Genomic DNA, 57671 nt, shown 5'->3' on the forward strand with positions numbered 1-57671 from the left:
CGATCGCGCACCAGGCGCACAAGGTGTAGACGCAGCGGATGAGCGGCACGCACTGCATCAGGAAGGCGGCGCCGGGTGCGTCGTCCGGCGTGGCGTTCCACAGTACGACGCTGGCCCAGCCGGCGAGGGCCAGCAGCAGCGCCGGCCAGCGCTGTGCCGTCATCTGCTCCCAGAAGCGCGGGCTGCGCGCCATCAGGGCGCCGAGCAGGAAGGGCAGGAAATAGGCGGCATGGTTGTACCAGTCGTCGACCAGGCCATGGGTCGAGGGAAAACGCTGTACCAGCAGGTTGCGCACCAGACCCAGCACGGCGGCGGGCAGCAGCAGCAATTTCCAGCCGGTGAGCAGGCGCCCGATGCGGGCGGACAGGGCCTCGATGGCCGTGCCGGGAAGCAGCGCGGCAAGCAGGCCCAGCAGCATCGTGTAGACCCAGAGGTAGGCGACGAACCACAGGTGGTTCCAGGTAGGCAGATCGAGACAGTCTTCGCGGCAGAAGCCGCCATAGGCGCTGTAGTAGAGCCGCATGAAGGCGCCGAAGCCGTCGCCGTAGCCGAGCTTTTCGACGACTTCGAAATAGGGCTGGGGCGGCACGATCACGGCCATGCCGAACAGCAGCGGCACCAGCAGGCGCAGGCTGCGCTGGCGCAGGAAGGAGGGCGTGCCGAGTCGTTCGGCCAGGAAGCGGGAAGCGGCGCCGGCCACGAAGAACAGCAGGGTCAGGCGCCAGGGGGAGGACAGCATCATGAAGGGTTCGGGCGCGTCGGAAGCGTAGGGGCTTTTCACGTGCCAGTCCCAGGTCACGTAGTACATGCCGATGTGGTAGGCGATCAGGACGAAGAAGGCGAGGATGCGCACCCAGTCGAGGAAGTAGAGGCGCGCTGCCGGATGGCGAGGGTGAGTTTGCATGGTCCGCTCTCGAAATGTCGATGGCGCCAGCTTGCCGCCGCGGGTGCGCATGGGCCAGCAGAATGGGGCGAAGCGGGAGTGGGCCGGGGCGAGACGGAAGCCGGCGGGATGCGGCGCCGGCAAGCCTAGGGCTGCAGCTTTCCCACCAGGCCGGCGCGATACTGACGGCTGCACGGCACTGTTGCACCGCTGCGCAGCACGATCTCGCAATCTCCCTTGTCGAGCGCCACGATCCTGTCGATGCAGGCCAGGCGCACCGCCGCACGCCGGTGGCAGCGTACGAAGCCCGGCCCCAGGCGTTCGAGCAGGCCGGCCAGGGTCTGGCGCAGGAGCGGCGCCCCGTTGGCCGTATGTAGCGCCACGTAATTGTCGGCCGTTTCCAGCCATTCGATGTCGGCCACCGCCACCACGCGCGTGCCGCCACGCTCGCTCACCAGCAGCTGGCGCGGCGGCGCCGACGGCAGCGTCGAACCGCCCCCGGCCGCCAGACGCGCACGCAGGCGATCGAGCGCCCGGTGCAGGCGCGCCTGGTCGAAGGGCTTGAGCAGGTAGTCGACCGCTTCCGCATCGAAGGCGCGCAGCGCATACTCGTCGTAGGCGGTCACGAACACCACCAGCGGCGCCGGCGCCGGCAGCGAGGCGGCCAGGTCGATCCCCGACAGCTCGGGCATCTCGATATCGAGCAGCAGCGCGTCCGGCGCGAATTCGCCGATCCGCTGCAAGGCCTCGATCCCGTCGGCCGCTTCCTCCACGGCCTCGATCCCCGCTTCCAGCGCCAGCATGCGGCGCAGCCGCTCGCGCGCCGGGCGCTCGTCGTCGACGATCAGGATGCGCATGGCACCCGCACTTCCGCCCGCACCCCGGCGGGCTCCAGCTGCGACAGCTCCAGCGCCGCCCGGTTCCCGTGCAGGACTTCCAGGCGCGCGCGCAGGTTGGCCAGCCCGATACCCGGCCTGCCCTGGGCATCCAGCTGCCCGCCGTCATCCTCGACGCGCAGCACCAGCAGGCCATCGCGGCAGGCCGCGCTGACGGCGATCCGCGTCAGGCCGCGGCGCCGTTCGACCGTGTGCTTGAACACGTTCTCCAGCAGCGGCTGCACACTCACGGCGGGCAAGGCGGCGCCGAGCGCCTCGTCGGCAATGTCCCAGTCCAGCGTCACACGCCCCTCGAAGCGTTCGGCCATCACGGCCGCGTAGCCGCGCGCCAGGCGCAGCTCGTCGGCCAGGCTGGCCTGGGGCCGCGCGCCGAGCGCCAGAGTGGCGCGCAGCACCTCGGCCAGCTGCACCAGGGTGGCGTCGGCGCGCGCCACGTCCTGGTGCATCAGCGAGGAAATCGTGTTGAGGGCGTTGAACAGGAAGTGCGGCTGCATCTGGCGCGCCAGGCGCTCCAGCTGGGCCTCGCGCAGCAGGGCCTGCGCCTGCTGCGCGCGCACCCGCTCGCCGAGCAGCTGGCGGTAGGACAGCAGGCCGAAGCCGATCGCCGTGAACAGGCACACGAAGACCGTGATCTTGAGCGCCTCGTAGACGAACACCTCGCCCCAGGGTTCGTGATCGTAGGAGGCGCCCGCCAGCGCGTACACGGCATGGCGGATACCGAATACCAGGGGCACGAAGGCGATCCAGTACAGCGGCAGCCAACGCGCTTGCACCAGGGCCCAGCGCCAGGGCGTGGCGATCAGCGCGTCGTGGCGCCGGGTGAAGCGCCGCTGCACCAGCAGGAGGGAAGTCGCTACCAGGGCCGAGGAAGTCTCCCACAGTACCGGCTGCCAGATGGCCTGGCCGCCGTCGCGCCGGAAGTCCTCGACAGCGACCAGCACCATCAGGAGCCAGAAGAGAAGCCAGGCGAGCAGGGCGGCGATGGTGCTGCGGTTCGGAAGCATGGCGGCGGCGTGGATGAGCGATGGCCGATCATCGGCGATCGGCCGCCGCTTGTAAAGCCGGGCCGGGCTTACTCGGGCTGGAAGCTGAAGCGGCCGACCTGGCCGTCCTTGCCGATCATCAGCTTGGCCAGCATCGTTTCGCCCTCGTAGTGGAAGCGGTAGCGGTAGGCCCGGCCCTGTTCCTCGTCTTCCCGCGCCAGCAGTTCGACCGAGCGCAGCGCGCCAATCTCCTGCATGAAGGCGGCGATGCGGGACAGCGTCTGCGGCGTGAACTTGGCCGTGACCTCGGGGCCCAGCCCGGCCGGCATCTCGCCGGCGCCCAGGCGTGCGGCGATCTCGCGCACGCGGGCGGTCACGGCCGGTTCGCGATCGGCGATCGGCCTGGCCGGCGGCTCGATCAGCGTCGGCGCGTAGTGGCTGGTCACCATGCTGGCGAACTTGGACGGCCGGGCGGAGTCGGAATTCGCCAGGATCACGACCGTCAGCTTGTCGTCGACGTAGCGGCACAGATAGCTACGGAAGCCTTGCCAGGCGCCACCGTGATGGATGTGGCGGCGGCCCTTGACGGTGTCGACGTACCAGCCCAGCCCGTAGGGCGCCTCGCTGCCGTCGTTCAGCCTGGCCGGCGTGAAGCTGGCCTGGCGCAGCCTGGCGTTCAAGACCTTGTCGCCGTACAGCGCCTGGTCCCAGGCCGCCAGGTCGCGCGCGGTCAGGTAGAGGCTGCCGTCCGCCGTCGTGTTCAGGCGCGGGGCCACCCAGGACTGGTTCTTCAGGACGCCATGCTTCCACTCGTAGCCGGCGGCGCGATGGGGAACGATGTCGGCCTCGGTGATGACGCGCGTGCCCATGCCCAGCGGCGCCCAGATGCGTTCGCGCAGCTGGTCGCCGTAGAACTTGCCGCCGGCGCGGTTGGCGATGAAGCCCAGCAGGTGGTAGCCCATATTGCTGTACGCCCACTTCTCGCCGGGCGCGAAACGCATCGGGATGGACGCTTCCAGGGCGATCAGCTCCTCGTCGCTGTAGTCCTTGCGGAAGTCGAGGTTTTCGTAGGGATCGCCCAGGCCCGAGGTGTGGGTGAGCAGGTGGCGCACCGTGATCTTTTCCCAGGCCGGCGGCGTGTTCGCCAGGTGGCGCGAAATCGGATCGTCCAGGCTCAGCTTGCCGTCCTGCTCGAGCAGCAGGATCAGGGCCGCGGTAAAGGTCTTGCCGACCGAGCCGGACTGGAACACGGTGCGCGGCGTCACTGGCACCTGGTGTTCGACGTTTGCCAGGCCGTAGCCTTTTTCCTTGATGACCTTGCCGTCCTTGAGCACCAGCACGCTCAGGCCCGGCACGTGGCGCCGCTTCATTTCGGCAAGCAGCGCGTCGTCGAGGCTGTCGGCGCGGGCGCCGCCGATCAGGATGGTGGTGGAGAACAGGGCAAGGCAGGCGGCGCGCATCGGGTCTCCATGGATGAGGTCATATCAGCCAGGCATCATAGCGCCCCATGGCCTCTGCAGGACGCCTTGTCCGCATTTCATGCGCCCTGAATTTTCCGCCGGTCCGGCCCGGGCGCTCGAACGCTTCCAGGAGCCGGGCGCGCGGCCGCCAGGGGCCAGCCGCCGGCGTGCAAGAGGCCTTGCCGCCAAGGACGGGAGAAAGGTGCTGCTCAGTGATTGCCGCGCCTGCACAAGGGCATGATGGCCTCCGAGACGCATTGCTCGGGGCTCAGCTTGCGGCGCTGTCCAGGTTGGGTGAGCGTGCGCTCGATGACCGGCTCGGGCACGTGCTTGTGCTCCATGTAGCGCCGTGCCACCTCCGCGTCGCGCACGGAAAGAATATTGAGTCCACGTGCAACGGCATTCGCCGTCGCCTGGTCATGGCGTCGCTGGCGTGGTGCAGACATGTCTCCCATCCCCTTGAGTACGTAATTTTTTCAAGGACAGCACTATACGCGCTCAAGCGGGCTCGCGCCACGCATGCAATGAGGCAACTCAGTTCGGGGGAGGCAGCAAACGCTAATGAAGCCGGCTGCGCTTGTTGGCATACATTTGCTGGTCCGCAAGGACAACGTAGTTGAGCAGGCTTTGGTGTTCGTCTGGTTCGCAGGACACGATGCCGGCGCTGAGCGACAAGCGGTACGGGCGTTCCTGCATCAGGTTGAACGCGTTCAAGTTGTCCTGCAGCCTCGCAAGGATGGTCTGCGGCTGGGCGTCTTCCAGCGTGTAGGCCACGAACTCGTCGCCCCCAAGGCGCCCGACCACATCGGCACTCCGAAAGGAAGCGCGGAACACCTCGGCCGCATCGCGGATCAGATGGTCGCCAGCGTCGTGACCGAGCTGGTCGTTGACCAGTTTGAGATGGTCGACATCCGCGAACAGCACGGCGCTGGGTGCGTGCCGGCGGCGCGCCACCTTGAACACCTGTTCCGCATGGACAAAAAAACCGCGCCGGTTGTGCAGTCCGGTGAGCATGTCGGTCAGCGACAGCACCCGCATTTCGCTTTCGAGGACGTCGCGCCGCGCCAGTTCGGCGGCATGCGCCTGTGACTCTCCCAGCAGCTGGGCGCGCTGCCTGCCGACCAGGCTGGCCAGCTGGGCGTATTCATGGATACGGCCAAGGGCGGCCACGGCCAGCTCGAGCACGATGGCGAGCGTGTACCGGCGGCCGGCGATGACACCTTCGTCCGGCTCGTCGGCCCACTGGACCACCAGTGCGGCCGCGGGCGCCGGATCCGGCAAGCCGATGCCGAGCAGGCGCGCCTCGACGGCTGGCGTGGACCGGGAACCGTCCAGGATGGCCGCCGCGAACGGATACCAGTCGTGGCCCGTGTCCACGGCGCGCGGTGTGCCTTCGCGATCGAACTCGACGCCGCCGCCGCCATTGCCGCGCACAACCAGCAGCCCCGCATCCACGCGTGCGAGCTCGACCAGGGCTTGTCCGGCAAGCGTGAGGGCGGTATCGGCATCGTCCGTCTGCAGGAGACGGCGCGCCAGCGTGAGCAGGGGGCGCAAGGGGCCCGGCGGCGTGGCGGAGGCGATAGGTGATGGCATCTGGCTGGCTCCTTTCGCTGGTGGGCGCATGGCCGTCAGCTATTGTCCTGTGCGCTCGAAGGGGTGATGGCTTCCGTGACGGCCTGCCCGGCGCTGGGACGGCGCCGCAGGCCGGGCTCGGCGAGCGTGCGCGCAATGACGGTGCCCGCAACCCGTTTATATTCCATGTAGTGCCGCGCCAGCCCGGCGCCGCGAACGGACAGGATGTTCATTGCCCGCGCGACGGCGTCGGCGGTCGCCTTGTCGGCACGGCGCTGGCGCTCGGTCATGTGCGGCTCCCCTGTAGTACGGCCCGACAGGCGTCGGCCGGAAAAACCACTATACGCCTGCGGGATCGGCCGCGCCACCGCTTTGTGTGCATCCGGCTCAGCCTTCGTCCCCCGGCTTGCGCCTGCGCTCGGCATCGATCTCCGCGCGCATCGCACCGACCTGGCCGATGAACTCGGCCACCGGCGCATCGGGGCTGGCCCTTAGTTCGGGCGGCAACAAGACCGACATGTAGAGCTCGTCTGCCACGCGCCCGTGGCGTTGCTCGTTGCCCACTAGCACCAGCCCGGAAGCGAGGATGGCCATGCCGGCGCAGATCGCGCGCAGGCGTGTCCGGAGCTGGGGTTTTACGGTGGCCAGATGGAAATAGATGACCCCGGCCACCGTGAGCACCGCCGCGTGCGAGCCGTAGCGGGTGAGCCATTCCCAGGAATAGGCATAGGCCAGCAGGCTGGCCAGCAAGCGGAAGGCGAGCAGGGTCGCCAGGCCGCAGCCGAAGATGAACAAATGCCGTCCCAGGCGCGCGTGACGGCTGAAGACCCGGTTGTTGAAGGCCCACAGGCCGCTCCACAGCAGGCCGATGCCGATCCCGGCCGCGAGCGCCTGCACGTAGCGTTCCAGCTCGTAGCTGCCGCGGTCGGTCAGCCATGCAGCCAGCAGCGCCACCAGGCCGGTGAGCAGGGCGCCGGCCGCGCCCGGCAGCAGGCCTTCCCAGCCGTGCATGGTGCGGTCGCGCAGTTCCGGGCCGACGGGATAGTCGGCGCCGCGCACGCGCAGGGTGGTGTGGCCCATGCGCACCACGGTGTCGCCGTCCAGTGCGAGTTCGGTGACCCGGCGGCCCTTGTGCACGATGCCGTTGCGGCTGCCCAGGTCGCGCAGCAGCAGCTTGCCGTCCGGGCTCTCCTGGATCACCACGTGGTGCGGCGCGGCGTAGTCGTCGTCGACGATGAAGTCGTTGTCATAGGCGCGGCCCACCCGGATCGGCAGCGCGGCCACGCGATAGCGGTGCAGCACCTCGCCGTTGCGGGCCAGCATTTCAATGGTCCAGGGCCCGTTCATCGGCGTCCGCTGCGCCCGAAGGCGCCCAGGAAGGCTTGCGTCACGCGCAAGCCGTTTTCGTAGGAGACGCCGGACACGTCGACCCGGCTTTGCAGGCTGGCCTGGGCGGAGTCGGTGCTGGCGGTCAGCAGGGTGAAGTTGTACAGGCCCTCGAACTTGCGGTAGCCGCGCACGCAGGTCACGGCGCGCAGCGGCAGCGAGCGGGTGTGCACGAAGCGCTCGGTGCAGAAAGGCTTGGTCAGGCGCGGGTCGCCGATGCTGCCGAAGCCCTCGACCCCGAACAGGTCGCTGGCCAGCGCCGCGAAGCGCAGCGGTTCCATGCTGCCGGAGCGGATGTAGCGGTGGCTCAGGCCCACGGCACCAGTCTGCTGGGAATTCGACACGAACACGGCCGACTGCATCACGCAATTGATGGCGTCGACGCTGTAGGCCGCTTCCGACTTCACCGTCGAGCGGCCCCAGCAGCGCACCTGGCCGGATTCGCGCACCGGCACCAGGTAGGGGCCCATGCCCTTGAGGGTGAGCGGCTCGTCGAGCAGGCGGTCGACCATGCCGCCCTGGTGGACCAGCAGCTGCTGGGCGATCAGGGGATTGAAGTCTTTCGGCGGCGCCGGCTGGGCCGCCACCGTGCGCAGCAGTTCCTGCGCATACTTGACCGGCACCAGGAAGCTGACCGACTCACCGTCCAGGCGGCGCGCCACGTTGATCCCGGCCACTGTGCCGCTGGCCGTGATGCTGGGGCCGCCGCTCATGCCGGAATTGATCGGGCCGCTGAAGATCAGGCGGTCGTAGAAGCTGCGCTGCAGGACGCCATTGTACGAGCCTTCCGAAATGGCGAAGCCGAGGTCGAGCGGGTTGCCGAGCGAGTACAGGTACTGGCCCTGGCGCAGGGTGACTTTCCGTTCCGGCACCTTGAAGAAGCCGCTGCCGTTGCGGTTGACGCGCACCACGGCCAGGTCGTGCAGAACGTCGACCGCCATCAGTTCGACCGGGCCGGTGTTGCCGTCGGTGTCGATGTACTCGGCGGTGTAGACGTCCGGGTCGAGCGCCATCTGCGACACCACATGGTAATTGGTCAGCGCCAGGTTGGTGTCGCCGACCAGGAAGCCCGAGCCCACGGTCGACTGGGTACGGCCGTTCTTGAGCAGCATACGGATCTGCAGCAGGTCGGCGCGCGCGGACGCATACAGGTCCTGTGCGGCGGAGGACGGCGGCGGCAGCGGTTCCTGGGCCTCGACTTCGCCGGGACCGGGCGCGGGCGGCGTGGCGGCGGGCGGCAGTTCCTGCGCGGCCGGTCCGGCGGCGGCGGAGGGCCCCTGGTTGGCGACCTGGCTGGCGGGACGGGAGGCGGCGGGCGGCGCATTCGGCGCGGTCGCCGCGCTCAGGCCCAGGCAGGACAGGAGAAGAGCAATGACTACCCGTTTCATTCAATCTCTGGATGGCAAGACGTAGGCCTCTATCTTGCCACCAGATCAACGGGCTGCGCGCGCGTTAGGCGCCTCCGGGTCTTACGCGGCGTCGGAAGCCTGCGCCGCTGCGGGCGTCATCATGTGGCCCAGCTTGGCCTGCTTGGTGTTCAGGTAGCTGTTGTTGAAGGCGTTGCGGTTGACCAGCAGGGGCACGCGCTCGGCCACCTGGATGCCCAGGCGGGTCAGGGCATCGATCTTGCGCGGGTTGTTGGTCATCAGGCGCACCGACTGGATGCCGAAATGCTCCAGCATCGGGCGGCACAGCTCGTAGTTGCGGGCGTCGGCGTGGAAGCCCAGCTGCAGGTTGGCCTCGACCGTGTCGGCGCCGGCTTCCTGCAGGCGGTAGGCGCGGATCTTGTTGACCAGGCCGATCCCGCGGCCTTCCTGGCGCAGGTAAAGCAGGATGCCGCGGCCTTCCTCGGCGATGCGCTGCAGCGCGCCTTCGAGCTGGGCGCCGCAGTCGCAGCGTTGCGAGAACATCACGTCGCCGGTCAGGCATTCCGAGTGCACGCGCGCCAGCACCGGCTCGCCGGTGGACAGGTCGCCCAGGGCCATCGCCAGGTGCTCCTTGCCGGTGGCCGGCTCGACCCAGGCGTGCAGCGTGAACTGGGCCCAGGGCGTGGGCAGGGTGCACGAAGTGGCGTAGTCGAGGAGGGCGGCGGTGGCGGTGGCTTGCATGACGGTGTTTCCCAATCGGTGGCGTGATTCCATGTAACACACAAGTTTAGCGGAAATCGGCTGTGGCCGTGCGGAACGGCAGGCTTTCTAGAGGGCGGATTCGGGCGGCCCTATCCGTAGCGGGTAGCCCCGTTCGCTACTATCCGCTGGGCATCGACCTGGTGTGTTACGCTGTGGATTCAGTATTTTTAAGTGCATTATGGCAATTTTTAGCGCAATTCCTGAAGGTCTGAAGCCACGCGGCCTGGGGGCCTGGCTGGCGCTGGCGTTTTCCACCCTGACCGTCGTGCTGACCCTATTGCTGGTCGAGGTGGTGGAAAGCGCCTCCACCGAGCAGGTCAAGAGCAGCATCGGCCATGGCCTGGGGGAGCTGGCGATGCAGACCGCCGACAAGCTCGACCGCGGCATGTACGAGCGCTACCGCGAAGTCAGCCTGATGGCGCGCCGGCCCGACCTGGTCGACCCGGCCACGGGCCAGGAGCGGCGCCGCAAGGTGCTGGCCGACATGCAGGAAACCTACTGGTACTACGAGTGGATCGGCATGGCCGGCCTGGACGGCAAGGTGCTCGTGGAAGCGCGCGGCCTGCTGGAAGGCGCCAACGTGGCGCAGCGGCCCTGGTTCCGCGACGCGCTCAAGGGCGTCTACGTGGGCGACGTGCACGAAGCCGTGCTGCTGGCCAAGCTGCTGCCGGCGCCGGAAGGCGAGCCGCGCCGCTTCGTCGACGTGGCCTTCCCCTACATGGACGCGCAGGGCAAGCCGGCCGGCGTGCTGGGCGTACACCTGTCCTGGCAGTGGGCGCGCGACGTCGAGCGCTCGATCATCGCGCCGGTGCAGGCGCGCGGCAAGGTGCAGGCCCTGATCGTCAGCGCCGAAGGCGTGGTCCTGCTGGGGCCCGAAGACCTGCAGGGCAAGACCATCGATCAGCCCAGCCTGCGCGAAGCGCGCCAGCAACGCACCGGCTACCTGGTCGAGGAGTGGCCGGACGGCCGCTCCTACCTGGTCGGCTACGGCGCGACCAAGGGGCGCGGCATCTATCCGGGCCTGGGCTGGAACGTGCTGGTGCGCCAGGACGTCGAAGACGCCTACCGGCCGGTGGCGCGCCTGCGCGAGCGCGCGCTGTGGAGCGGGGCGGCGCTGGCGGTGCTGTTCTCGCTGGCCGGCGTGCTGGTGGCGCGCCGCATCACGCGTCCGCTGGGCGAACTGGCCGATTCGGCCGACCGCCTGCGGCGCGGCGACACCACCGAGCTGGTGCCGAGCCGCGACGGCTACGACGAGGTGCGCAAGCTCTCCGGCGCGCTGAACGCGCTGGTGACCGACCTGGTGCAGCGCCGTGCCGAGCTGCAGGACTTGAACGCAACCCTCGAGCGGCGGGTGGAGGAGCGCACGCGCGACCTCGAGCGCGCGCTGGCGGCGGTGCGCGCCAGCGAGCAGCGCATCGGCGCCATCGTCGACGCCGCCCAGGATGCCTTCGTCGCGGTCGACCAGCGCGGCCTGATCGTCGACTGGAACGCCGCCGCCGAGCGCATGTTCGGCTGGCGCCGCCACGAAGCGGTGGGCTGGCCGCTGGCCGAGCTGGTGGTGCCGGAGCGCCACCGCGCCAGCGTCGGCAAGGCCTTGCACGCCTTCCGCCAGACCGGCCAGCTGGGCGCGCTCGGGCGGCGCCTGGAGCGCACCGTGATCAACCGCCAGGGTGCGGAATTCCCCATCGAGATGACGGCCGGCCTGGCCGGTCAGGGCGAGGACGCCTTCTTCAGCGTGTTCCTGCACGATATATCGGAGCGCAAGAAGGTCGAGCGCATGAAGAACGAATTCATCTCGACCGTCTCGCACGAGCTGCGCACGCCGCTGACGTCGATCCGCGCGTCCTTGTCGATGCTGGACGAGGGCATGGCGGGTGAGCTGGCGCCGGACGTGGCCGGCCTGATCCGCATCGCCAGCCAGAGCGCCGAACGCCTGGTGCGCATGGTGAACGACCTGCTCGATATCCAGAAGATGGAGTCGGGGAAGATGGAATACCGGCGCGCGGCCCAGCCGCTGCTGCCGCTGGCCGAGCATGCGCTAGCCTCGATGCAGGGGCATGCGCAGCAGGCCGGCGTGCTGCTGCGGCTGGACAGCCAGCAAGGTGCGGAACATATCCGCGCCGAGGTCGATCACGACCGCATGGTGCAAGTGCTGGTGAACCTGCTGTCGAATGCGATCAAGTTCACGCCGCATGGCCGGGCCGTGACCCTCGGGCTGGCGCAGAGCCAGGGCAAGGCGCGCCTGACCGTGACCGACGAGGGGCCGGGGATTGCGCCGGAGTTCCGCAGTCGGGTGTTCGAGCGCTTCGCGCAGGCGGATGCGGCGGATACGCGGCCGAAGGGCGGGACGGGGCTGGGCCTGAGCATCAGCCGGGCCATCGTCGAGGAGCATGGCGGAACGATTGCGTTCGAAACGGAGATGGGGAAGGGGACGCGCTTTGTGGTGGGGCTGCCGACGGCCTGAGGCCTTGCGTGGGAGCACGGTATGACACCCTGGGGCGCGTGTCGCTAGCCGTCGCCGGCAGCGATTGCCGGCCACATGGCGCCGATGCGAGGATGGACATCGCGGCTAATCGACGCCGCCTTTGTCCCCACTCTCAGGCTCCCATGAAAATCAAGATCCTTTCCGCTTTTCTGCTGTGCATCTTCGCCTCGCAGCCGCACGCTGCCGATACCCCCTTGTTCCGCATGGCCGCGAGCCCCGCACCGAATGCCGGTGGCATTTCTCCGGGCATGGTGTTCCAGGAGGTCGAGCGTAGCGACACCGCTTCGACCGTCGAACTCTTGCATCCTGCGGGAAGCGTCGCGGCAAAGTCCATGTTCATGCTGCGCGGCGCTTGCGCGTTGGCGAAGGAACGGGGAAAACGGGCGTTCAGGCTCGTCCAACTGTCCAGGCCGCTGCTCCGCGTTTCGTTGCGTTTTGTGAGCGAAGAGGATGCGGGCAAGTCCGCGCCGGAGTCCTTAATGGGCGAAGACAGAGTTGTTTCGGCCGCCTATTGCGATGGGATCCGCTCGGTCTTCCCGGAATAGTCCATGCACGACGTGGGAATATGCGTATTTCTTCATCGAGTTCGCCGGTACACTGCCTGGCTATGACACCGCATAACAAACTCCGCCTCGCGAACGTTCTCATGATATTGGGAGTCGCACCCGTCCTGATCGGCCTGGTCTGGATGGTCTCCGGTTACTCGTCCGCGCCACATGGCAAGGTGTACATTGCTGAAGCGCTGATGAAGATTGGCTTCGCCTATATGTTCGCACTCGTCGTGAGTTCCGGCAGCGCTGTATGGTCGCTCATTGTCGAAAAACGCAATACTGGAACGCGCGTAGGCGGCACCACTGCTATCAGATTGCTTGCTGCTTTCTTTCTGGCTGCCCCGTTAATAATCGGTATGTTTTAAGGATCGCACGGGGATGGCGAATCACGATCATTCTGCGGGCAGCGGTGTACAAGTACGTCTGCAATCGGCCACAAGCGGTCAGCTATGCGCGGGCTCAACAAGGAACATCCATGAATAAAAAAGATGCGGTTCGAGCGAATTTTTGGAATGAATCGACAGGCCATTGCGACTGCTGCGGCAAGCAATCCAAGACAATCTGGGGATGGCGCGAAGATCATATCCAGGGAACTACAACTTCGGCCTTTCTTCTGGTAGGGCGAGATCATCGTCGTCACGGCTAAGAACGCCTAACGAAACCTTCAGAGCAAGGCGCCGCGGCGAAGACAGTACGCCTGTACGGCAAGGAGCCGGCCTGTACGGCAAGGAGCCGCAACGCGGCTACGGAGGTTTTGTTAGGCGTTCCAAGTCCGCTTGAAGTCGGAACGGACGAACCATCCGGTCGGTTGCGGATCGCTGGGAATGCACGTAGCAGTCACGCACAGGAACTTGGTTTCCCGCCTGCGCGGGAACGACGGTCAGGTGGCGGGGCGCTGGTTAGCGCCATTCGTGCAGCGCTATTCCTCCGAATCCCTTCCAAGCTCCGAAGGCGGTTTCCAGCTTCGGCAGCAAACGCGTCAACGCCGCCTTATCCGCGTGGAAGGTCGTGGCCGATCCATCGACGCTTCTGCTGCCGGCCAGCGTGAACGCCTGCGCCTTCGCATGCGCCGCCGGTTGTCTGAGCACTATTAGCACCTGTTGTCCCTCCAGTTCGAACAGCAGCATGTCGCCTGCAGCCCCTTTAGCCGCGCGCTGGTAGCGACGCTGGGTCTCTGCCCCGATCGGCCCCGCCTCCAGCGCAATGCGCACCTGCTTGCCATGCATCTCGGCCCAGTCCAGGAAGGGCACGGCGAAGCGGTAGATCTGTCCAGGATCGGTGCGGTAATCCATCACCGACAGCGCGTCGGCCGATCTGGCCAGCTCGCGCAGCAGATCCGGCTTGCCATCCCACCAGAACGGCACGACGAATTCCAGCCGCATCGATCCTGCCGCCTCGCGCAACCGCGCCGCCAGTTCCAGGTAGCGCCGGTCGCGCTCCGACGGCGGCAGCACATGCGCCGGAAGCAGGTAAGGTTCGACGTCGAACTGCATGCCTTTCAGGCGCGCAGCCGGTTCCGCCTGCGCGTTGTAGGCGGCATAGGCACGGGCGCGCGCCGCCGTGGGCGCCTGCTCTCCGGGCAGCACCATGTGCGGGTCGCCATCGACCGCGGTCACCGCGATGCCGCGCGCTCCGGCCGCCTTGACGAAGGCCGCCAGTGCTTCCGGCTCGATGACGCGTCCTTCCTGAAGAGGAACAGTGACGAACAGCTCGCCGATCTTCTCTTGCGTGGCCCAGTCGATCAGCGCCTGGCCGCGCTCGCGCCATTCGGCCTGGTTCCAGATCCAGGTCGAGCGGGGCGCCCGCGCAGCCGCGGCCGGCTCCAGAGTCAGTGCGTCGAGCGACAGGCTGGATGCCTGCGCCGGACACAGAATAGTGAACTGTTCCCACGTGTGGCGCTCCAGGCCCGCGGGCAGGGACAGCCGCCCGGTGGAGGACAGGCTGCCCATGTCGATCGCATCTTCGCGCGCGGCGCGCGCCGCGTCAGCGGCCTGCCACAGGAATTGTCCCTTGCCTGAAAACGTCGCCTGCAGGCTTGCCGCGGCACGCGGCAGGTACCAGGGGCCGCGCAGCAGCACGCCGGCAGGTTTCGTCCCGGCCTTGCACTCGATGCGCAGGCGGCCATCCTGCAGGCTCGCCTGAACGCGCTCCTCGACCCCGAAGGTACGCATCCGCATTGTCGCCAGCAGGTTCTCGCCGAAGGGCATCGGCGCCGGTAGATCGGGCTGCGGCTTGGCGGGCACCAGGGTATGTTCGCTGACCGCCAGCGTCCCCTTGCTGTCGTCACCCTGCAGCAGGATGGTCTGTTCGGGACGCGCATCCGCCGGCAGCATGTACACCGTCTCGATCCGCGCGACGTCGATTCCCAGTTCGATCTTGCGGCAGCCCGGACCATCGCCGATGAAGGCGCGCGCCGGCGCGTCGCCCGTGGCGGGACAGACGCTCAGCGTTGCGGCATGCAGCGGGGCGGTCATGACGAGCAGGGCAAGAAGGTGGCGGGACATGAGGGCAGTCTAGCGCGTCGCCTATTTCTGGGCGCCGCTTTGCCAGGTGCCCTTGCGTTTCATCGTGCCCCAGGTTGATTCCGTCTGCATGGCCCAGCGCCACAGGCCGATCAGGCGCCAGACCGAATTGAGCTGGCGGTAGCCGAAGTTCTCGAGGATCACGACCAGCCCGAGCATCAGCAGCTGCTTGCCGCGCGGGTAGATGTGGAAGGACATCTCTTCCAGCAGCAGGCCGGAGGCCGACAGCAGGATGCCCAGGCCCACGGCCACGAACAGGAAGGCGCCGAAGGCCTGCCACGAGATCAGCCCGGTGAAGAAGGCCAGCACCATGAACACATAGCCGCCCAGCTCCACCAGGGGCCCCAGCCACTCGAACAGCAGCATGAAGGGGAAGGCCAGCCAGCCCGGCACGCCGCCGTTGCGCGACAGCGGCAGGCCCCAGTTGGCGTTCAGGCTCTCGGCCAGGCCGCGCTGCCAGCGGATGCGCTGGTTCCTGAGCGTCTTGTAGTCTTCCGGCGCCTCGGTCCAGCACACCGGGTCGGGCACGAACTCGATGCGGTAGGGCTGGCGGCGTTCGCGCAGCAGGCGGTGCATACGCACCACCAGTTCCATGTCTTCCCCGATGGTGTCGCGGCGGTAGCCGCCGGCCAGCACCACGGCGTCCTTGCGGAACACGCCGAAGGCGCCCGAGATGATCAGCATGCCGTTCATCGACGACCAGCCCAGACGCCCGAACAGGAAGGCGCGCAGGTATTCGACCACCTGGAACAGCGCCCAGATGTTCTTCGGCAGCCCGACCTTGGTTAGGAAGCCGCCGCTGACCTCGCAGCCGTTGGCCACGCGCACCGTGCCGCCGGCCGCTACCACCGTCGGGTCGCGCAGGAAGGGTTCGGTCACCTTGGCCAGGCTGTCGCGCTGCAGGATCGAGTCCGCGTCCACGCCGCAGAACAGCGGGTAGCGCGAGATGTTGATGCCGGCGTTGAGCGAGTCGGCCTTGCCGCCGTTGACCTTGTCGATCACGCGTACGTTCGGGTAGCGCGTGGAGCGGTAGACCTGGCGCACTTCCTGGGTCGGGATCTGGCGCCGGTAGGCTTCGGGAAAGGGCAGCAGCGCGAACTCGCGCTTGAGCACCTCGAGGGTGCTGTCCTTGGAGCCGTCGTTGATGATGACGATCTCGAACTCGGCGTAGCTGAGCTGGAGCATCGATCGGATCGAGGCGGCAATGGTCGCTTCCTCGTTGTAGGCCGGGACCAGGATGCTGATCGGCGGCTCCAGGCCCGAGTAGGCGCGCGGCAGGTCGGCCATGAACAGTTCCTGCCCCTTGCGGCGCAGCGCGCGCAGCGAGAAGGCGTTGAGCGTCAGGTAGCCCACGTTCAGCGCGATGAAGTAGCAGAACACGAACCAGGTGATGAATTCGACCAGGAAGTGGCTGAAGCTCATGCTGTCTCCTCCTCGGCCAGCACCTGCTGCAGCATGTCGGCCGCGAAGCGGTCGGTGAGCGAGGCGCGCAGCTGTTCCAGGTCGGCGCGCGATAGGGCCGGCAGTTCGCGCAGCGCCTGCGCGGCGCGGTAGCGCACCCACCATTGCGGGTCGGCCAGCAGGGCGCCCAGGCGGTCGGCGTCTTCGCGCGTGCCGATGCGGCCCAGCGCGCGCGCGGCCTGCACCCGCACCTGCCAGTCTTCATGGGAGAGCAGGGCGCGCACCTCCTGGATGGTCTCGGGCGTGATCACGCCGCGAAGGCCGGCGATGACGATCGGCACCGCATCGCTGCGCAGGGCGCCGGCCAGCACCTCGGCCGGCAGCGATACGCGCAGCGCCTCGGCGATGCGCAGCGCGCGCGGCAGGCGATCCCGCGGCAGGGTGGGCAGCACGCGTCCCAGCACCTTCGCCGTGGGCGCTGCGGCTTGCTGCAGGATGCCGGCCACGTGCGACAGCGCCCAGTCCTCGCGTTCGATGAACAGCGGCGTCAGGTACTCGGCGGCGGCATCGGGATCGACCCGCACCAGCGCCCACAGGGCGGTGAGCGAGGCCGCGCTGTCGCTCAGCTCCGCCAGCGGCAGCAGCTGGGGCCAGGCTTCGCGGTCGCGCAGGTGGCCCAGCACCAGCACCGCCAGCAGGCGTTCCTCGCGCGCGCCACGGGCCAGCATCGCGCGCGCCAGGCGGTCCGCGCCCAGCTCGCGCGCCATGGCGTTGAGGGCCTCGGTGGCCTCGCCGCGCAGCGAACCCTGCAAATGCACCCACAGGCGCAGGAAAGCCAGGCGCTCGCGCGGGGCCAGGACAGGCAGATCGGGACGTTCGCCGACGATGGTCTGGTTCAGCAGCGGGCGCCAGCGCGCCAGCACGCGTGCTTCGTGGCGTTCGCGCCGGCGCAGCGACACCCGCAGCTGGACGATTTGAAGGCTCAGCAGGAGCGTGAGGCCAAGCGCGACGATTCCCGTCCAGAGCGCGACGGTGACGAAGGGATCAGACGACTGGACGATCGCCAATGCGGCCTCGGACGGGAATCATGAAGAATGCCACCGTCATGCGGCGGGCCTCAGGAAGCGGCGCACGCGGGCCAGCAACTCGTTCGGCTGGAAGGGCTTGATCACGAAGTCGTTGGCGCCGGCGTCCAGGGCGCGCACGGTGTCGCGCTCGGTATTCTTGGCCGTCAGCATCAGGACGGGGACCGCGGCCCAGTCGGCGCGCTCGCGCACCAGGCGCACGATCTCGAAGCCGTCGATGTAGGGCAGCATCACGTCGAGGAGGATCAGGTCCGGCGCGACGGTGGCGGTGGCGATGTGCTCGCTGGCGGCGCGGCCGTCGGCAAGGTGGGTGACGCGGTAGCCCTGGCGTTCGAGCATGAAGCGCAGGACCTGGGCGATGTGGTCGTCATCTTCGACCACCAGCACGAGCGGCGTGGAAGTGGGTTCGTTCGGCATCTGTTCAATAAGAAGAAGTTGCCCAGATTATATAGCGGCGCCGGTATGGACGGTCGCTCGTTCAGTATAGGCGAGGGTCAGGGTGACCCGCTTCCGCCTCGCGCACCCACTGGGCGGGCGCGCAGCGGGTGGAGCAGGGAGCGCAGGTCGTTGTGGTCGAGTTCGTACATCAGGGCCAGCAACTGGCCCAGCTCGCCCTTCGGAAAGCCTTCACGCGCGAACCAGCCCAGGTAATGGCCGGGCAGGTCGGCGATCTTGCGTCCCTTGTATTTACCGTAAGGCATCTCCCGGACCAGGAGCAGGGTGAGGTGTTCGGAATTCATCGTGCGTCACTTTAGCAAACAACGGCGAGCCTGTAGCATCTAAGGGACAATATGTGAACAAGGGGAGCAGAACATGAGCGACGAATTCGACCTGCAACGCTTCGTCGATGCGCAGGCGCCGGTGTACGACACGGTCGTGGCCGAACTGCGCGCCGGGCGCAAGCGCAGCCACTGGATGTGGTTCATCTTTCCGCAGATCGCCGGGCTCGGACAAAGCGAAATGTCGCAGCGCTATGCGATCCGCTCGGCCGACGAGGCGGCGGCCTACCTGGCGCATTCGCTGCTGGGCCATCGCATGAACGAGTGCGCGGGGATCGTGGCCGCGCTCGATGCCGACGCCATCGAGGATGTGTTTCCGCCGCCGGACGACGTGAAATTCCACTCGTCGATGACCTTGTTCGCCGACGTGGCGCCGGATGTGGCCGTGTTCCAGGCTTGCATCGACAAGTATTTCGATGGGGCGCCGGATCGCAATACGCTGGCGCGGCTCTGACGTGATTTGATTCGCCGGCTAGTGGGAGGAAAGTGGGCAGTTAGATGCTAGGCCTGGCCGTACTGCTTCTCTAGCACATCCTTGCGGCCACGCTCGGCGATGTGGATGATCACCGTATGCGACAGCACCAGGGTCGGATGCCGGGCCCGGTGCTTGGCGAACCAGAACACGTCGTCCAGCTCCTCTTCTTCGTGCGAGGTGGTCATGACCAGCTTGTCTTCCGGAATGTCGTCGTAGTCGTAGGCCTCGAGGTTGGCGTCGTCTACCGACTCGGCCCAGTCTTCGCAGTATTGGCCCCAGGCCAGCACGTAGCGGCAGTGCGAGCCGGCCAGCCAGCGGCTTGCTTCCCAGCGCCACATTTCTTCGCAGACCTCGTCGATGACGAGCACGGCAAGGAAAGGGGAGGACGGAAGCATGCCCGCGGGCGGCAGTTCCTCGTTGGGGCGAAGGTGAAGATAAGTCAGGGTCGGTTTTTGCATGATTGCGGTTGGATGCGTAAGCCCCGGCATTGTGCCAGATGCGGGCGTTTACAGCTTGTGCATGCCCGGCAGACCTTGTTGCGTATAATCGCCCCTGGTATTCCCAATATTTTCCAGAAAACAACAATTCATGGCTTCATCTTCCGACAATATCAGCATGGCGGTGTTCTGCGACTTCGAGAACGTCGCACTGGGCGTTCGCGACGCCAACTACGAAAAATTCGACATCAAGCCGGTGCTGGAACGCCTTCTGCTCAAGGGCAGCATCGTCGTCAAGAAAGCCTATTGCGACTGGGACCGCTACAAGGGCTTCAAGTCGACCATGCACGAGGCGAACTTCGAGCTGATCGAGATCCCGCACGTGCGCCAGTCCGGCAAGAATTCGGCGGACATCCGCCTGGTGGTCGACGCGCTCGACCTCTGCTACACCAAGTCCCACGTCAATACTTTCGTGATCATCAGCGGCGACTCGGACTTTTCGCCGCTCGTCTCCAAGCTGCGCGAGAACGCCAAACAGGTGATCGGCGTGGGCGTGAAGCAGTCGACCTCGGACCTGCTGGTGGCCAACTGCGACGAATTCATCTTCTACGACGACCTGGTGCGCGAGCAGCGCCGCACCGCCGCCAAGCGCAAGGAAGAGCAGGACGCGCGCCGCGGCCAGCCGCAGAACAAGCGCCCGAGCGACGACCGCCGCAAGGAAGAGCTGGAAGCGCGCAAGGTGCAGGCGCTGGAGATGGTCGTCGAGACCTTCGACGCCCTGGTGACCGAGCGCGGCGATACCGGCAAGATCTGGGCTTCGCTGCTGAAGGACACGCTCAAGCGCCGCCGTCCGGACTTCAACGAGACCTATTACGGCTTCCGTACCTTCGGCAACCTGCTCGAGGAAGCGCAGACGCGCGGCCTGTTCGAGTTCGGCCGCGACGAGAAATCAGGCACCTATGTGTACCGCAGCGCGCATGCGCCGGTGCTGGTTCCGGCCGCGGAGCCGGCGATCGAAGCGCCTCTCGCCGAACAGGCGTTCCAGGCCGAAGCCGACGTGGCCGCCCTGGAGGCGCCGCAGGAAGAGCCGGTGCGCGAATCGCGCCGCCGCGGCCGTGGCGGCCGCAAGCAGGGCGGGCGCGGCGAGCAGGCTGCGCCGGTGCTGGAAGCGGGCTTGCCGGATGCCGACAACGCAGTGCCGCCATTGGCGCCTGAGCCTGCACTTGAATCGGCAGCGGACGCCGTTCCCGAAGCGGCGCCGCTGGAAATCCCGGCCGCCGAGCCGGCGCCGGCGCCGGCCAAGGAGCGCCGCCGTGCCCCACGCAAGACCGCCGCCCAGAAGGCAGCGGAGGCCGCTGCTGCCGCATCCGTGGCCGAACCCGTGGCCGAGCAGCCGGCGCCTGACTCCGCACCGGCCGAACCGGCCGAACCGGCAGCGGAGCCGGCCGTGACCGGAACGGAAGAGGGCGAAGACGAAGCAGGTAAACCGGCGCGCAAGAAGTCGGCCCGTCCCGCCCACAAGGCGCCGGCGCGCAAGCCCGCCGCACGCGGCCGCCGTCCGGCCAAGCCCAAAACGGGCTCGGAGAACGGCTGACCTGGCGAAGCTGCGCGTGTGCGCCGCACGCGCGCAGCTGCTGCAATAATGGAAAGGCCTGCGATGGCGCGGGCGACGCTGCAATGACCCGCCGAAGGAGCCTGCCATGCGAGTGCCTGCCGGACTGTTGCTGTTGTTTTCCCTGAGCGGGCTGGCGGCGGCAGCGCCACCGGCCGACCATCCCATCCTCGGCATCTGGCGCCTCAGCCTGCCCGAACTGGGCTGCTCCGAGACCTACCGCTTCCGCGGCGACGGCACCACGCTCGTCACCAGCGCCGAGGAAGTGTCCGAGAGCGAATTCAAGATCCCCGACAAGCCCAGCGCCAAGGGCTTCTATCGGCTGGAAGACCGCATCACCAAGGACAATGGCAAGAAGGATTGTTCCGGCGCCATCATGAAGGTGGGCACCCGCGCCACCAACTTCATCCGCTTCCACCCGTCCGGGGCCCTGTTCCTGATGTGCGCCGACGAGACGATGGAAACCTGCATCGGTCCCTTCGAGCGGGTGCAGGGCGAGGAAGCCTAGAACCTGATGGAATAGGTGTGAACCTGTCGGCAATAGGCGGGGTCGTCGCTTCGGTGTATATTGCTGTGCGAAACGACAACCTCACCCTCCCGCCGTCCTATGTCTCCCGTCCTGCTTTTCTGTATCCTGATCGCGTATTTCGCCCTGCTGCTGGGCGTCGCCTGGGCCACCTCGCGCAACGCCAACAACGACAGCTTCTTCATCGGTAACAAGAGCAGCAACTGGATGCTGGTCGCCTTCGGCATGGTCGGCACCACCTTGTCCGGCGCCACCTTCATCAGCGTGCCCGGCAATGTCGGCGCGGACGGCTTCGGCTATGCGCAGATCCTGATCGGCTACGTGATCGGCTACATCCTGGTCGCCTACCTGCTGCTGCCGCTGTACTACCGGCTCAAGCTGACTTCGATTTACCACTACCTCGACGTGCGCCTGGGACGCCGCGCCTACCAGAGCGGGGCGGGCTTCTTCATCATCTCGCGCCTGCTGGGCGCCACGGCGCGTCTTTACCTGGTCGTCAATATCCTGCAAGCGATCATCCTCGACAGCCTGGGCATTCCGTTCTGGATCACGACCCTGGTCATCCTGGTCATGATCCTGATGTATACCTACCAGGGCGGCGTCAAGACCATTGTCTGGACCGACACCCTGCAGACCACCTGCATGCTGTTCGGCCTGTTCGCCTGCGTCTGGTTCCTGCTGAACGAGCTGGGCATGTCGGTTCCCGAGAGCCTGAACGCGATGCAGTCGCAGGGCCTGTCGCGCATCTTCACCATGGACTTCGACAGCCCCAACTTCTTCCTCAAGCAGATCGTCGCCGGCGCCTTCATCGTGCTGACCATGACCGGCATGGACCAGGAGATGATGCAGAAGACGATCTCGGTCAAGACCGTGGGCGACTCGCAAAAGAACCTGCTGACCCTGACCGCCGTGCTGGTGGTGGTGCTGATGGCCTTCCTGTTCCTGGGCGGACTGCTCTACCTGTACGCTCCGACCGCCGGCGTGACCGCCACCGGCGACAAGATCTTCCCGGCCGTGGTCATGGGCCACTTGCCGGCCACGGTGCAGATCATCTTCCTGATCGCCCTGATCTCGGCCCTGTTCCCCAGCGCCGACGGCGCCATCACCGCGCTGACCTCGTCCTTCTGCATCGACATCCTGGGCATCAAGCGCCGCACCGACCTCAGCGAAGCCGGCAAGGAACGCCTGCGCCGCCACGTGCACCTGGGCTTCGCCTTCCTGTTCCTGCTGCTGGTGCTGGGCTTCAAGATGGCCGACAGTCCGAGCATGATCGTGGTGATCCTCAAGCTGGCCGCCTATACCTACGGCCCGCTGCTGGGCCTGTTCGCCTTCGGCATGATGACCAGGCGCACCCTGCTAGATCGCCTGGTGCCGTTCGTGACGATTGGCGCACCGATCCTTTGTGCGCTCCTTGAGTACAATCAGGCTTACCTGCTCGGCTCTTACCGACTCGGGCTGGAATTGCTTATGGTTAATGGCATACTGGTATTTATCGGCCTGTTCGCGATCTCGCAGCGCGCACCGGCCGGGGCCGGACCGGCTACCGTTGCCGCCTGACAGAACGCTGCGTCCATTCATTGATGGGAGTTTCGATGGCATTCAAGCCTTTCAGCGCCGTGCGGCGCGGCTTCAGCTGGTTGTGGAGCGCGCTCGACGCGACCCGCCGCACCTTCGTCAACCTCTTGTTCCTGCTCTTTATCATCCTGCTGGCCTGGATGATCTTCGGCGGCAGCGGCGTCAAGCCGCTGGGCGCGAATACCGCGCTGGTGCTCGAGCTCAAGGGCGACCTGGTGGAGCAGTACCAGGCCTCGCTGCGTGAAACGGTGCTCGACAGCGTTGGCGGCGACAGCAAGCGCACCGTGCTGTTGCGCGACGTGATGCTAGTCCTGGACAAGGCCGCCAAGGACCCGAACATCTCCACCGTCGTGCTGCTGCTCGACGAAATGGACGGCGGCGGCCTGGCCATGCTGCGTGAATTCGGGGCCGGCGTCGACCGGGTCAAGGCTGCCGGCAAGAAGGTGGTGGCCTGGAGCGGCAACTACGACCAGAAACGCTACCTGGTGGCCTCGCACGCCAGCGAGGTCTACATGCACCCGATGGGCATGGTCCTGATCGAGGGTTTCGGCCGCCACAAGAACTATTACCGCGACGCGCTGGACAAGCTGGGCGTGACCGTCAACCTGATGAAGGTCGGCACCTACAAGAGCTTCGCCGAGCCCTACATCGCCAACGGCCCCTCGGACGCCGCGCGCGAAGCCGACACCTACCTGTTCAACGCCCTGTGGACCGGGTATACCGGCGAGGTCGAGAAGAACCGCAAGCTGAACTCCGGCGCCGTCGCACGCTTTGTCGACAGCCTGCCGCAGCAGATGGAAGCGGCGGGCGGCAGCTTCGCCAAGGTGGCGCTGGCCAACAAGCTGGTCGACGGCCTCAAGACCCGCGACGAGATCCGCGCCATGCTGATCAAGCGCGGCGTCTACGACGACGACACCAAATCCTTCCGCCAGGTTGGCTTCTACGACTACCTGTCGCGCCACCCGCAGAAGCCTTTCGGCAGCGCGGTCGGCGTGATTGTCGCCGCCGGCAACATCACCGAAGGCCTGGGCGGCCCCGGCGTGGTCGGCGGCCTGACCACGGCCAACCTGATCCGCCAGGCGCGCGAGGACGACGAAATCAAGGCCGTCGTGCTGCGCGTGGACTCCCCTGGCGGCAGCGCCTACGGCTCCGAGCTGATCCGCCGCGAACTGGAACTCACGCGCGCCGCCGGCAAGCCGGTGGTGGTGTCGATGGGCAGCCTGGCGGCATCGGGCGGCTACTGGATCTCGATGGCGGCCGACGAAGTGATCGCCGACCCCTACACGATCACCGGCTCGATCGGCGTGTTCGCCATCCTGCCGACGGCCGAGAAGGTGCGCGACAAGCTGGGCATCCATACCGACGGCGTGACCACGACCTGGCTGGCCGACGCCTACAACCCGCTGCGACCGCTCGATCCGCGCTTCGGCCAGGTGGTCCAGAGCAGCATCAACCACGTCTACGCCGAGTTCACCAGCAAGGCGGCCGCGGCGCGCAAGACCACGCCGGCCAAGATCGACGAAGTGGGGCAGGGCCGGGTCTGGACCGGCGCCCAGGCCAAGGAGCGCGGCCTGGTCGACCGCCTGGGCAGCTACGAGGACGCCCTGAACTCCGCCGCCCGCCGCGCCAGGCTCGGCCAGGGGTACCGCGTGGACTATGTCGAGCGTCCGGTATCGCGCGTCGAACGCTTCCTGCAGCTGATGGGCGCGTCCGCCTCCCAGGCGGTGACCATCCAGGTCAAGCTCGGCCTGCTCGAGGAAGCGATGCCGGCCGGCCCGGTGGCCGAGGTGGCCCGGGATATGGCCTTCCTGTCGGAGCTGACCAGGGAGCGCAAGCCGTTTGCGGCCGTCACGCACTGCCTGTGCGGCCTGCCATGATTCGACATGTAGCGAGTTTGTAACCGTTTCCTACACGGAAAAGCGGGCGCGGAATGCAGGTTCCGCGCCCGTTTTTCTTCGACTTGCTGCAAACAGGCGGCGAACGGTGTAAATCGATGTAAAGCCCCTGGCGCCAGTGTGGGAACCAGGGCGCGCGCAATGTACGTTATGAAACATATCGCGCAAAAACACCATGCTACAGTCAACCGGACACTGAAGAACACAATGCCGTTCTGGCCGGAAAGACAAGGAAGAGCATGGACACCAGGGAGCCCCCGACCACGACCCGTACGCCACTCACGCATGGCGCCCCGCCCACCGCCAAACCGCGCCGCGCGCGCATCGTCGGCACCGTCATCGCCGTGCTGGCGATGGTGGGACTGGCGGCGCTGGCCTGGTACCTGACGCATCGCCCGGCGGGCAATCCCGCCGGCGGACCGGCAGCCGCAGGAGCGGCTCCAGGAGCGCGCGGCGCCGGACCGGGAGGCGGAGGAGGCCGGGGCCGCGGCGGGCCGGCGACCACGGTTGGCGTGGCGACCGCCGAGCAGGCCGATATTCCCGTCACGCTCGATGCCCTGGGCACCGTGGTGCCTGCGGCGACGGCGACGGTGCGCCCACAGGTGTCCGGCGTGATCCAGAAGATCCATTTCACCGAAGGCCAGCTGGTCAAGGAGGGCCAGGTGCTGGCGACCATCGACCCGCGTTCCTTCGAGATGGCACTGATGCAGGCGCGCGGCCAGCGCCAGCGCGACGAGGCCCAGCTGGAAAGCGCGCGGGTGACCCTGTCGCGCTACCGCACCTTGCTGGAGCAGGATTCCATCGCGCGCCAGGAAGTCGACACCCAGGCAGCGCTGGTCAAGCAACTGGAAGGCACCGTCATGACCGACCGCGCCTCGGAAGGCACGGCGCGCCTGAATCTGGGCTATGCCTCGGTCAAGGCGCCGATCAGCGGCCGGGTCGGCCTGCGCACGGTGGACATCGGCAACCTGGTGGGCAGCGGCGACGCCAACGGCATTGCCGTCATCACCCAGCTCTCGCCGATCGATGTCGAATTCACGGTGCCGCAAGACCAGCTGCCGACCCTGCAGGAACGGATCGGGGCCAAGGCCAGGATGGAGGCGACGGCGCTGGACCGCACGCGCAGCCAGACACTGGCAACCGGCGCCTTCAGCGCGCTCGACAACCAGGTGGACGTCCAGACCGGTACGGTGCGCGCCAAGGCGCGTTTCGCGAATGCCGACGGCAAGCTGTTCCCGAGCCAGTTCGTCAACCTGCGGTTGCAGGTGAACCTGATCAAGGACGCCGTGGTCGTGCCGGTGACGGCGCTGCGGCATGGGGCGAACGGGGACTTCGTGTATGTGCTGAATGCGAAGGAGAAGACGGTGGCGATGCGCCCGGTGACGCGGGGCGAGGCGACGGTCGACAAGGTGCAGGTGCGTACTGGATTGAAGGCTGGCGAGCAGGTGATCACGGAAGGGGCGGACCGGCTGCGCGATGGGGCCAAGGTGACGCTGCCGGGCGACCGTCCGGCTGGTGGCCGTGGGCAAGGGCAGGGCCGTCAGCGCCAGGGAGCGCAGCAATGACGTATCGCCGCCGCCCCGCGCCCTCAGCTCCGTCGTCCCCGCGCAGGCGGGGACCCAAGTTTGCTGAGCAGCCGGGTACGCATGCAAACTTGGGTTCCGGCCTTCGCCGGAACGACGGTATGTTGGAGCTGGCGGCATGAGCCCATCGACCCCATTCATCCACCGCCCGGTCGCCACGGCCCTCCTGATGCTGGCCATCGTCCTGGCCGGCCTGGTCGGCTACCGCTTCCTCCCATTGTCCGCGCTGCCCCAGGTCGACTTCCCGACGATCCAGGTCCAGACCTTGTACCCCGGCGCCAGTCCCGAGGTGATGGCCCGCACCGTCACCGCTCCGCTGGAACGCCAGTTCGGCCAGATGTCCGGCCTGACCCGCATGAGCTCCACCAGCGCCGCCGGCGTCTCGGTGATCACCCTCCAGTTCGGCCTCGGCCAGACCCTGGACGTGGCCGAGCAGGAAGTGCAGGCCGCCATCAACGCCGGCGGTTCGCTGCTGCCCACCGACCTTCCGGCCCCGCCGGTCTACGCCAAGGTCAACCCGGCCGACGCCCCGGTGCTCACGCTCGCGATCACCTCCGACACCTTGCCCCTCACCGAGGTCCAGAACCTGGTCAACACCCGCCTGGCCCTGAAGATCAGCCAGGTCTCCGGCGTCGGCCTGGTCACGCTCTCTGGCGGCCAGCGGCCGGCGGTGCGCATCCAGGCCGATACCGGGGCCCTGGCTTCCTACGGGCTGGGCCTGGACAGCCTGCGCAGCGCCATCACGGCGGCCAACGCCAACAGCGCCAAGGGTAACTTCGACGGCCCCACGCGCTCGTACGCGATCAACGCCAACGACCAGCTGCTCACCGTCCCCGACTACAAGAACCTGATCGTGGCCTACCGCAACGGCGCGCCGGTCAAGCTGGAGGAGGTGGCGCGCGTGGTCGACAGCGCCGAAAACGTGCGCCTCGGCGCCTGGGCCAACATGAAGCCCGCCATCATCCTGAACGTGCAGCGCCAGCCGGGCGCCAACGTGATCGCCACCGTCGACGGCATCAAGGAGCGCCTGCCCGAGCTGCAGGCCGGCCTGCCGGCCTCGGTGCGCATGGACGTGCTGAGCGACCGCACCGCCGGCATCCGCGCCTCGGTCCACCATGTGCAGATCGAGCTGCTGCTGGCCGTGGTGCTGGTGGTGCTGGTGATCTTCGCCTTCCTGCACAGCATCCGCGCCACCGTGATCGCCAGCCTGGCGGTGCCGATTTCGCTGATCGGCACCTTCGGCATCATGTACCTGCTCGGCTACAGCCTGAACAACCTGTCGCTGATGGCGCTGACCATCGCCACCGGCTTCGTGGTCGACGACGCCATCGTCATGATCGAGAACATCGCCCGCTACATCGAGGAGGGCGAAAAGCCGATGGCCGCCGCCATCAAGGGCGCCACCCAGATCGGCTTCACCATCATTTCGCTGACCGTCTCGCTGATCGCCGTGCTGATACCGCTGCTGTTCATGGGCGACGTGGTCGGCCGCCTGTTCCGCGAATTCGCGGTGACCCTGGCGATCACGATCCTGATCTCGGCCGTGGTCTCGCTGACCCTGGTGCCGATGATGTCGGCGCGCTGGCTGCGCGCCCGCGAGGACGAGCATCCGGGCCGGCTGGCGCAAAAGACGCAAGCCTTCTTCGACCGCGTCATCCAGCGCTACGACGTGGCCCTTGGCTGGGTGCTGGCGCGCCAGGGCCTGACCCTGATCGTGGCGCTCGGCACCCTGGTGCTGACCGCGCTGCTGTGGGCGGTGATCCCGAAGGGCCTGTTCCCGACCCAGGACACCGGCCAGCTCCAGGCGCGCCTGGAAACACGCCAGTCGATCTCCTACCGTGACATGGCCCAGCTCCAGCAGGCCGCCGCGCGCGAGATCCTGCGCGACCCGGAAGTCGCCTCGCTCAGCTCCTACGTGGGCGTGGACGCGGCCAACAACACCATGCTGCATACCGGGACCATGCTGATCAACCTGAAGGCCGACCGCGGCGACCAGGAAGACATCATCGAGCGCCTGCGCAGCCGCGTGGCGAATGTCGCCGGCGTGACCCTCTACCTGCAGCCGACCCAGGACCTGACCATCGACGCCGAGAGCGGGCCGACCCAGTACCGCCTGTCGATCGAAGGCGCCGACAGCGCCACCGTCAACCAGTGGGCGCACAAGCTGGTCGAGAAGATGCGCACCCTGAAGCAGCTGCGCAACGCCACCACCGACGCCGGCGCCACCGGGGCGGCGGCCTTCATCGACATCGACCGCGACACCGCGTCGCGCCTGGGCGTGACGGCCGCCTCCATCGACGACGCCCTGTACAGCGCCTTTGGGCAGCGCATCGTCTCGACCATTTTTACCGAGACCAACCAGTACAGGGTCATCCTCGAAGCTCAACAGGACCAGGCCATGTCCCTGGACAGCCTGGCCAACCTGCAGCTGCGCACCAGCTCCGGCCAGCCGACGCCGCTGGCGGCCGTGGCCACCATCACCGAGCGCGAGGCGCCGCTGCAGGTCACCCACGTGGCCCAGTACCCGGCGGCCACGGTCGGCTTCGACACCGCGCCCAAGGTCTCGCTGGGCCAGGCCGTGGACGCCATCCGCGCCGCCGCCGGGGAGATCAGGATGCCGGCCTCGGTATCGATGAGCTTCCTGGGCGCGTCCGGCGCCTACCAGGCGTCGCTGTCGAACCAGCTGTGGCTGATCCTGGCCGCCGTGGTTTGCGTCTACATCGTGCTGGGCGTGCTGTACGAGAGCTACATCCACCCGCTGACCATCCTGTCGACCCTGCCGTCGGCGGGCGTGGGCGCGCTGCTGGCGCTGTGGGTGACGGGGCAGGGACTGGGCGTGATCGGCATCATCGGCATCATCCTCCTGATCGGCATCGTCAAGAAGAACGCCATCATGATGATCGACTTCGCCATCGAGGCCGAGCGCGACGAAGGCAAGGCGCCTGTGGACGCCATCCGCCAGGCCGCGCTGCTGCGCTTCCGTCCGATCCTGATGACCACCCTGGCCGCGCTGTTCGCCGCGATTCCGCTGATGTTCGGCTGGGGCGAGGGCGCCGAGCTGCGCCGGCCGCTGGGCCTGGCCATCTTCGGCGGCCTGATCGTCAGCCAGCTCCTGACCCTGTTTACCACGCCGGTGATCTACCTGGCCTTCGACCGCCTGGCTCGCCGCCGGACCGGCAAGGCGCGGAACAAGGGACCTGATACGCCGAAGGAGGCGGGCGCATGAACCTGTCGCGGCCCTTCGTCGAGCGCCCGATCGCCACCGTCCTGCTGACCCTGGGCCTGGCGCTGGCGGGCATCGCGGCCTTCTTCGTGCTGCCGGTCTCGCCGCTGCCGCAGGTCGACTACCCGACCATCTCGGTGTCGGCCTCCTTGCCCGGCGCCAGCCCGGAGACCATGGCCTCGAGCGTGGCCACGCCGCTGGAACGAAGGCTTGGCACCATCGCCGGCGTCAACGAGATGACGTCCAGCAGCAGCACCGGTTCGACCCGCGTCAGCCTGCAGTTCGACCTGAACCGCAAGATCGATGCCGCCGCGCGCGAGGTGCAGGCGGCCATCAACGCCGCCCGCGTCGACCTGCCGGCCACCTTGCGCAGCAACCCGACCTACCGCAAGGCCAATCCCTCCGACGCCCCGGTCATCATCCTTGCGCTCACTTCCAAGACCCGTACGCCGGGCCAGATCTACGAATCGGTCTCCAACATCGTCCAGCAGCGCCTGGCCCAGGTGAAAGGCGTGGGCGAAGTGGAAATCGGCGGCGGCTCGCTGCCGGCGGTGCGGGTCGAGCTGCTGCCGTATGCGCTCAACCGCTACGGCGTCTCCGCCGAAGACGTGCGCGCCGCGATCCAGGCCAGCAATCCGAACCGTCCCAAGGGCGTCATCGAAGGCGGCGGTACGCGCTTCCAGATCTATTCGCAGCCGGCGATGACGGGCAACGGCCGCAGCGCCGCCGACTACCGCGACCTGGTCGTCGCCTGGCGCGACGGCGCCGCGATCCGCCTGCGCGACGTGGCGGACGTGATCGACGGCCCCGAGAACATCAATACGCTCGGCCTGTTCAACGGCCAGCCCGCCGTGATCGTGCTGGTCACGCGCCAGCCGGACGCCAACGTGATCGAGACCGTGGACGGCGTGCGCGCGCTGCTGCCGTCGCTGCAGGCCCAGTTGCCGGGCGACGTGACCCTGCAGGTGGCTTCGGACCGGACCAATTCGATCCGCTCCTCGCTGCACGAGATCGAGTTCACCCTAGTGCTGTCGATCCTGCTGGTGGTGCTGGTGGTGAGCGTGTTCCTGCGCAGCGTGCGCGCCACCGTGGTGCCGGCGGTGGCGACCGTGGTCTCGCTGCTGGGCACTTTCGGCGTCATGTACCTGCTGGGGTTCTCGCTCAATAACCTGTCCCTGATGGCGCTGACGGTGGCCACCGGCTTCGTGGTCGACGACGCCATCGTGGTGCTGGAAAACACCAGCCGCCACATCGAGCAGGGCATGGACCGCATGAAGGCCGCGCTGCTGGGCGCGCGCGAGGTCGGCTTCACGGTGCTGTCGATTTCGCTGTCGCTGGTGGCGGTGTTCATACCGCTGCTGTTCATGGGCGGGCAGGTGGGGCGGCTGTTCCGCGAGTTCGCCGTGACCCTGTCGGCGGCGGTGATGATTTCGCTGGTGATTTCGCTGACCACCACGCCGATGATGTGCGCCTGGCTGCTGCGCAGGAACGAGAAAGAGCGCAAGCAGGGACGCCTGGCGCGCTGGTCCGAGAAAGGTTTTGGGCGCGTGTTGCGCGCCTACGAACACTCGCTCGACTGGGCGCTGGACAGCAAGTTGCTGGTCATGTTCAGCCTGGTGTTCGTGATCGGCCTGAACGTGTATCTGTTCGCCGCCGCGCCCAAGGGCTTCTTCCCGCAACAGGACACGGGGCAGATCAGCGGCGGCATCCGCGCCGACCAGAGCATCTCCTTCCAGGCCATGCAGGCCAAGATGCGCCAGCTGGTCAACATCATCAAGCGCGACCCGGCGGTCGACACGGTGGTCGGCTTCACCGGCGGCGGGCGCGCGGGCGGGGGCTTCATGTTCATCAACCTCAAGCCGGCCGACGAACGAAGCGAGGCAGGGCAGGCCGTGATCGCCCGCCTGCGCCCGCAGCTGGCGCGGGTGACCGGCGTGTCGCTGTTCCTCAACCCGGTGCAGGACTTGCGCATGGGCGGACGCTCCAGCAATTCCACTTACCAGTACACCCTCAAGAGCGACAATGCTGCCGACCTCAAGCTGTGGGCGACCCGCCTGGCCGAATCGATGAAGCGCCAGCCGGCCCTGGTGGACGTGGACACCGACCAGGCCGAGAACGGCGTCGAGACCTTCGTGTCCATCGACAAGGAGACGGCTGCGCGCATGGGCATCAGCACACGCGACGTCACCAACGCGCTGTACAACGCCTTCGGCCAGCGCCAGGTCGCGAACATCTACGACGAGTTGAACCAGTATCACGTGGTGATGGGCGTGGCCCAGCGCTACGCCCAGTCGCCCGAGGCGCTGCGCGATGTGTACGTTCCTGCCAGGGCTGCGTCGGCATCCACACCGCCAAACCTGACCGCCGCGCGCGACCCGTCCAGCGGCCAGGCTCTTGGCGCCAGCGCCACCTCCATGGTGCCGCTGATGGCCCTCGCGCGCTTCGACGAAAGCTCGACGCCGACCTCGGTCAACCACCAGGACGGCGAACTGGCCACGACGGTTTCGTTCAACCTGGCCGAAGGCGCCAACCTGGAGGACGGGCAGGCCGCGGTGCGCCAGGCCGAAGCCGACATCGGCATGCCGACCAATGTGCGCGGCAGCTTCCAGGGCACGGCCAAGGCGGCGCAGGAATCGAACAAGGAGCAGCCTTTCCTGATCGCGGCGGCCATCATCGTCATCTACATCGTGCTCGGCATCCTGTACGAAAGCCTGGTGCACCCGGTCACCGTGCTCTCGACCTTGCCCTCGGCCGGCGTCGGCGCGGTGCTGGCCCTGCTGCTGTTCAAGATGGAGTTCTCGATCATCGCGCTGATCGGGGTCTTCCTCCTGATCGGCATCGTCAAGAAGAACGCCATCCTGATCATCGACTTCGCGCTGGAGGCCGAGCGGGCGCGCGGCCTGAGCGCGACTGAAGCAGTACGTGAAGCCTGCCTGCTGCGCTTCCGCCCGATCCTGATGACGACCCTGGCAGCGGCATTGGGCGCGCTGCCGCTCGCGATCGGCTTCGGCGAAGGCTCCGAGCTGCGCCGCCCGCTTGGCGTGGCCATCATCGGCGGCCTGATCGCCAGCCAGGTCCTGACCCTGTTGACCACGCCGGTGGTCTACGTCCTGCTCGACAAGCTGCGCACCAAGACGGCGTCGGAGCGCGAGCTGACCCGGCATCCCCTCGACGACGAGGACGGTCCTTCCCTAGCCAAGCCATGACATTTATGCGAACCACGCCCACACTCCTGACTCTGACCCTGGCGCTGCTTGCGGGCGGCTGCGCCGTCGGTCCCGCCTACCAGCGCCCGAGCACGCCCGAGCCCGCCGCCTTCAAGGAAGCGCAAGGCTGGGTGCCCGCCGCGCCGAGCGACGCGCTCGAGCGCGGGCCCTGGTGGCAGCTGTTCGGCGATGCGGAACTGACCCGCCTGGCCGAAGAAGCCGCGCGCGCCAACCAGGAAGTGGCGGCCGCGGTGGCGAACTATGCCCAGGCCCGGGCCGTGGTCGCCCAGCAGCGCGCTTCGCTCTTCCCGGTGGTGTCGCTGGGCGCGGGCGCCGACCGGGCAGGGGGCGGCGAGCGCTCGCCTTCCAACCAATACCGGGTGTCGATCGGCGGCAGCTGGGAGCCGGACCTGTTCGGCCGCCTGCGCAATTCCGTGAGCAGCGCCCAGGCCAGCGCCCAGGCGACCGCCGCCGACCTGGCCAACGTGCGGCTGGCCGTGCAGGGCGAGCTGGCCACCAACTACTTCGCGCTGCGCCAGCTCGACGCCCAGCGCGCCCTCCTGGGCACGACCGTCGCGGGTTACGAACGGGTGCTGCAGATCACCCAGAACCGCTTCTATGCGGGCATCGCGGCCAAGTCCGACGTGCTGCAGGCCCAGACCCAGCTGGCCAACGCCCGCAACGATGCCCTGAGCCTGGCCCGCCAGCGCGCCCAGCTGGAGCACGCGATCGCGGTGCTGGTGGGGCGGGCCCCGAGCGAGTTCTCGCTGGCGGCCGCGCCCTGGGCCGTCACCATCCCGGAGGTGCCGGTCGGGGTGCCGGCGACCCTGCTGCAGCGCCGCCCCGACATCGCCGCCGCCGAGCGCGACGTGGCGGCCGCGAACGCCGAGATCGGCGTGGCCCGCTCGGCCTACTTCCCCAACATCGGCCTGAGCGCTTCCTACGGCGGCGCGACGAGCCGGGTCGGCGACTTGTTCTCGGCATCGGCGGCGGCATGGTCCTTCGGCCTGTCCGCCGCCCAGACCCTGTTCAACGCCGGCGCCACCCGCGCCGGGGTCCAGGGCGCCGAGGCGCGCCACCAGGCGGCCGTGGCGCGCTACCGCCAAACGGTGCTCGACGCCTTCGCCGACGTCGAGAACCAGCTCTCGGCCACCCGCGTGCTGGCCCAGCAGCAGGACCTGCGGCGCCAGGCAGCCGAGGCGGCGAACCTGGTCGAGGAGCAGATGCTGAACCGCTACAAGGCCGGGCAGGTGAGCTATACCGAAGTGGTCCAGGCCCAGGTGACGGCCCTGTCGGCCCGCCGCGCGCTGGTCCAGGTGCAGGCCGACCGCCAGACGGCGGCGGTGGCGCTGATCCAGGCGCTGGGCGGCGGATGGCGGGCCGATGCAGCGCAATAAAAAGGGCGTAGACTATTGCTGACGCTTGGATCACTTCGAGCTGGAAGTTTCCGTGCGGAAAGAATACAATCAATTGGTTCGCTGACGCAGAGCTACCGCTATGAAAAAATGGATTGGCCGCCTACTGAGCGGCTCGGAAAAAGAGGAACAAGCCCCGGAAGACACGGAGGAGATGCTCGACGAGGAGGAGCAGGACGCCGAGCTTCGTTCCCTGAACAAGGAGGTCGACGCCACCTATTACCGCTTCCTGACGGCGGCGGCTGGCTATGACGCGTCCAAGGAACTCCAGACCCGCATCCTCGACGGCGTGCGCATGCTGGTCCACGACCCGGGCAGCGCCGCCGAGCTGGTGCCGCGCGTGCCGGAACTGATCCCGAAGCTGCTGCGCGGCCTGATGGACGAGAATCTCTCGACCGCCGAGCTGTCGCGCGAGCTGTCGGCGGACCCGGTGCTGGTGGCGGAAGTGATCCGCGAGTCGAACAGCGCCTATTACAAGCCGCTCACGCCGATCAAGACCCTGGAAGCGGCCGTCATGATGCTGGGCCTGAACGGCGTGCGCATGCTGCTGGCGCGCGTGGCGTTGCGCCCGCTGGTGAAGATGCAGGTGGAGGGCTTTGCGCGCCACGCCTTGCCGATCGTCTGGAGCCAGTCCGAGAAATGCGCCTTCGCAGCCAGCATGCTGGCGCCGGGAATGTCGGCCAGCGTGTTCGAATCCTACCTGGCGGGCCTGATGCAGAACGTCGGCCTGATCGTGGCCTTCCGCATGGCCGACCGCCACTGCGAGGGCGGCCGCATGCCGGGGAACAGCGACTTCGGCCTGCGCCTGCTGAACATCAGCCGCCAGCTGTCCGCCGTCATCGCGGCCCACTGGAACTTCCCGCAGGAGGTGGCCGACGCCATCGCCCACGCCGGCAAGCCGGACACCCCGCTGGCGGAAGCGCTCGCCCATGGCGACCGCGTGTCCAAGCTGCGCCTGCTGATCGATGCCGACGTGATCGAGGAAGACGACGCCTTCGTCACCGAGGGGCTGGACAACTTCCAGCGCCGCTGCCTGGGCAAGCTGGGCGACCTGAACGCCTGAATCGCCCTAGCTCGCGGTTATGGCTTTGGCAAGCATTGGCATTCGCCAGCGCGCGGCCGGCGCTCTAAGATGACGCGGTCGACCGCTCATCTGGAGAACGCATGAAACCGACCGCCGCGCTGCTGGCGCTTTCCCTCGTGTCCACTGCGGCCGCAGCCGCACCGCTGCCGCCCGAGCCCGCGGCGGCCCTGACCCGGCAGCTGGAAGCGATCATGCACGATCCGGCCATGCCGCTCCCCGGCCTGTCGGTGGTCGCGATCCGCGCGGGCGAGATCGTCTACAGCAGGCAGCTGGGCAGCAAGCGCCTGGCGACCGGCACCGCGCCGGCGCGGCCGATGGATGCGGACACGATGTTCCGCATCGCCTCGATTTCCAAGCTGGTGACGGCGATCGGCGCCATGAAGCTGGTCGAGCAGGGCCGCCTGGCGCTGGACGCGGACGTGAGCGGCTACCTCGGCTACCGGCTGCGCAATCCGCATTTCCCCGACCGCCCGATCACCCTGCGCATGCTGATGACGCACACCTCCTCGCTGCGCGACGAGGGCGGCTTCAAGTGGGACCCGGCGGTCGACCTGCGCGAGGTGCTGGTTCCCGGCGGGCGGCGCTACGGCAAGGGCGAGGCATGGTCGGCGAAGGCTGCGCCGGGCGCCTTCTTCGAATACGTGAACTTCAACTCGGGCATCATCGCCACCGTCATGGAGCGTGCCGGCGGCGAGCGCTTCGACCGCCTGATGCGCAAGCTGGTCTTCGACCCGATGGGGCTGAAGGCCGGCTTCTACCTGGCCGACTTCGCGCCCGCCGGCATCGACGACGTGGCCACCCTGTACCGCAAGCGCGAGAAGGACGGCGAGGAGAAATGGGACCCCAACGGTCCGTGGATCGCCCAGTCCGACGACTTCGGCGCGGCGCCGCCGGCCGCGCCGCCGGGCCTGGAGCAGTACGTGACCGGCACCAACGGCACCCTGTTCGGGCCGCAGGGCAGCCTGCGCATCTCGGCCGGCGAGCTGGCCGCGATCATGCTGATGCTGATGAACGAGGGCCGGCATGGCGACAGGCAGATCCTCCAGCCAGAGACCGTCGCCACGATGCTGAGCCGGCAGTGGACCCTGGGCGGGAAGGGCGCAAACGGCAGCGGCGACAGCGACAATTTCCGCGGCCTGTACCACGCCTGGGGACTGGGCAACCAGCACTTCCTCGACGTCAGCACGGTCAAGGAGGGGCGCGCCAGCGGCGACCGCCTGGTCGAAGGCGGCGGCTTCAAGGGCGTGGGGCACCTCGGCTGGTCGTGGGGACTGAACGCGCTGTTCGTCTTCGACCCGCAGACGAAGGACGGCATGATCTACGTGAGCAGCGGCGTGGGCGCGAACCCCGAGCTGCAGCCCGGCCGCTTCTCGTCCGAATCGCGCTTCCAGGAGCGCATTACCGATGCCTTGTACCGGGGAGCGATCCGCCCGCACTGATGCGGGGTGAATATTTTGTAAAAAGCCGGCGCACGCATCGGGCTTGCGGCAGAATACGCATCCCTTATCGTTTTTGCATTCTTCGATGTTCCGCCCGACCGCCGCCGTACTGCTCCTCGCCGCCTATCCTGTCCAAGCCCAGACTAGCCCCGCACCTGCGCCCCAGGCGAAGCCGGGAGCCGACATCCAGACCGTCGAGGTCAAGGCCAATGCCTCTTCCTACGACCCGCGCCGCGACGATACCGCCAGCAAGATCGTGGTCACGAACGAAGAGATCCGGCGCTACGGCGACACCTCGGTGCTCGATGTGTTCAAGCGCCTGCCGGGCATCACGGTCAGCGGCGCCGCAGGGCGCGGCGGAGGCGAAATCCGCATGCGCGGCCTGGGCAGCGGCTACACGCAAATCCTGATCAACGGCGAACGGGCTCCCGCCGGTTTCTCCATCGACGAGCTTTCACCCGACGCGATCGAGCGCATCGAGATCCTGCGCGCGGCGAGCGCCGAGTTTTCGACCCAGTCGATCGCCGGCACGATCAACATCGTGCTGAAGAAGGCGATCCAGAAGGCGCAGCGCGAACTGAAGCTCGGCGTCGGCAAGAGCGGCGACGCCAGCAACCCGAACGCCAGCCTGCAGCTGTCCGACCGCGCCGGCAAGATGTCGTATTCGCTGAACGCCAGCGCCTGGCGCTTCCACTTCGATCGCCCGTCGCCGGCGGAAGAAACCGCGACCGCGCCGGACGGCCGCCTGACGCTCCTGCGCCGCACGGTCCAGCGCGACGAAGGCAGCCCCCATGGCTTGAACCTTACTCCGCGCATCAACTGGAACCTGGAGGATGGCGACACGCTCACCTGGCAGTCGCTGGTGAACCACAACCGCAACCAGTACCACGGTCACGCCGTCACCGACACGCTGCTCGGCGCGCAGCCGCGCTACGACACGCGTGACATGCGCTCGACCGGCCGCAACACGATCGCACGTACAGACCTGAACTGGGTACGCAAGCTGGGCGACGGGGCCAAGCTCGACCTCAAGCTCGGCGCCAACGGGCTGCGCGCCAAGGGCCTGTATCGCGAGAATGACGCCAGCGGTGGCGAGCTGGCCCGCGATTCCAGCGTGTGGAGCGCCACGCGGGAGCGAGGCCTGTCCAGCACCGGCAAGCTTTCCATGCCCTGGCGGACCGGCCATGCGCTGGCGATGGGCTGGGATGGCGGCCACACCCTGCGCGACGATGCACGCATCGAACGCGAGGTCTTCCCGCGCACCGGCCGCGTCGTGGAACCGAACGAAACCTATGAGGCCAGCGTCAAGCGCCTGGCGCTGTTCGCCCAGGACGAATGGAACCTGACGCCGCGCTGGTCGATGTACGCCGGCCTGCGCTGGGAAGGCATCGACACCACCAGCGAAGGCAATACCTTCGCCTCCATCAGCCGGCGCAGCAGCGTCTGGAGCCCGCTGGCCCAGACCTTGTACAAGCTGCCCGACAGCCGCGACCAGCTGCGCCTGGCGCTGACCCGCACCTACAAGGCGCCGGCCGCCAGCAGCCTGATTCCGCGCCGCTTTACCACGCCCAACAACAGCCAGACCGAGCCCGACTTCCGCGGCAATCCCGACCTCAAGCCGGAACTGGCGACCGGCATCGACGCGTCCTATGAGCACTATTGGGCCGAGAAGGCGCTGCTGAGCGCGAGCGTCTCGGTGCGCCGCATCAGCGACTTCACGCGCCAGGGCCTGATTGTCGAGAACGGACGCTGGATCCAGACGCCGGTCAACGACGGCAAGGCGCTCACGCGCAGCCTGGAGCTGGAAGCGAAGTTCCCGCTGTCGGCGGTGATGAAGGATTCGCCGGACCTCGACCTGCGCGCCAGCTTGGCGCGCAACTGGTCCCGCGTGGACGCGGTGCCGGGGCCGGACAACCGGCTCGACCAGCAGACGCCCGTATCGGCTACGCTAGGCGTGGATTACAAGACGCTCGGCGGCAAGCTGTCGGCAGGCTCCAGTTTCGCCTTCAAGAGCGGCGGGCCGGTGCGCATCAACCTCAACCAGCTGGGCTACCAGAGCGTGCGCCGCGATCTCGATGTGTACGCGCTGTGGAAGTTCAATCCGCAATACCAGCTGCGTGTGGCGCTGTCGAACCTGCTCAGGCAGGACTTCGTATCGGACTCGCAGTACAACGATGCGAACGGGACGCTGCGACGTGCTGCGATCTATCCAGGTTACACGATGGCGCGGGTAACGCTGGAGGCGCGTTTCTGAGTGTGGTTGGCGCAGCTTGTACAGCGAGCGAAACCTGATGCGGAGGAGCCCACCTATATCTCAACCGGAGTACTCAAGCAAAAGGTCGCTTGTTCTAAGGACTGCAACATAACCCGCGTTTCAGATGTCAAAAAACATTAGCCTGTTCAATGGTTCTAACCCTACCAGCGTGTTCAGCTCGTTCCCTAGAGCGATTTTTAATAATAAGTTCTTGAGACACGATTTCGAAAGATTTATTGTTTACTTCATATAAATACTATCAGTTCAAAGTTACAGTTAGTTAGATTATTAGGATGCACGAACGTTAGAATGATTATTGATAGTGCGCTGCGGCAATCGTAGCGAACCGGGAAGAGTGCAAGCTTCCGCTCGCTGAAAAGATCATTAAACTAGTGCTCCTTTATATGAGAAACAAAAATGTTATAAGATTGGTAGCCCTTCAGGTAGGCGTTTCATCAATCCTTTTGAATAGCAATTTGGCATTTGCCAAGTATTTGATCGCGCGACGACTGGCCCGATCCCTGGTGGACACAACTATGGCGACGGCCACAGCGATTACAATAAAGCCGTTCGTGAATTATATGAGAAGTGGAAGAGCCAAAATAACATTCAATGCGCGAAGATGACGCCACAGCAAGCTGATGATTTTATTAACCAAGTTAAGCGTTCTCAGGATCCTAGAATCCGAAATTTCAATCATCGAATTTTTCAACGTATCATAAACGGAGCCATGAGGCTGATGCCGATTCGTTCAAATGAATAAATCTATTGATCAAAAAGAATGGGAAATTCTGTATCATGCCTTACGTGCTGTATGTGCAAGGCACGGAAAGGAAGATCCATTTGGGAATTCTGATTACTGGGTCGTGGACGATTGCTGGGGAGGGGTGACTCAAAAGATCGTAGTCACTTCTCCTTGTTTCCTAACTCCCGAACTTGTAGATGAAATATCGAATTGTGTTCGTGATACTGGGCTATGGGGGGCGCAGGTTGTTGTGTCTCTTGACTTTAATCTTCCTGGAGAGAAGCTCCCTCCTATGGGACTGATTGTGGATGCACAGGGTGTTATCGAGCAATGGGATCTTGATTCAATACGCAAGCGGGTGGGGGGAGATTTTTACAGAAGGCCCGGTCAGATCTTGCGTTTTAAGCCAAAGTAGTATCGTTCTGTTGATGATGCCGCTCTCACTCCGATATCAGTGCGCATCAACCTCAATCAGCTGGGCTACCAGAGCGTGCGCCGCGACCTGGATGTGTATTCGCTGTGGAATCCCAGCTGCGCGTTGCGCTGTCGAACCTGCTTAGGCAGGACTTCGTGTCCGACTCGCGGTACATCGACGCGAACGGCACGCTGCGGCGTACCGCAATCCATCCGCGCTACGCGATGGCGCGGGCAACGCCGGAAACGTGCTTTTGAAGCGTCGGGGCCACGTTGAGCACATATGGAGAAATGAAACTGGATACATTCGTGCCTACCGCAGCCGAACTCAATGAGCGGCTGCTCAAGCGTTACACGGAAGTCGTCGAGATCGGCGCGTTGCGGAAGCTGGCGGCCGAGCGCGACCTGTCGAGCCTCTTCGTGCCGGCGGTCAGCGACAGCTACGCGACCAGCAAGGTGAGAACCATGATCGTGGGGCGCGAGACCGCAGGATGGGGTTCGACGCTGCGCAAGGACTTGGCTCACCCTGACCGCATGTCGTCCGTCCGCGCCTACCTCGACCACCAGATGCAGTTCCACCGGCGGAAGGTGGGAACCGTCGCCGAGCGTTCCAAGTTCTTCCAGTTTTACCGGGAAGCCGCGCGTACAATGGCGGCGCCGGCCGAGCGCGCTGCCCGGGACGCGCCCGTGTGGGCGAACCTGTTCTGCTTCGACGCCGCCAAGACGCGCCCGGTCCGTGGCGACGACACGGCTAGTGGCGAGATAGTCCGGCTGTCGGGCGCACTGCTGCGCGTCCAGCTCGAGGTTTTACGGCCGCAGCTCATCGTGTTCACGACCGGCAGCAGCTGCGACCGTTACCTGAAGCAGATGTTTTCCGGCCTTGCGGTTTCGCAGGTCCATATTCCTAAGAGGATCTGGGAATTTACCCTCCCGATCTGCAACAACGCAGGCGGGGAGGAACGAGTAACGGCCTTCCGTACTCCGCATCCGCGCCATGCCGGCTCGAACCGCGCCCGATCGGCCATCCTTGCGGAGGCATTGGCTCCGGGAGCGCTCGCCGACTATCTTGTTTCAGCGAGCGCCGCCGTCCAGGTTCCGGCCGGCCACCCCTGACAGCCTGTCAATACGCCAGAAAACCACCGCACCCCAACTCAACAAGGCTATACTCCCGCTTTGCTTTTTTTCATCCAGGGGTCCACCTTGTTCAAATCCATCGTCCTGCCCGTCGCCCTCCTGGGCGCCGCCACCGTGGCGGTCGCCGATGAAGGCCAATGGCAACCGCACCAGCTGCCGCAGCTGAAATCCGAACTCAAGCGCATCGGCATCGCCATGCCGGCCGAGAAGCTGGCCGACCTGACCAAGCACCCGATGAGCGCCATCGTGTCGCTGGGCGGCTGCTCTGCGTCCTTCGTGTCGCCCGACGGCCTGGTGGTCACCAACCACCACTGCGCCTATGGCGCCATCCAGCGCAATTCGACCCCTGAGAAGAACTACATCGTCAACGGCTTCCTGGCCAAGACCCGCGCCGAGGAACTGCCGGGCGGCCCGAACACGCTGGTGTACGTGACCGAGAAGGTCGAGAACGTCACCGACCGCGTGCTCAAGGGCCTGTCCCCGAACATGTCCGGCCGCGAGCGCCACGAGCTGGTCGAGTCGCGCATCAAGGCCCTGATCGCCGAGTGCGAGACCGACAAGTCGATCCGCTGCTCGGTCCCGGCCTTCCACCGCGGCCTGGAGTACTACCGCATCAAGCAGCTGATGATCCGCGACGTGCGCCTGGTGTACGCGCCGTCCGACCGCATCGGCAACTTCGGCGGCGACATCGACAACTACGAATGGCCGCGCCAGACCGGCGACTACTCCTTCCTGCGCGCCTACGTCGGCAAGGATGGCCGCCCGGCCGATCCGTCGCCGGACAACGTGCCCTACAAGTCGAAGGACTTCCTGGTGGTCTCGGCCGAAGGCCTGAAGGCGGGCGATCCGATCCTGCTGGCCGGCTACCCGGGGCGCACCAGCCGCTACAAGCTGCCGTCGGAAATCCGCTTCGCGCGCGACGTCGACTTCCCGGCCAAGGTCGCCAGCATCACCGCCGACCTGTCCGTGATCGCCGCCGCCACCATGGGCAACCCGGCCTGGAACGTGCGCTACGCCAGCGTGGACAAGGGCCTGAACAACGTCCTCAAGAAGACCCAAGGCCTGCTCGACGGTTTCGCGCGCAAGGACATCGCCGCGATCAAGGACGTGCAGGACGCCGAGTTCCGCGCCTGGCACAGGCAGAATGGCAACGGTTCGAAGAACCTGCTGGCCGAACTGGACGGCGTGATCGCCGCCGACATGGCGCAGTCGCGCCAGGAAGCCGCCTGGCTCGAGGCTACCCACAGCGACCTGCTGAAGAGCGCGCGCACCCTGTACCGCCTGGCGATCGAGCGCCAGAAGCCGGACGCCCAGCGCGAAAGCGGCTACCAGGAGCGCGACCTGTCCTTCATCAAGGCGCGCCTGACCCGCCTCGAGCAGTCCTTCGTGCCGCAGGTCGACGAGGCCCGCTACGGCGCGGCGCTGCAGCGTTACGCCCGCATCGACGCCAAGTTCCGCCCGCAAGGCCTGGACGGCCTGCTGCCGGCGCCGGGTTCGCTGAACGCGATGTACAAGGCCAGCGAGCTGTCCGACACCGCCAAGCGCTTGGCCTGGATCGGCAAGGACCCGGAAGCCTTCCGTAAGTCGAACGACCCCTTCATCCAGCTGGCCGTGCGCCTGTACGACACCGGCCTGGCGCTGGAGAACAACCGCAACGAGATCGACGGCAACCTGGAACGCGTGATCCCGCAGTACATGACCGCCGTCATCGCGTGGAAGAAGTCGCAGGGCAAGCCGGTCTATCCTGACGCGAACTCGACCCTGCGTGTGACCTACGGCACCGTGGCGCCGTACGCGCCGCGCGACGGCCTGGTCAAGGGGCCGTTCACCACCGTGGAAGGCATCACCGAGAAGGCCACCAACAAGGACCCGTTCATCGTCCCGGCCGTGCTGCTTGATACCATCAAGGCCAAGCGCTACGGCGTGTTCAAGGACCCGGTGCTGAATACCGTGCCGGTGAACTTCCTGTCGAGCGCCGACACCACCGGCGGCAACTCGGGTTCGGCCGTGATGAACAAGCGCGGCGAACTGGTGGGCCTGAACTTCGATTCGACCTATGAGTCGATCACCAAGGACTGGTACTTCGACAGCGCCATCACGCGCGCCATCCACGTGGACATCCGCTACATGCTGTGGGTGATGAAGGAAGTCGACAAGGCCGACAACCTGCTCAAGGAAATGACGATCAAATACCCGAGGAAGTAAGCGGGGGATAAAAAAAACCGCGCCGGGATCGCTCCCGGCGCGGTTTTTTTACGACCTTACTTCAGGTGCTTGCCGAGGAAGGTTTCCAGGCGGGTGTAGAACTCGCGGAGGTTCTTGGTGTCGTAGAAGCCGTGTCCTTCGTCCGGCGCCAGGAACCACTCCGGCTTGTTGCCTGCCTTGGCCAGGGCGTCGCGCATCGCTTCGCCATGTTCGAGCGGGGCGCGCTTGTCCTTGCCGCCGTGGATCAGCAGTACCGGCGCCTTGATCCTGGCGGCCAGGTTGACCGGCGAGATGGCGGCGACCTTGTCCTTGTCGCTGCCGACCACCTTGCGGATATACGCCGCCTTGACTTCGTCGGTGCGCAGGTTCTCAGGCTTGCCGAGCAGGCTCAGGTCGTAGACGCCGATATAGCCGACGGCGCACTTGAACATCGCCGGCTGCTGCGCCGCGAGCATCATCGCGGCATAGGCGCCGAAGCTGGCGCCGTAGACGCAAGTCTTGCCGCTGTCGACTTCGCCGCTGGCGGCCGCCCAGCGCACGCCGTCGACCAGGTCGTCCTGGATCTTGCCGCCCCATTCCTGGTATCCGGCGCTTTCGAAGTTCATGCCGCGTCCACCGGAGCCGCGGAAGTTGACCTGCAAGACCGCATAGCCGCGGCTGGCCAGGAACTGGGCGTCGCTGTCGAAGAACCAGGTGTCGAAGGGGCCGTGCGGTCCGCCGTGCGGCATCAGCACCAGCGGCGGCTTGGCGCCGTCCGCCGTCTTGGCAGGCAGGGTCAGGAAACCGTGCAGGACCTGGCCGTCGCGTGCGGTGAACCTGATCGGACGCTGCGCCGCCATCTTGGCCGGATCGATCATTTCCCAGGTCGAGAACAGCAGGTCGGCCTTCATGGTCTTGCGGTTGAACAGGTAGTAGGAGCCCGGGTCGCGGTCGCTCAGCACCCCGAACAGCAAGGTCGAGCCGTCGTCGCTGAAATCGATGAAGCTCACGAAATGGTCCGGGAACAGGCCGCTGAGGGTCTTGTGGAGCTGGGCGTCCGCATTGCTGTCGTCGAAATAGCGCATGCGCGGACGGCCGATGCTGCCGCTGGCGCCGAAGGGCTCGGCGAAGCGCGAACCGGCCTGCATGTAGTTGAAACTGGCCTCCGGATCTTCGAACAGCACGGTGCGCTTGCCGGTGCCGACTTCTTCGCGCACCAGCCGGTCGGGACCGCCGTCGGGCGACTGGGTGACGTACAGCGCGCTGTCGTCGGCGCTGAAGGCGAAGGGGCGGTAGCGCGTGCCCAGCTCGGCGCCGCTGCGCTCCCAGCGGCCGGAGGCGTCGTCGCGGCGCATCAGCAGCGGGTGCGCATCGTCGCCGATGCCGCCCGCGTAGCGGGGCTTGCCGTTGGACTGGATCACGAAGCCCAGGTCCGCCGAGGGCACGTCGGCGACCAGGGTGCGCACGGCGCTGCGCGCGTCGATTTCATAGAGTTGGCTGCGCTTGCCTTCCCACAGGTGGGAAGTGACGAAGATGCGTCCGTCGCGCTGGCGCGGAATGTCTTCGATCGAGCCGAAGCCCTGGTCGTCGCCGTAGCGCTTGCCGCGGCTCGATTCGTAATACATCTTGTAGCCGTACAGGTATTCCTGCTTGCCGCCGTCGAGGTCGACGGACAGGATCTCGCCGGTGGAAACAGGCCGCTCGCGCGAGCCGAGTTCGCGGCCCTTGCTGATCGCCAGGCGCGTATTGGTGACCCACACGTAGTCCTCCGGCACCTCGAACGCCGGCATGCGGATCGCGCCGACCTGGCGCATTTCCGGGATGGCATACATCATCACCACCGGGACATAGCGGTTCTTGTCGGGGATGCGCACGGTCACCGCGATGTGCTTGCCGTCCGGCGACAGTCGCGGTTTCGACACAGGGTCTTCGTGGAGGAAGGCCTCGAGCGGGACGGCGGGGGTGGCCACGGCGTGCCCGGACAGGGCCAGCGTCGCCAGCAGCACGGCGCGTGAGAGGAGGAAGCGTGCTTGCATGAAGACTCCGTTGTAGGGACTGACCTGCCATTATCGCGTATGTACTTGCAAGAATTATCACGCTTTCTCACAAGCAATAGACATTTCTTGCACTCCAGGACGCGGCATTTCTTGCGTTCCAGCACGCGAGCCAAGATAATCCCTCGCCGGCCTGCCGCACTGGGTCTTGCACGACCCTCCATTTCCTTTCGAACGACCGCATGAACGACACGCTTGTCCTCGCCGGGCTCACGACCACGCCCCTGGAACTGATTTCCTTCCTGCTCGCGGTCACGACCGTCCTGCTGAACATCCGCCAGAACCACTGGGCCTGGCTGTTCTCGATCGCCTCGTCCGCGACCTATGCGGTGGTGTTCTATGGCGCGCGCCTGTACGGCGACATGGGGCTGCAGTTTGTCTTCATCGCTGCCTCGGTCTGGGGCTGGCACCAGTGGCTGCGCGGCGCCGGCAATGCGCCGCTGGTGGTGTCGCGCCTCAAGCCTGCCGGCTGGGCCTGGGCGCTGGCCAGCTGGCTGCTCGGCTTCCTGCTGCTGTCCAGCTTCCTGGACCATTACACCGACACGGACGTGCCGCACGCCGACGGCTTCCTGACCGCCGGCAGCCTGGTGGGCCAGCTCCTGCTGGGCCGCAAGAAGGTCGAGAACTGGCATGTCTGGATCGTGGTCGACATCCTGTATGTCGGTCTTTACGTCTACAAAGGCCTCAACCTGACCGCGGTGCTGTACGCCGTGTTCGTGCTGCTGGCCTGGACCGGCCTGCGCGCCTGGGGCAATATCGCGCGGAGGGACGCATGAAGCCGGTCGTGCGCGTGGCCATCCTCGGCGCCGAATCCTCGGGCAAGTCGACCCTGGCCGACGCCTTGGCGGCGCACTACGGCACCGTGTGGGTGCCGGAATACCTGCGTGAATTCGTCGATACCTACGGCCGCGTGCCTTTCGAGCACGACCAGTTCGGCATCGCGCGCACCCAGCTCGAACGCGAGCGCGCGGCGATGGGCGACGCCAGGCGCTTCCTGTTCTGCGACACCACGCCCCTGATGACGGCGCTGTACAGCCGCGTGTACTGGGGCAGGGTGGACGGGGAACTGGCGCGGCTGGAGGCGGTCCACGACTACGACTGGACCTTCGTGACGGCGCCGGACAGCCCGTGGGAGCCGGACGGCCTGCAGCGCGAATCGGAAGAGGTGCGCCAGATGGTGCACCGGATGCTGCTGGAGACGCTGGACGCAAGGGGCATCCCCTACGTCCTGCTGGGAGGAAGCCTGCCGCAGCGCCTGCGGCAGGTGGAAGAGCTGCTAGGGCCGGCTTAGAAGTCGAACTGCGCCGACAGGCGGAAGGTGCGCGGGGCGCCCGGCAGCAGGTAGCCGCCCAGCGCCTGCGTCACGTCGCGCCAGTAGAACTTGTCGAAGGCATTGTCGACGCGCGCGCGGATGATCGTGTTGACGCCACCCAGGCGCAGCCCATACGACGCGCCCAGGCCGGCCACGTGGTAGCCCGGCACCGTCACGCGGTTGCCCGGATCGAAGGCCTTGTTGCCCGAGTACTGCCATACGGCGTCCACCTTCAGGCCCGGCAGCTGGGGCACGGCGTATTCGAGGTAGGCGGTCGAGCGGAATTCCGGCACGTTGGTGACGCGCTTGCCTTCCACCGTCGCATCGCCGGTGCCGGTCTGCTCGGCGTCGAGGGCCGCGACCGACAGGCTGTAGCTCAGGTTCTGGGTGGCCTTGCCCTGGGCCGACAGCTCGATGCCGCGGTGGCGCTGCTCGCCGGCGCGCACGAAGGCGTTGGCGCCATTGATGTACTCCAGGCCCTGGGTGATCTCGAACAGGCTGGCGCTGACCATCAGCTGGTAATTCACGATCCCGCGCACGCCGAGTTCCGCCTGCTTCGAGCGGCCCGGAGCCAGGGCGGTGTTCTCGTTGGCGGTCTCCATCGGGGCGATGCCGCCGTACTGCAGGCCATGGTTCACCGATCCATACACGGTCCAGTCCTTGGCCGGCTTGTAGACCAGCGCCACGCTCGGCAGCACAAAGGAGTCCTCGGCGTGCACCCAGGGCAGGCCGGCCTCGGCCAGTTCGTCGCGCTTGAGCTTCACGTAGCGCGCGCCGGCGTGCAGGGTGAAGGCCGGGGACAGGGAGATCACATCCTGCACGAACAGCGAGCGCTCTTCGTTGCTGCGGCGTTCCTTGACCGGGCCGGTACGCGGGTTGCCCGGCGCCGGATCGACGACCAGGTTCTGGTAGATGTTGCTGTAGCCGGCGTAGTCGTAGACGTATTCGCCGAAGCTGTCGTGGCGCTCGGCATAGCCCGCGCCCAGGTTGAGCGTGTGGCGCAGCGCGCCGGTGGCGAAGCGCCCCTGGACCAGCGCCTGCACGCCGAACGGCGTCTTGCGCTCGCCGGTGCTCTGGTAGTCGTAGACGTCATAGTCGCCGTTCGAGCAGTAGCCCGGATAGAAGCCGTCGCCCTCGTTGCTGCAGCCGTAGGGGAAGGCGGTGAAGTCGTCGCGCTTGAACCAGTGCTTGTTGGCGGTGACGGTGGCCTTCCAGTCGGGGTTGAAGGTGTACTCGAAGCGCAGGCCCAGGTTGCTGCTGTCGGTGTCGACCGGGCGGGTCCAGGGCTGGGCGTTGAGCAGGGTCTTGGGCGACACGCTGGCCGGCAGGACTTCGTTGCGGATCAGCTGGTAGCCGGGCGCGGTGATCTGCGACTTGCGCTGGTGGTCGACGTCGAGCTGCAGCAGGGCGTCCGGGCTGATCTGCCAGTCGAAGGCGGCGGAGACGAACTGGCGCTCGCCGTCGGCGCCGCGCACGTAGGACTTGAGGTCCTCGGCGGCGGCATTGATGCGGTAGCCGAAGCGGCGGTCCTCGAAGCGGCCGCCCAGGTCGATCGCGCCGTACACGGTGCCGCGCTCGCGCACCTCGAAGGTGGCCGAGTGCAAGGGCGCATTGGTCGGGCGCTTGGTGACGAAGTTGATCATGCCGCCCGGCGCGGCGACGCCCGCCTGCAGGCCGGCCAGGCCGCGCAGGATCTCGAAGTTCTGCTTGTTCTCAAGCGGGATCTGGGTGTCGCCCGGGATGGCGATCATGTCCTTGCGGTAGCTGGTGGCGTTGTCGAGCGCGAAGCCGCGGATCGAGAACTGCTCGGCGTAGCCGACCGCGTTATAGGCGTCGCCGACCGAGGCGTCGAAGCGCACGGCGTCGGTGGCGCTGCGGATCGACAGGTCCTGCATCTGGCCCAGGGTCACGGCGGTGATCGAGGCCGGGGTGTCCAGCAGGGAGGTCTCGGAGAAGCCGCCGACGGTGGCGCGGTCGGTGACGACCCATTTGCTGCCGGTGACGACCACGGACGGGACCTCGGTCTGGGCGGATGCGGAGTAGGCCTGCACGAGGGCGCAGGCAAGGACGGTGTACTTCAGCGTGAGTTTCATGGTTTGCTCGTCTTCGCGCGCCACGGGCGCGCTGCTTTTTCAAAAAAGCCGGAGCCAACGTGGGGGAAGGGCAAACAAGGGTGGGAACTGCGTTGCGCTTTCCTTCGCTGGCATTATCCAGATCAGGTACGAAGGGTATCTCTCACCCGGAACATCGGTTCCAGGACCCCTAGCGAAGGCGCGAGTGTACCACGTCCGCCCGGGACGTGGTGGATGTGGCAATGGTTCGCTTGTTACACGGCCAGTTCGAGCACCTTGCGGCTGACCTCGAGCGTCACGCCGCGGTCCTCGCCCAGCTTGACCAGGCGGTGCGCTTCGAGCGCCGCCAGCACCGGCTCGACATGCTCCTTGCCCAGGCCATAGCCGGACAGCCTGGTCGGCACGCCCACGCTGTTGAAGAAGGCCTCGGTGCGCTCGATGGCCGCGTCGATGCGCGCGTCCTCGTCGCCTTCAAGCAGGTTCCACACGCGCGCCGCATACTGCAGCAGCTTGGCGCGCTTGACCTCACGCCGCACGCGCAGCATGGCCGGCAGCACCACCGCCAGGGTCTGGGCGTGGTCGAGGTTGTAGAGCGCGGTCAGCTCATGGCCGATCATGTGGGTGGACCAGTCCTGGGGCACGCCGACGCCGATCAGGCCGTTCAGGGCCAGGGTCGCGGTCCACATCAGGTTGGCGCGCACGTCGTAGTTTTCAGGGTCGCTCAGGGCCTTCGGGCCGTCCTCGATCAGGGTCAGCAGCAGGCCTTCGGCGAAGCGGTCCTGCACCTTGGCGTCGACCGGATGGGTCAGGTACTGCTCCATCACGTGGATGAAGGCGTCCACCACGCCGTTGCCGACCTGGCGCGCCGGCAGGGTATAGGTCTTGGTCGGGTCCAGCACGGCGAAGCGCGGGAATACGTGGCGCGAGGCGAAGGCGCGCTTTTCCTGGGTCGCCTTGCGGGTCACCACCGAGGCCGAGTTCATCTCCGAGCCGGTGGCCGGCAGGGTCAGGACGGCGCCGAAGGGCAGGGCCGACTGCACGCTGGCGGCGCGCTGTTCGAAGATGGCCGTCCACGGGTCTTCCTCCAGCAGGCTGCCGGCGGCGATGAACTTGGTGCCGTCGATGACCGAGCCGCCGCCCACGGCGAGCAGGAAGTCGATGCGCTCGGCGCGCACCAGTTCGATGGCGCGCATGAGGGTTTCGTAGGTGGGATTCGGTTCGATGCCGCCGAATTCGAGCAATGTGTGTCCGGCAAGCGCGGCCTTGACTTCGTCGTAGACGCCGTTGGTGCGGATGCTGCCGCCGCCGTACAGCATCAGGACACGCGCGCCTTCCGGCACCAGGGTCGACAGCGTGGCGATCTGGCCCTGGCCGAACAGCACGCGGGTCGGATTGTGGAAATCGAAGTTATGCAAGGCGAACCCCTCTTTGTGATCGGACAAAGAGGGGATTATCGCCGAATCAGGGCCTGCGCGCTGTCACGCCTCGGCGGTGGCGGCCGTCGTGGCCTGGCTGGCGCCGGCGGCGCTGGGTTGCACCAGGTGGCGCAGCAGGGTGGTGCGGGTGGCGTCGCCGATCGCGCGCCAGTGCTCGCGCCGCTGCGCCGCGCGCTTGCGGTGCTTGGACGGCATGTCTTCCAGCGGCTTGAGGTAGAAGGGCAGGCGAATCAGGAAGCTGCGCTCGTTCATCTCGCTGCCGCCCAGGATGCGCCAGAAGCCGTCGTAGGCGTTCTCGAAGTGGCGCGTGTCCTGCGGGTCGTAGGCGATGTGGGCGGTGCAGCGGATCGCCACCACCCGGTCCATGCCCAGCGCCTGCGCCACGCCCTGCATCGCGGCGAAGCAGAAGAAGCTCGGCGAGTTGTTGGGGAAGACCTTGTCGAAGGCTTCGAAGGCGGCGCCGGAATCGGCCCAGCGGCCCTGGTTACGGGTGAGGAAGGGCACGGTCGGCATGTCGACGCCGGCCATCGCGCCGTCGACCCAGGTATAGGACAGGCGGTGCAGGTACTGGCCGTCGGCCATCAGCGAAATGGTCAGGTCGCCTTCGGCGTCGTGGCGCGGCGACATCTCGAGGCGCAGCACGAAGTGGTGCTCCTCGGTGTCGTGCTGCCACAGGTTCAGGCCGCCGCCGCCGTAGACGGCGTCCTTGTAGGCCGCGTTGAAGCAAGCGTCCTCGAAGCGGTAGTGCGACAGCACGCACTGCACGCGCTCGCGCGCGCTCAGGCCGCGCACCAGGAAGTCGCGGTCGCCCAGGTGGTCGAAGGGATCGCCGTTGGGCGAGGCTTCGGCGAAGCGGCGGATGAGGTCCAGGCGGCTCAGGGCCTGGTGCTCGCGCCAATAGCGCAGCATGCGCAGGCGGCGCGCAATGCCGTGCACGGGATTCGGAAGGTGAGCGATATGCATTCGGACGCTCCATTCGGCGTAAAGTGGCGGCGCCGCGTAGGCGGCAGCCGGTCCTTATCTTGTCGTCCACTAGACGTGAACGTGCTCAGCGGAATGTTAATTCCGCTCCGCAATTATCCGCCGAATCGCTAACTCGTGCCTGGATGAAACGAATAGAGTGGTGGGGAACCAACGAAACGTGACGTGTCCATGGTCTGCTCTCTCTGTGTTTTGTTGACTTTTTGTTTTTGCCAGGCAGGCACTACAAGACTACCATGTTTGCGCGGCGACAGGCTTCTAATTCATCACCGATAATGCGCGGACCGAAGCAGACCGGAGGTGGAGATGGCGTATGAACTCTATTATTGGCCCGGCATCCAGGGGCGCGGCGAATTCGTCAGGCTGGCGCTGGAGGAGGCCGGCGCGGACTATGTGGACGTGGCGCGACGCCAGGGAGGCATGGAGCTGCTGACAGGCGCCCTCGAGACCGAGGAATATCCGTCGTTCGCGCCGCCCTTCCTGAAGGCCGGCGAGCTGACGGTCGGGCAGGTTGCCAACATTCTGATGTACCTGGGCGAGCAGCACGGGCTGGCGCCGCGTACCGATCCGGGGCGCCTGTGGGCGCACCAGCTGCAGCTGACCATCGCCGACCTGGTGACCGAGGTGCACGATACCCATCACCCGATCGCCACCTCGCTGTATTACGAAGACCAGAAGCCGGAAGCGCTGCGCCGCGCGGCCGACTTCGTCGAGACGCGCATTCCGAAATTCCTGGGCTATTTCGCGCGCCTGCTCACCAATCCCGAGCCGCGCGACTTTCTCGTGGGGGACAAGCTGACCTATGCGGACCTGTCGCTGTTCCAGGTGATCGAGGGGTTGCGCCATGCCTTCCCGAAGGCCATGAAGCGCATGGAGCGGGAGTATCCGGCGCTGACGTCACTGCGCGACAGGGTGGCGGCGCGGCCCAATATCGCTGCCTATCTTGCTTCGGATCGGCGGATCCCGTTCAACCAGAACGGCATATTCCGCTACTACCCCGAGCTGGACCAATAACCTCAAAACCGTCGTTCCGGGACGACGGTCTTGAGGGTGACAATAGAGCTTAATCCCACTGAGGCCCGAAGTCCGGGCTTACAAGGCGCTCGTCCCGATCAAGAGCGTCAAGCGCAGCCAGGTCCTCCGGCGCCAGCACCAGTTCGCGCGCCTTCAGGTTACTGGCCAGGTTCTCGCGCTTGGTCGACGACGGAATCACCGCATACCCCTTCGCCAGCAGCCAGGCCAGCGTCACCTGCGCCGCCGTCGCCTGATGGCGCGCCGCGACCGCCGCGATCACAGGATCGTCCATCACCTTGCCGTAGGCCAGCGGCATATACGCCGTCAGGTGAATCCCGCTCTCCCTGGCAAACCGGGCCAGTTTCCGGCTCTGCAAATAAGGATGCAGCTCCACCTGGTTGGTGGCGATATTCTCCGCCCCAATGGCGTCGATCGCCTCGCGCATCAGCGCAATGGGAAAGTTCGAGATGCCGATCGCGCCGGTCAAGCCTTGCTCGCGCGCCGCCAGCAGCGCCTGCATCGACTCGGCCACCGGCACCGCACCGCCCGGCGAGGGCCAGTGGATCAGGGTGAGGTCGACCTGCTCGACGCGCAGCTTGCGCAGGCTTTCCTTCAGGCTGGGCACCAGCTTGTCGCCCGCCAGGTGCTCGGTCCAGATCTTGGTGGCGACGAACACCTCGCCGCGCGAGACGCCGGATTCCGCCAGCGCCTGGCCGACTTCGGCTTCGTTGTCGTAGATCTGCGCGGTGTCGATATGGCGGTAGCCCAGCTCGAGGCCGTTGCGCACCGAATCGATGACTTGCTGGCCCTTGAGGCGGAAGGTGCCGAGGCCGAGTTGAGGCATGTGCATGGTAAGTCCTTTCAAATAATTTAGTGAGTGGCGATGGCGGCGCGGCCGGCGGCGGCCTTGGCCGGCACGCCGTCGCGGCGGTCGAGCCAGCCGGCGAGGGTGGTGAGCAGCAGGGCGCCGACCACGACCAGCGCGCCGATCCAGGGCGTGGCCATCAGACCGAGCTTGGCGACGATCAGGCCGCCGCCCCAGGCGCCGAGGGCGATGCCGACGTTGAAGGCGGCGATGTTCAGGCCCGAAGCCACGTCCACGGCCTGCGGCGCGTCGCGCTCGGCGCGCTGCACCACGTAGACCTGCAGGCCGGGCACGTTCCCAAAGGCGACCGCACCCCAGGCCAGCACGGTAAGCAGCACCAGTGGCTTGCTCGGCGCGGTGAAGCTCAGGACCAGCAGCACCAGGGCCAGCAGGGCGAACACGATCTGCAGCGCGCGCACCGGACCCTGGCGGTCGGCCAGCTTGCCGCCCCAGATGTTCCCGGCCGCGACCGACACGCCGTAGACCAGCATCACCAGGCTGACGGTGCCGGCTGCGAAGCCCGCCACTTCCTGCAGGATCGGGGCCAGGTAAGTGAAGGCGATGAAGGAGCCGCCGTAGCCGAGCGTGGTCATGGCGTACACCAGCAGCAGGCGCGGCTTCTTGAGCACCGCGAGCTGGGTGAGCAGGCTGGACGGCTTGCTGCCGGCAATGTTCGCGGGCACCAGGATTGCGCTGCCGGCGATGGCGACCACGCCCAGCAGCGACACGGCCAGGAAGGTGGCCTGCCAGCCGAAGTGCTGGCCGATGAAGGTCCCGAGCGGCACGCCGGTGACCAGGGCCACGGTCAGGCCGGTGAACATGAGGGCGATGGCGCTGGCCGCTTTTTCCTTCGGCACCAGGCTGGTGGCGATGGTCGAGCCGATCGAGAAGAACACGCCGTGCGCCAGGCCGGTGAGCACGCGCGCGGCCATCAGGGCGGAATAGTTGGGCGCCATCCAGGCGACCAGGTTACCGATGGTGAACAAGGCCATCAGGCCGAGCAGCAGCTGCTTGCGCGGCACGCGGCCGGTGAGGGCGGTGAGCACCGGCGCGCCGACGGCCACGCCGAGTGCGTACAGGCTCACCAGGAGGCCGGCCGAGGGGACCGATACGCCCAGGCTGGCGGCGATGGTGGGGATCAGGCCGACGATGACGAATTCCGTCGTACCGATGGCGAAGGCGCTCAGCGTGAGCGCCCAGAGTGCGAGAGGCATGGTGTTTCTCCTTGTCGTGCGATGCCAATGAAGAGGCATGCAGTGTGCCGTGCCGGCTAGCAAGGAAAAATGGCCCGTCGTACAATTGACTTTTGAGTTGGAGTCACAAATGATCGATGTCGACGCCCTGATTGTCTTCTCCACCGTCATAGATGCGGGATCCTTCTCGGCCGCCGCCGAGCGGCTGGGGCAGACGCCCTCGGGCGTGTCCCGCACCATCTCGCGCCTGGAGGAGCAGCTCGGCATGACCCTGATGCGGCGCACCACCCGGCGCCTGCAGCTGACCGAGGAGGGGACCTGGCTGCTGGGCCGCGCGCGCAGCCTGCTGGCCGACCTGGCCAACACCGAGGCCGAAGCCGCGGCGCGCCGCTCCCAGCCTTCCGGCCTGGTGCGCGTGAACGCCGCCACGCCCGCGCTGGACCATCTGCTGGCGCCGCTGGTGCCGGCTTTCCTGGACGCCTACCCTCTGGTGCAGCTGGAGCTGGTCAGCGGCGAAACCTATGTCGACCTGATCGAGGAACGCGCCGACCTGGCGATCCGCATCGGCGCGCTACCGGATTCGACCCTGAATGCGCGCCGCCTCGGCGCCAGCCCGCTACGCGTGATGGCCTCGCCCGGCTACCTGGAGAAACACGGCGCGCCGTCCACGCCGGCGGAACTGGAGCGCCACCGCACGCTGGGCTTCGCGGCGCCGGCCTCGCTCAACACCTGGCCCTTGCAGCACGAAGGCGCCGAGGGCTGGACCATCACGCCCGCGGTGACGGCCACCAGCGGCGGCACCCTGCGCGAGCTGGCGCTGGCAGGGGCGGGCATCGTTTCGCTATCGGACTTCCTGACGCGCGGCGACGTGGCCGCCGGCCGCCTGGTGCCGGTGCTGGCCTCGCACAGCCTGCCCTGGGGCCAGCCGGTATGGGCCGTGTTCTATAAACAGGGAGCGCTGGCGCCGCGGGTCGCCGCCCTGGTCGACTTCCTGGCAGCGCGCCTGGGCGAGGTGCTGGAGCGCTAGGCTGTGGGATTTTTGCCGCCTGCTACCCAAGATGGATGACATGATGCTTTGGCGCAGCTATAGTTTCCTCATATAAATACCGACAAACGGTATCCATGGGGGAGAGAACATGTGGACATGGTTGAGAGCAGTGCTGCGGCCGGCCGGTTCGGCTTTTTTCCAGGCGGTGGGGGCGGGCGGCGCCAGGGGCCGTTTCCATGAGCTGGTCATCAAGGCGCGCGACGGCAGCATCCGCACGGCGATCAATGCCGCCCGGCTGCGCAAGGAAGTCGACCACGCGCTGACCCACGCGCGCATGCAGGTCGACGCCGCCGACGACCTGGGCGCGTCCGCCCGCGAAGTGAAGCAGCTGTCGAGCAGCGTCAAGAGCGGCACCGCCGAGATCGCGGACACGGCGGAGCGCAACCTGACGGTGGCGCGCGAGTCGATGGAAGGCCTGGTCCAGCTCGAACAGCGCATGCGCGCCATCGAAACCCAGGTCGACGGCTTCGCGCGCACGGTCGGCCAGCTGGTGGAACATTCGCGCTCGATCAGCGAGTTCGGCACCGTCATCCAGCGCATCGCCAACCAGACCAACCTGCTGGCCATCAACGCGGCCATCGAAGCGGCGCGAGCGGGAGAAGCGGGCCGCGGCTTCGCCGTGGTCGCCGCCGAAGTGCGCCGCCTGTCCCTGCAGGTCAACGAAGAGACCGCGAAGATCGCCGGCGTGAACAGCGAGATGCGCGAGCTGGTCGAGTCGACCGCCGGCGCCACCGCCGGCATCCTCGACGGCGTCAACGTCTCGACCCGGGAAGTGGGCGCGGCGGCCGGGCGCTTTTCCACCTTCGTGGCCGACTTCGAACGCATGACCGCCACCGTCAACGACATCGCCGGCGCAATGGCGGCGCTGGACGGCATCAACCAGGACATCGGCCGCAAGGTCGGCGAAATCGCCGCCAACGCCGGCGCATCCGGCAAGTCGATGACGGACGCTTCGCGCCGGGTCGACGAGGTGCGCGCCACCACCGAGGAGCTGCAGGGCGTGCTGGCCGAGCACCCGACCGGCGGCACCGCCTTCGACGCCCTGGTCGACACGACTACCGGCCTGCGCGACGCCGTGCTGGCCTGCCTGGTCCGCCACGCCGGGCGCGGCGTCGACATCTTCGACCAGGCCTACCAGCCGATCCCGGACTCGAACCCGCCGCGTTATTCCACCGCCTACGACCGCGCCGTGGAGCGCGACCTGCAGGCCCTGTTCGACGGCGTGCTCGCGCGCCTGCCGGGCTGCGCCTACGCGCTGGCGGTCGACAGGCGCGGCTACGCGCCGGCCCACAACGCCAAGTTCTCGCAGCAGCCTACCGGCAGCTACGAGCACGACCTGGTCCACTGCCGCCACAAGCGCATCTTCGACGATCCGGTCGGCAGCAAGCTGGCCGCCAACCGCAAGCCGATCCTGTTCCAGACCTACCTGCGCGACACCGGCGAAGTGATCAACGACCTGTCGATGCCGCTGGAGATCAACGGGCGCCACTGGGGCGCGGTGCGGGTCGGTTTCGACTCGGCGCGCCTGCACGGGCAAGGGGGGCGCTAGTCGCCTTCGCTTGTGTCAGAATACCGTCCTTGATCACATCGAAGACGTGTATGGAGAAGCTGATTTCCGAACTGCGCCGGCTCTACCTGCCGGCCGATGCGCCGCCTCTGGAGGCGCTGGCGCGCCACCTGCGGGGCGAGGACACGCTCGTCCTCGGGCTGACCGACAGTGCGGGCCTGAGCCGTGCCGCCCTGATCCCGTTCCGCAAGACCGGGGAGGGCGGAGAGCACTGGACCCTTTTGTGCGCGGTCGCCAACGCGCTGCAGCAGGACCTGGGCTTGCCGGCGCCGGCGGTGAGCATCTCGGGCGACGGCGCCTACGGACTGTGGCTGTCGTTCGAGCAGCCCGTGCCGGCGGCCCGGCTTGCCGAATTCGTGGCCCTGCTGCGGACCGCGTATTTTCCCGACGTGGAGCTCGATCCCGGCGCGGCGGTGGGACCGGTGGAGCTGCCGCCCTGCCTGCACCGCGCCACCGGCATGTGGGCGGCCTTCATCCATCCGGGCATGGGCGCGTCCTTTGCCGACGAGGCGGGGCTGGACATGGCGCCGCCGGCGGCCGGCCAGGCCGCCTTCCTCGAGCACCTGGAAAGCATCGGGACCGAGGCTTTCGAACAAGCGCTGGGCAAGCTGCGTCCTGTACCAGCCCTTACCGCCCAGGCGGCGCCCGCGGCGCCGGCCAAGACCGTGGACGAAGGACTGCTGCTCAAGGACGCCACCCTGGAAGACATCGTGACCTACCTGCACTCCAGGAACATCGAGCCGACCTTCCGCCACCTGCTGCCGCGCTGACGCGCCGTGGCACGCTCACAACAATT

Annotated in this window: 46 protein-coding genes and 1 riboswitch (1 of these 47 running past the window's edge); of the genes, 24 read left to right on the forward strand and 22 right to left on the reverse strand. The window is 66.9% G+C overall.

Annotated features, from left to right (window positions below):
• The 10 genes from KBW95_RS05375 to ribA all read right to left on the reverse strand — a co-directional run.
• On the reverse strand, nt 1-904 hold the 5' portion of the coding sequence (locus tag KBW95_RS05375) for an acyltransferase family protein (RefSeq protein ID WP_211527661.1). Its footprint begins 317 nt before the window's first position; the window shows 904 of its 1221 coding nt (coding positions 1-904); the start codon lies at nt 902-904; its stop codon lies off the left edge, out of view.
• A gap of 125 nt (nt 905-1029) precedes the next feature.
• A complete protein-coding gene (locus tag KBW95_RS05380) occupies nt 1030-1740 on the reverse strand; it encodes a LytTR family DNA-binding domain-containing protein (protein ID WP_211527662.1) in 711 nt (236 codons plus the stop codon).
• Nucleotides 1728-2783 carry a sensor histidine kinase gene (locus tag KBW95_RS05385; RefSeq protein ID WP_211523252.1) on the reverse strand — a complete coding sequence of 352 codons (1056 nt, stop codon included), beginning with the start codon at nt 2781-2783 and terminating at the stop codon, nt 1728-1730. The genes KBW95_RS05380 and KBW95_RS05385 overlap by 13 nt, the downstream gene beginning before the upstream one ends.
• 68 nt (nt 2784-2851) lie before the next feature.
• Nucleotides 2852-4222, reverse strand: coding sequence for a serine hydrolase (locus tag KBW95_RS05390; protein ID WP_211527663.1), 1371 nt, complete (start codon nt 4220-4222; stop codon nt 2852-2854).
• Nucleotides 4223-4431: 209 nt separating this feature from the next.
• On the reverse strand, nt 4432-4668 hold the full coding sequence (locus KBW95_RS05395) for a hypothetical protein (RefSeq protein WP_211527664.1): 237 nt from the start codon (nt 4666-4668) through the stop codon (nt 4432-4434).
• A gap of 112 nt (nt 4669-4780) precedes the next feature.
• A complete protein-coding gene (locus tag KBW95_RS05400) occupies nt 4781-5815 on the reverse strand; it encodes a diguanylate cyclase (RefSeq protein ID WP_211523249.1) in 1035 nt (344 codons plus the stop codon).
• Between the two features lie 35 nt (nt 5816-5850).
• Nucleotides 5851-6084, reverse strand: a complete 234-nt coding sequence (locus tag KBW95_RS05405; protein WP_211523248.1) for a hypothetical protein — start codon at nt 6082-6084, stop codon at nt 5851-5853.
• A 97-nt stretch (nt 6085-6181) separates the two neighbouring features.
• Complete coding sequence (locus KBW95_RS05410; protein WP_211523247.1) at nt 6182-7141, reverse strand: FHA domain-containing protein; 960 nt, start codon at nt 7139-7141, stop codon at nt 6182-6184.
• Complete coding sequence (locus tag KBW95_RS05415; protein WP_211523246.1) at nt 7138-8568, reverse strand: serine protease; 1431 nt, start codon at nt 8566-8568, stop codon at nt 7138-7140. The genes KBW95_RS05410 and KBW95_RS05415 overlap by 4 nt, the downstream gene beginning before the upstream one ends.
• An 81-nt stretch (nt 8569-8649) precedes the next feature.
• Nucleotides 8650-9288, reverse strand: coding sequence for a GTP cyclohydrolase II (ribA, locus tag KBW95_RS05420; RefSeq protein ID WP_211523245.1), 639 nt, complete (start codon nt 9286-9288; stop codon nt 8650-8652).
• A gap of 199 nt (nt 9289-9487) precedes the next feature.
• Between ribA and KBW95_RS05425 the strand changes: the two genes are divergently transcribed.
• The 3 genes from KBW95_RS05425 to KBW95_RS05435 all read left to right on the forward strand — a co-directional run bounded on the left by KBW95_RS05425 (nt 9488) and on the right by KBW95_RS05435 (nt 12710).
• A complete protein-coding gene (locus tag KBW95_RS05425; protein WP_211523244.1) occupies nt 9488-11773 on the forward strand; it encodes an ATP-binding protein in 2286 nt (761 codons plus the stop codon).
• Nucleotides 11774-11916: 143 nt separating this feature from the next.
• Complete coding sequence (locus KBW95_RS05430) at nt 11917-12339, forward strand: hypothetical protein (RefSeq protein WP_211523243.1); 423 nt, start codon at nt 11917-11919, stop codon at nt 12337-12339.
• Between the two features lie 101 nt (nt 12340-12440).
• Nucleotides 12441-12710, forward strand: a complete 270-nt coding sequence (locus KBW95_RS05435; protein WP_211523242.1) for a hypothetical protein — start codon at nt 12441-12443, stop codon at nt 12708-12710.
• 534 nt (nt 12711-13244) lie between these two features.
• On the opposite strand, the gene KBW95_RS05440 is transcribed toward KBW95_RS05435, so the two are convergent.
• From KBW95_RS05440 to KBW95_RS05460, 5 genes are all read right to left on the reverse strand, one after another.
• Entirely contained in the window at nt 13245-14849 is a 1605-nt protein-coding gene (locus tag KBW95_RS05440) for a hypothetical protein (RefSeq protein WP_211523241.1), read from the reverse strand.
• A 21-nt stretch (nt 14850-14870) separates the two neighbouring features.
• Nucleotides 14871-16289 carry a glycosyltransferase family 2 protein gene (locus KBW95_RS05445; RefSeq protein ID WP_211523240.1) on the reverse strand — a complete coding sequence of 473 codons (1419 nt, stop codon included), beginning with the start codon at nt 16287-16289 and terminating at the stop codon, nt 14871-14873.
• Complete coding sequence (locus KBW95_RS05450) at nt 16286-17335, reverse strand: HEAT repeat domain-containing protein (protein ID WP_211523239.1); 1050 nt, start codon at nt 17333-17335, stop codon at nt 16286-16288. The genes KBW95_RS05445 and KBW95_RS05450 overlap by 4 nt, the downstream gene beginning before the upstream one ends.
• A 36-nt stretch (nt 17336-17371) precedes the next feature.
• A complete protein-coding gene (locus KBW95_RS05455; RefSeq protein ID WP_211523238.1) occupies nt 17372-17770 on the reverse strand; it encodes a response regulator transcription factor in 399 nt (132 codons plus the stop codon).
• 77 nt (nt 17771-17847) lie between these two features.
• Nucleotides 17848-18093, reverse strand: coding sequence for a DUF3820 family protein (locus KBW95_RS05460; protein ID WP_211523237.1), 246 nt, complete (start codon nt 18091-18093; stop codon nt 17848-17850).
• A 73-nt stretch (nt 18094-18166) separates the two neighbouring features.
• Between KBW95_RS05460 and KBW95_RS05465 the strand changes: the two genes are divergently transcribed.
• The gene (locus tag KBW95_RS05465; protein WP_211523236.1) at nt 18167-18586 is read left to right on the forward strand and encodes a DUF1810 domain-containing protein; all 420 of its coding nucleotides are present in this window, start codon (nt 18167-18169) and stop codon (nt 18584-18586) included.
• A gap of 47 nt (nt 18587-18633) precedes the next feature.
• Here KBW95_RS05465 and KBW95_RS05470 read toward each other — a convergent pair whose 3' ends face one another.
• The gene (locus KBW95_RS05470) at nt 18634-19002 is read right to left on the reverse strand and encodes a hypothetical protein (RefSeq protein ID WP_229429564.1); all 369 of its coding nucleotides are present in this window, start codon (nt 19000-19002) and stop codon (nt 18634-18636) included.
• A gap of 193 nt (nt 19003-19195) precedes the next feature.
• Here KBW95_RS05470 and KBW95_RS05475 point away from each other — a divergent pair, with 193 nt between their 5' ends.
• The 14 genes from KBW95_RS05475 (at nt 19196) to KBW95_RS05540 (ending at nt 43354) form a co-directional block, all read left to right on the forward strand.
• The gene (locus KBW95_RS05475; protein WP_211527666.1) at nt 19196-20638 is read left to right on the forward strand and encodes an NYN domain-containing protein; all 1443 of its coding nucleotides are present in this window, start codon (nt 19196-19198) and stop codon (nt 20636-20638) included.
• Nucleotides 20639-20744: 106 nt separating this feature from the next.
• On the forward strand, nt 20745-21164 hold the full coding sequence (locus KBW95_RS05480) for a hypothetical protein (RefSeq protein ID WP_229429565.1): 420 nt from the start codon (nt 20745-20747) through the stop codon (nt 21162-21164).
• 99 nt (nt 21165-21263) lie between these two features.
• Nucleotides 21264-22739, forward strand: coding sequence for a sodium:solute symporter (locus KBW95_RS05485; protein WP_211527667.1), 1476 nt, complete (start codon nt 21264-21266; stop codon nt 22737-22739).
• A gap of 35 nt (nt 22740-22774) precedes the next feature.
• A complete protein-coding gene (gene sppA / locus KBW95_RS05490; RefSeq protein WP_211527668.1) occupies nt 22775-24634 on the forward strand; it encodes a signal peptide peptidase SppA in 1860 nt (619 codons plus the stop codon).
• Nucleotides 24635-24891: 257 nt separating this feature from the next.
• The gene (locus KBW95_RS05495; RefSeq protein ID WP_211527669.1) at nt 24892-26217 is read left to right on the forward strand and encodes an efflux RND transporter periplasmic adaptor subunit; all 1326 of its coding nucleotides are present in this window, start codon (nt 24892-24894) and stop codon (nt 26215-26217) included.
• A 136-nt stretch (nt 26218-26353) separates the two neighbouring features.
• Nucleotides 26354-29461, forward strand: coding sequence for an efflux RND transporter permease subunit (locus KBW95_RS05500; RefSeq protein ID WP_211527670.1), 3108 nt, complete (start codon nt 26354-26356; stop codon nt 29459-29461).
• Nucleotides 29458-32664, forward strand: coding sequence for an efflux RND transporter permease subunit (locus KBW95_RS05505; RefSeq protein ID WP_211527671.1), 3207 nt, complete (start codon nt 29458-29460; stop codon nt 32662-32664). Before KBW95_RS05500 ends, KBW95_RS05505 begins: the two co-directional genes overlap by 4 nt.
• Nucleotides 32661-34061, forward strand: a complete 1401-nt coding sequence (locus KBW95_RS05510; RefSeq protein WP_211527672.1) for an efflux transporter outer membrane subunit — start codon at nt 32661-32663, stop codon at nt 34059-34061. Before KBW95_RS05505 ends, KBW95_RS05510 begins: the two co-directional genes overlap by 4 nt.
• A 100-nt stretch (nt 34062-34161) precedes the next feature.
• A complete protein-coding gene (locus KBW95_RS05515) occupies nt 34162-35142 on the forward strand; it encodes an HDOD domain-containing protein (RefSeq protein ID WP_211527673.1) in 981 nt (326 codons plus the stop codon).
• Nucleotides 35143-35243: 101 nt separating this feature from the next.
• Complete coding sequence (locus tag KBW95_RS05520) at nt 35244-36602, forward strand: serine hydrolase (RefSeq protein ID WP_211523226.1); 1359 nt, start codon at nt 35244-35246, stop codon at nt 36600-36602.
• An 85-nt stretch (nt 36603-36687) separates the two neighbouring features.
• Nucleotides 36688-38856 carry a TonB-dependent siderophore receptor gene (locus KBW95_RS05525; RefSeq protein WP_211523225.1) on the forward strand — a complete coding sequence of 723 codons (2169 nt, stop codon included), beginning with the start codon at nt 36688-36690 and terminating at the stop codon, nt 38854-38856.
• Nucleotides 38857-39611: 755 nt separating this feature from the next.
• Nucleotides 39612-40016, forward strand: coding sequence for a hypothetical protein (locus KBW95_RS05530; protein WP_211523224.1), 405 nt, complete (start codon nt 39612-39614; stop codon nt 40014-40016).
• A gap of 290 nt (nt 40017-40306) precedes the next feature.
• Nucleotides 40307-41128, forward strand: coding sequence for a hypothetical protein (locus KBW95_RS05535; RefSeq protein WP_211523223.1), 822 nt, complete (start codon nt 40307-40309; stop codon nt 41126-41128).
• Between the two features lie 87 nt (nt 41129-41215).
• Complete coding sequence (locus KBW95_RS05540) at nt 41216-43354, forward strand: S46 family peptidase (protein ID WP_211527674.1); 2139 nt, start codon at nt 41216-41218, stop codon at nt 43352-43354.
• Nucleotides 43355-43410: 56 nt separating this feature from the next.
• Here the strand turns inward: KBW95_RS05540 and KBW95_RS05545 are convergent, their stop codons facing one another.
• On the reverse strand, nt 43411-45369 hold the full coding sequence (locus tag KBW95_RS05545) for a S9 family peptidase (protein WP_211527675.1): 1959 nt from the start codon (nt 45367-45369) through the stop codon (nt 43411-43413).
• A gap of 200 nt (nt 45370-45569) precedes the next feature.
• On the opposite strand from KBW95_RS05545, the gene pnuC reads away from it, so the two are divergent.
• On the forward strand, nt 45570-46163 hold the full coding sequence (gene pnuC, locus KBW95_RS05550; protein ID WP_211527676.1) for a nicotinamide riboside transporter PnuC: 594 nt from the start codon (nt 45570-45572) through the stop codon (nt 46161-46163).
• Nucleotides 46160-46678 carry an AAA family ATPase gene (locus KBW95_RS05555; RefSeq protein ID WP_211527677.1) on the forward strand — a complete coding sequence of 173 codons (519 nt, stop codon included), beginning with the start codon at nt 46160-46162 and terminating at the stop codon, nt 46676-46678. Before pnuC ends, KBW95_RS05555 begins: the two co-directional genes overlap by 4 nt.
• Here the strand turns inward: KBW95_RS05555 and KBW95_RS05560 are convergent.
• The 3 genes from KBW95_RS05560 to KBW95_RS05570 form a co-directional block, all read right to left on the reverse strand.
• Nucleotides 46675-48792: a TonB-dependent siderophore receptor gene (locus tag KBW95_RS05560; RefSeq protein ID WP_211527678.1), complete on the reverse strand. Its 2118-nt coding sequence runs from the start codon at nt 48790-48792 to the stop codon at nt 46675-46677. The two genes, KBW95_RS05555 and KBW95_RS05560, sit on opposite strands and share 4 nt — an antisense overlap.
• Nucleotides 48793-48874: 82 nt before the next feature.
• Nucleotides 48875-48973: riboswitch (TPP riboswitch) on the reverse strand.
• A gap of 52 nt (nt 48974-49025) precedes the next feature.
• Nucleotides 49026-50186, reverse strand: coding sequence for an iron-containing alcohol dehydrogenase (locus tag KBW95_RS05565; RefSeq protein WP_211527679.1), 1161 nt, complete (start codon nt 50184-50186; stop codon nt 49026-49028).
• A gap of 63 nt (nt 50187-50249) precedes the next feature.
• On the reverse strand, nt 50250-51170 hold the full coding sequence (locus KBW95_RS05570; protein ID WP_211523216.1) for a DUF535 family protein: 921 nt from the start codon (nt 51168-51170) through the stop codon (nt 50250-50252).
• Nucleotides 51171-51494: 324 nt separating this feature from the next.
• Here KBW95_RS05570 and KBW95_RS05575 point away from each other — a divergent pair, with 324 nt between their 5' ends.
• Nucleotides 51495-52202, forward strand: a complete 708-nt coding sequence (locus KBW95_RS05575; protein WP_211527680.1) for a glutathione S-transferase — start codon at nt 51495-51497, stop codon at nt 52200-52202.
• Nucleotides 52203-52251: 49 nt separating this feature from the next.
• Here KBW95_RS05575 and dkgB read toward each other — a convergent pair whose 3' ends face one another.
• A complete protein-coding gene (gene dkgB / locus KBW95_RS05580; RefSeq protein WP_211527681.1) occupies nt 52252-53052 on the reverse strand; it encodes a 2,5-didehydrogluconate reductase DkgB in 801 nt (266 codons plus the stop codon).
• Nucleotides 53053-53072: 20 nt separating this feature from the next.
• A complete protein-coding gene (locus KBW95_RS05585; RefSeq protein WP_211523213.1) occupies nt 53073-54281 on the reverse strand; it encodes an MFS transporter in 1209 nt (402 codons plus the stop codon).
• Nucleotides 54282-54390: 109 nt separating this feature from the next.
• On the opposite strand from KBW95_RS05585, the gene KBW95_RS05590 reads away from it, so the two are divergent.
• The 3 genes from KBW95_RS05590 to KBW95_RS05600 all read left to right on the forward strand — a co-directional run bounded on the left by KBW95_RS05590 (nt 54391) and on the right by KBW95_RS05600 (nt 57645).
• On the forward strand, nt 54391-55287 hold the full coding sequence (locus KBW95_RS05590; protein ID WP_211527682.1) for a LysR family transcriptional regulator: 897 nt from the start codon (nt 54391-54393) through the stop codon (nt 55285-55287).
• 109 nt (nt 55288-55396) lie between these two features.
• Nucleotides 55397-56857 (forward strand): methyl-accepting chemotaxis protein, encoded by a 1461-nt coding sequence (locus KBW95_RS05595; RefSeq protein WP_211527683.1) that lies wholly within the window; start codon nt 55397-55399, stop codon nt 56855-56857.
• A 50-nt stretch (nt 56858-56907) separates the two neighbouring features.
• Complete coding sequence (locus tag KBW95_RS05600; protein WP_211527684.1) at nt 56908-57645, forward strand: hypothetical protein; 738 nt, start codon at nt 56908-56910, stop codon at nt 57643-57645.
• Nucleotides 57646-57671 lie beyond the last annotated feature (26 nt).

The sequence above is a fragment of the Massilia sp. ZL223 genome, assembly GCF_018119395.1.
Taxonomy (GTDB): Bacteria; Pseudomonadota; Gammaproteobacteria; order Burkholderiales; family Burkholderiaceae_D; genus Telluria.

Bases quoted from the DNA above. Each gene is read 5' to 3' on its own strand.
- KBW95_RS05380 (WP_211527662.1), bottom strand. From the start codon at position 1,740: ATGCGCATCCTGATCGTCGACGACGAGCGCCCGGCGCGCGAGCGGCTG.
- KBW95_RS05385 (WP_211523252.1), bottom strand. From the start codon at position 2,783: ATGCTTCCGAACCGCAGCACCATCGCCGCCCTGCTCGCCTGGCTTCTC.
- KBW95_RS05390 (WP_211527663.1), bottom strand. From the start codon at position 4,222: ATGCGCGCCGCCTGCCTTGCCCTGTTCTCCACCACCATCCTGATCGGC.
- KBW95_RS05395 (WP_211527664.1), bottom strand. From the start codon at position 4,668: ATGTCTGCACCACGCCAGCGACGCCATGACCAGGCGACGGCGAATGCC.
- KBW95_RS05400 (WP_211523249.1), bottom strand. From the start codon at position 5,815: ATGCCATCACCTATCGCCTCCGCCACGCCGCCGGGCCCCTTGCGCCCC.
- KBW95_RS05405 (WP_211523248.1), bottom strand. From the start codon at position 6,084: ATGACCGAGCGCCAGCGCCGTGCCGACAAGGCGACCGCCGACGCCGTC.
- KBW95_RS05410 (WP_211523247.1), bottom strand. From the start codon at position 7,141: ATGAACGGGCCCTGGACCATTGAAATGCTGGCCCGCAACGGCGAGGTG.
- KBW95_RS05415 (WP_211523246.1), bottom strand. From the start codon at position 8,568: ATGAAACGGGTAGTCATTGCTCTTCTCCTGTCCTGCCTGGGCCTGAGC.
- ribA (WP_211523245.1), bottom strand. From the start codon at position 9,288: ATGCAAGCCACCGCCACCGCCGCCCTCCTCGACTACGCCACTTCGTGC.
- KBW95_RS05425 (WP_211523244.1), top strand. From the start codon at position 9,488: ATGGCAATTTTTAGCGCAATTCCTGAAGGTCTGAAGCCACGCGGCCTG.
- KBW95_RS05430 (WP_211523243.1), top strand. From the start codon at position 11,917: ATGAAAATCAAGATCCTTTCCGCTTTTCTGCTGTGCATCTTCGCCTCG.
- KBW95_RS05435 (WP_211523242.1), top strand. From the start codon at position 12,441: ATGATATTGGGAGTCGCACCCGTCCTGATCGGCCTGGTCTGGATGGTC.
- KBW95_RS05440 (WP_211523241.1), bottom strand. From the start codon at position 14,849: ATGTCCCGCCACCTTCTTGCCCTGCTCGTCATGACCGCCCCGCTGCAT.
- KBW95_RS05445 (WP_211523240.1), bottom strand. From the start codon at position 16,289: ATGAGCTTCAGCCACTTCCTGGTCGAATTCATCACCTGGTTCGTGTTC.
- KBW95_RS05455 (WP_211523238.1), bottom strand. From the start codon at position 17,770: ATGCCGAACGAACCCACTTCCACGCCGCTCGTGCTGGTGGTCGAAGAT.
- KBW95_RS05460 (WP_211523237.1), bottom strand. From the start codon at position 18,093: ATGAATTCCGAACACCTCACCCTGCTCCTGGTCCGGGAGATGCCTTAC.
- KBW95_RS05465 (WP_211523236.1), top strand. From the start codon at position 18,167: ATGAGCGACGAATTCGACCTGCAACGCTTCGTCGATGCGCAGGCGCCG.
- KBW95_RS05470 (WP_229429564.1), bottom strand. From the start codon at position 19,002: ATGCTTCCGTCCTCCCCTTTCCTTGCCGTGCTCGTCATCGACGAGGTC.
- KBW95_RS05475 (WP_211527666.1), top strand. From the start codon at position 19,196: ATGGCTTCATCTTCCGACAATATCAGCATGGCGGTGTTCTGCGACTTC.
- KBW95_RS05480 (WP_229429565.1), top strand. From the start codon at position 20,745: ATGCGAGTGCCTGCCGGACTGTTGCTGTTGTTTTCCCTGAGCGGGCTG.
- KBW95_RS05485 (WP_211527667.1), top strand. From the start codon at position 21,264: ATGTCTCCCGTCCTGCTTTTCTGTATCCTGATCGCGTATTTCGCCCTG.
- sppA (WP_211527668.1), top strand. From the start codon at position 22,775: ATGGCATTCAAGCCTTTCAGCGCCGTGCGGCGCGGCTTCAGCTGGTTG.
- KBW95_RS05495 (WP_211527669.1), top strand. From the start codon at position 24,892: ATGGACACCAGGGAGCCCCCGACCACGACCCGTACGCCACTCACGCAT.
- KBW95_RS05500 (WP_211527670.1), top strand. From the start codon at position 26,354: ATGAGCCCATCGACCCCATTCATCCACCGCCCGGTCGCCACGGCCCTC.
- KBW95_RS05505 (WP_211527671.1), top strand. From the start codon at position 29,458: ATGAACCTGTCGCGGCCCTTCGTCGAGCGCCCGATCGCCACCGTCCTG.
- KBW95_RS05510 (WP_211527672.1), top strand. From the start codon at position 32,661: ATGACATTTATGCGAACCACGCCCACACTCCTGACTCTGACCCTGGCG.
- KBW95_RS05515 (WP_211527673.1), top strand. From the start codon at position 34,162: ATGAAAAAATGGATTGGCCGCCTACTGAGCGGCTCGGAAAAAGAGGAA.
- KBW95_RS05520 (WP_211523226.1), top strand. From the start codon at position 35,244: ATGAAACCGACCGCCGCGCTGCTGGCGCTTTCCCTCGTGTCCACTGCG.
- KBW95_RS05525 (WP_211523225.1), top strand. From the start codon at position 36,688: ATGTTCCGCCCGACCGCCGCCGTACTGCTCCTCGCCGCCTATCCTGTC.
- KBW95_RS05530 (WP_211523224.1), top strand. From the start codon at position 39,612: ATGAATAAATCTATTGATCAAAAAGAATGGGAAATTCTGTATCATGCC.
- KBW95_RS05535 (WP_211523223.1), top strand. From the start codon at position 40,307: ATGAAACTGGATACATTCGTGCCTACCGCAGCCGAACTCAATGAGCGG.
- KBW95_RS05545 (WP_211527675.1), bottom strand. From the start codon at position 45,369: ATGCAAGCACGCTTCCTCCTCTCACGCGCCGTGCTGCTGGCGACGCTG.
- pnuC (WP_211527676.1), top strand. From the start codon at position 45,570: ATGAACGACACGCTTGTCCTCGCCGGGCTCACGACCACGCCCCTGGAA.
- KBW95_RS05555 (WP_211527677.1), top strand. From the start codon at position 46,160: ATGAAGCCGGTCGTGCGCGTGGCCATCCTCGGCGCCGAATCCTCGGGC.
- KBW95_RS05560 (WP_211527678.1), bottom strand. From the start codon at position 48,792: ATGAAACTCACGCTGAAGTACACCGTCCTTGCCTGCGCCCTCGTGCAG.
- KBW95_RS05570 (WP_211523216.1), bottom strand. From the start codon at position 51,170: ATGCATATCGCTCACCTTCCGAATCCCGTGCACGGCATTGCGCGCCGC.
- KBW95_RS05575 (WP_211527680.1), top strand. From the start codon at position 51,495: ATGGCGTATGAACTCTATTATTGGCCCGGCATCCAGGGGCGCGGCGAA.
- dkgB (WP_211527681.1), bottom strand. From the start codon at position 53,052: ATGCACATGCCTCAACTCGGCCTCGGCACCTTCCGCCTCAAGGGCCAG.
- KBW95_RS05585 (WP_211523213.1), bottom strand. From the start codon at position 54,281: ATGCCTCTCGCACTCTGGGCGCTCACGCTGAGCGCCTTCGCCATCGGT.
- KBW95_RS05590 (WP_211527682.1), top strand. From the start codon at position 54,391: ATGATCGATGTCGACGCCCTGATTGTCTTCTCCACCGTCATAGATGCG.
- KBW95_RS05595 (WP_211527683.1), top strand. From the start codon at position 55,397: ATGTGGACATGGTTGAGAGCAGTGCTGCGGCCGGCCGGTTCGGCTTTT.
- KBW95_RS05600 (WP_211527684.1), top strand. From the start codon at position 56,908: ATGGAGAAGCTGATTTCCGAACTGCGCCGGCTCTACCTGCCGGCCGAT.